This window comes from Nannocystis punicea, from assembly GCF_026965555.1.
Lineage (GTDB): Bacteria > Myxococcota_A > Polyangia > Nannocystales > Nannocystaceae > Nannocystis > Nannocystis punicea.
In genome coordinates, this window is the sequence record NZ_CP114040.1 from 5693395 (window position 1) to 5751065 (window position 57671).

The 57671-nt window shown below is 70.1% G+C and carries 49 protein-coding genes (2 of these 49 only partly in view); 27 read left to right on the plus strand and 22 right to left on the minus strand.

What is annotated here, in order from left to right; all coding sequences use genetic code 11:
• On the minus strand, positions 1-82 hold the start of the coding sequence (locus O0S08_RS21935) for a hypothetical protein (protein WP_269041159.1). It extends 920 nt beyond the left edge of the window; only the first 82 of its 1002 coding nucleotides appear in the window; the start codon lies at positions 80-82; its stop codon lies off the left edge, out of view.
• 292 nt (positions 83-374) lie between these two features.
• Between O0S08_RS21935 and lepA the strand changes: the two genes are divergently transcribed.
• The 5 genes from lepA to O0S08_RS21960 all read left to right on the plus strand — a co-directional run bounded on the left by lepA (position 375) and on the right by O0S08_RS21960 (position 7985).
• Positions 375-2186, plus strand: a complete 1812-nt coding sequence (lepA, locus tag O0S08_RS21940) for a translation elongation factor 4 (protein WP_269041860.1) — start codon at positions 375-377, stop codon at positions 2184-2186.
• A gap of 305 nt (positions 2187-2491) precedes the next feature.
• Positions 2492-4534, plus strand: coding sequence for a signal peptidase I (gene lepB / locus O0S08_RS21945; protein ID WP_269041861.1), 2043 nt, complete (start codon positions 2492-2494; stop codon positions 4532-4534).
• A gap of 451 nt (positions 4535-4985) precedes the next feature.
• Positions 4986-5420, plus strand: coding sequence for a dihydroneopterin aldolase (locus O0S08_RS21950; RefSeq protein WP_269041160.1), 435 nt, complete (start codon positions 4986-4988; stop codon positions 5418-5420).
• Positions 5421-5427: 7 nt separating this feature from the next.
• On the plus strand, positions 5428-6399 hold the full coding sequence (locus O0S08_RS21955; protein WP_269041161.1) for an NAD(P)/FAD-dependent oxidoreductase: 972 nt from the start codon (positions 5428-5430) through the stop codon (positions 6397-6399).
• 734 nt (positions 6400-7133) lie between these two features.
• Positions 7134-7985: a DnaJ domain-containing protein gene (locus O0S08_RS21960; RefSeq protein WP_269041162.1), complete on the plus strand. Its 852-nt coding sequence runs from the start codon at positions 7134-7136 to the stop codon at positions 7983-7985.
• A gap of 116 nt (positions 7986-8101) precedes the next feature.
• On the opposite strand, the gene O0S08_RS21965 is transcribed toward O0S08_RS21960, so the two are convergent.
• The 5 genes from O0S08_RS21965 to O0S08_RS51295 all read right to left on the minus strand — a co-directional run bounded on the left by O0S08_RS21965 (position 8102) and on the right by O0S08_RS51295 (position 12221).
• Entirely contained in the window at positions 8102-8659 is a 558-nt protein-coding gene (locus O0S08_RS21965; RefSeq protein ID WP_269041163.1) for a hypothetical protein, read from the minus strand.
• Positions 8660-8796: 137 nt separating this feature from the next.
• Positions 8797-9999 carry a hypothetical protein gene (locus O0S08_RS21970; protein ID WP_269041164.1) on the minus strand — a complete coding sequence of 401 codons (1203 nt, stop codon included), beginning with the start codon at positions 9997-9999 and terminating at the stop codon, positions 8797-8799.
• Between the two features lie 362 nt (positions 10000-10361).
• Entirely contained in the window at positions 10362-10547 is a 186-nt protein-coding gene (locus O0S08_RS21975) for a hypothetical protein (protein WP_269041165.1), read from the minus strand.
• A gap of 794 nt (positions 10548-11341) precedes the next feature.
• Entirely contained in the window at positions 11342-11830 is a 489-nt protein-coding gene (locus O0S08_RS21980; RefSeq protein WP_371879549.1) for an IS5 family transposase, read from the minus strand.
• Positions 11781-12221, minus strand: a complete 441-nt coding sequence (locus tag O0S08_RS51295; RefSeq protein ID WP_371879537.1) for an IS5 family transposase — start codon at positions 12219-12221, stop codon at positions 11781-11783. The genes O0S08_RS21980 and O0S08_RS51295 overlap by 50 nt, the downstream gene beginning before the upstream one ends.
• 63 nt (positions 12222-12284) lie before the next feature.
• Between O0S08_RS51295 and O0S08_RS21985 the strand changes: the two genes are divergently transcribed.
• The 4 genes from O0S08_RS21985 to O0S08_RS22000 all read left to right on the plus strand — a co-directional run bounded on the left by O0S08_RS21985 (position 12285) and on the right by O0S08_RS22000 (position 16247).
• Entirely contained in the window at positions 12285-13634 is a 1350-nt protein-coding gene (locus O0S08_RS21985) for a hypothetical protein (protein ID WP_269041166.1), read from the plus strand.
• A gap of 208 nt (positions 13635-13842) precedes the next feature.
• Positions 13843-14625 carry a hypothetical protein gene (locus tag O0S08_RS21990; RefSeq protein ID WP_269041167.1) on the plus strand — a complete coding sequence of 261 codons (783 nt, stop codon included), beginning with the start codon at positions 13843-13845 and terminating at the stop codon, positions 14623-14625.
• Positions 14626-14798: 173 nt separating this feature from the next.
• The gene (locus O0S08_RS21995) at positions 14799-15329 is read left to right on the plus strand and encodes a nucleoside/nucleotide kinase family protein (protein ID WP_269041168.1); all 531 of its coding nucleotides are present in this window, start codon (positions 14799-14801) and stop codon (positions 15327-15329) included.
• A 366-nt stretch (positions 15330-15695) separates the two neighbouring features.
• Positions 15696-16247, plus strand: a complete 552-nt coding sequence (locus tag O0S08_RS22000) for a group I intron-associated PD-(D/E)XK endonuclease (RefSeq protein WP_269041169.1) — start codon at positions 15696-15698, stop codon at positions 16245-16247.
• Positions 16248-16251: 4 nt separating this feature from the next.
• On the opposite strand, the gene O0S08_RS22005 is transcribed toward O0S08_RS22000, so the two are convergent.
• The gene (locus O0S08_RS22005) at positions 16252-16551 is read right to left on the minus strand and encodes a hypothetical protein (protein WP_269041170.1); all 300 of its coding nucleotides are present in this window, start codon (positions 16549-16551) and stop codon (positions 16252-16254) included.
• Positions 16552-17192: 641 nt separating this feature from the next.
• Between O0S08_RS22005 and O0S08_RS22010 the strand changes: the two genes are divergently transcribed.
• From O0S08_RS22010 to O0S08_RS22040, 7 genes are all read left to right on the plus strand, one after another.
• Positions 17193-19034, plus strand: a complete 1842-nt coding sequence (locus O0S08_RS22010) for a leucine-rich repeat domain-containing protein (RefSeq protein WP_269041171.1) — start codon at positions 17193-17195, stop codon at positions 19032-19034.
• 461 nt (positions 19035-19495) lie between these two features.
• On the plus strand, positions 19496-20179 hold the full coding sequence (locus O0S08_RS22015) for a hypothetical protein (RefSeq protein ID WP_269041172.1): 684 nt from the start codon (positions 19496-19498) through the stop codon (positions 20177-20179).
• A 275-nt stretch (positions 20180-20454) separates the two neighbouring features.
• Positions 20455-21126: a response regulator transcription factor gene (locus tag O0S08_RS22020; protein ID WP_269041173.1), complete on the plus strand. Its 672-nt coding sequence runs from the start codon at positions 20455-20457 to the stop codon at positions 21124-21126.
• On the plus strand, positions 21123-22508 hold the full coding sequence (locus O0S08_RS22025) for a sensor histidine kinase (RefSeq protein WP_269041174.1): 1386 nt from the start codon (positions 21123-21125) through the stop codon (positions 22506-22508). The genes O0S08_RS22020 and O0S08_RS22025 overlap by 4 nt, the downstream gene beginning before the upstream one ends.
• Before the next feature lie 53 nt (positions 22509-22561).
• Positions 22562-23158, plus strand: a complete 597-nt coding sequence (locus tag O0S08_RS22030; protein WP_269041175.1) for a class I SAM-dependent methyltransferase — start codon at positions 22562-22564, stop codon at positions 23156-23158.
• 7 nt (positions 23159-23165) lie between these two features.
• Complete coding sequence (locus O0S08_RS22035; RefSeq protein WP_269041176.1) at positions 23166-23762, plus strand: DedA family protein; 597 nt, start codon at positions 23166-23168, stop codon at positions 23760-23762.
• 362 nt (positions 23763-24124) lie between these two features.
• A complete protein-coding gene (locus O0S08_RS22040) occupies positions 24125-25927 on the plus strand; it encodes a leucine-rich repeat domain-containing protein (protein WP_269041177.1) in 1803 nt (600 codons plus the stop codon).
• 187 nt (positions 25928-26114) lie between these two features.
• Here the strand turns inward: O0S08_RS22040 and O0S08_RS22045 are convergent, their stop codons facing one another.
• The 3 genes from O0S08_RS22045 to O0S08_RS22055 all read right to left on the minus strand — a co-directional run bounded on the left by O0S08_RS22045 (position 26115) and on the right by O0S08_RS22055 (position 29962).
• A complete protein-coding gene (locus O0S08_RS22045) occupies positions 26115-27368 on the minus strand; it encodes a GTP-binding protein (RefSeq protein ID WP_269041178.1) in 1254 nt (417 codons plus the stop codon).
• Entirely contained in the window at positions 27365-28186 is an 822-nt protein-coding gene (locus O0S08_RS22050; RefSeq protein WP_269041179.1) for a TIGR02452 family protein, read from the minus strand. The genes O0S08_RS22045 and O0S08_RS22050 overlap by 4 nt, the downstream gene beginning before the upstream one ends.
• A gap of 231 nt (positions 28187-28417) precedes the next feature.
• A complete protein-coding gene (locus O0S08_RS22055; protein ID WP_269041180.1) occupies positions 28418-29962 on the minus strand; it encodes a thrombospondin type 3 repeat-containing protein in 1545 nt (514 codons plus the stop codon).
• A 588-nt stretch (positions 29963-30550) separates the two neighbouring features.
• Between O0S08_RS22055 and O0S08_RS22060 the strand changes: the two genes are divergently transcribed.
• Positions 30551-32797 carry a hypothetical protein gene (locus O0S08_RS22060; RefSeq protein ID WP_269041181.1) on the plus strand — a complete coding sequence of 749 codons (2247 nt, stop codon included), beginning with the start codon at positions 30551-30553 and terminating at the stop codon, positions 32795-32797.
• A 152-nt stretch (positions 32798-32949) separates the two neighbouring features.
• Here the strand turns inward: O0S08_RS22060 and O0S08_RS22065 are convergent, their stop codons facing one another.
• The 5 genes from O0S08_RS22065 to O0S08_RS22085 all read right to left on the minus strand — a co-directional run bounded on the left by O0S08_RS22065 (position 32950) and on the right by O0S08_RS22085 (position 40345).
• The gene (locus O0S08_RS22065; RefSeq protein WP_269041182.1) at positions 32950-33288 is read right to left on the minus strand and encodes a hypothetical protein; all 339 of its coding nucleotides are present in this window, start codon (positions 33286-33288) and stop codon (positions 32950-32952) included.
• A gap of 128 nt (positions 33289-33416) precedes the next feature.
• Complete coding sequence (locus tag O0S08_RS22070; protein WP_269041183.1) at positions 33417-34589, minus strand: FG-GAP repeat domain-containing protein; 1173 nt, start codon at positions 34587-34589, stop codon at positions 33417-33419.
• Positions 34586-35941 carry an FG-GAP repeat domain-containing protein gene (locus O0S08_RS22075; protein ID WP_269041184.1) on the minus strand — a complete coding sequence of 452 codons (1356 nt, stop codon included), beginning with the start codon at positions 35939-35941 and terminating at the stop codon, positions 34586-34588. Before O0S08_RS22075 ends, O0S08_RS22070 begins: the two co-directional genes overlap by 4 nt.
• A gap of 365 nt (positions 35942-36306) precedes the next feature.
• On the minus strand, positions 36307-38274 hold the full coding sequence (locus O0S08_RS22080) for an MYXO-CTERM sorting domain-containing protein (protein ID WP_269041185.1): 1968 nt from the start codon (positions 38272-38274) through the stop codon (positions 36307-36309).
• A gap of 580 nt (positions 38275-38854) precedes the next feature.
• Positions 38855-40345 carry a cytochrome P450 family protein gene (locus tag O0S08_RS22085; RefSeq protein WP_269041186.1) on the minus strand — a complete coding sequence of 497 codons (1491 nt, stop codon included), beginning with the start codon at positions 40343-40345 and terminating at the stop codon, positions 38855-38857.
• A gap of 820 nt (positions 40346-41165) precedes the next feature.
• Here O0S08_RS22085 and O0S08_RS22090 point away from each other — a divergent pair.
• On the plus strand, positions 41166-43415 hold the full coding sequence (locus tag O0S08_RS22090; RefSeq protein ID WP_269041187.1) for a tetratricopeptide repeat protein: 2250 nt from the start codon (positions 41166-41168) through the stop codon (positions 43413-43415).
• Positions 43416-43469: 54 nt separating this feature from the next.
• Here the strand turns inward: O0S08_RS22090 and O0S08_RS22095 are convergent, their stop codons facing one another.
• The 4 genes from O0S08_RS22095 to O0S08_RS22110 form a co-directional block, all read right to left on the minus strand.
• A complete protein-coding gene (locus O0S08_RS22095; RefSeq protein ID WP_269041188.1) occupies positions 43470-44777 on the minus strand; it encodes an FG-GAP repeat domain-containing protein in 1308 nt (435 codons plus the stop codon).
• Between the two features lie 82 nt (positions 44778-44859).
• A complete protein-coding gene (locus O0S08_RS22100; protein ID WP_269041189.1) occupies positions 44860-45621 on the minus strand; it encodes a hypothetical protein in 762 nt (253 codons plus the stop codon).
• Positions 45578-45730, minus strand: coding sequence for a hypothetical protein (locus O0S08_RS22105; RefSeq protein WP_269041190.1), 153 nt, complete (start codon positions 45728-45730; stop codon positions 45578-45580). The genes O0S08_RS22100 and O0S08_RS22105 overlap by 44 nt, the downstream gene beginning before the upstream one ends.
• Positions 45731-45806: 76 nt before the next feature.
• Complete coding sequence (locus tag O0S08_RS22110) at positions 45807-46772, minus strand: hypothetical protein (RefSeq protein ID WP_269041191.1); 966 nt, start codon at positions 46770-46772, stop codon at positions 45807-45809.
• 183 nt (positions 46773-46955) lie between these two features.
• On the opposite strand from O0S08_RS22110, the gene O0S08_RS22115 reads away from it, so the two are divergent.
• Genes O0S08_RS22115 through O0S08_RS22125 form a run of 3 tightly spaced genes read left to right on the plus strand, consistent with a single transcriptional unit; the run spans position 46956 to position 48405 of the window.
• Positions 46956-47141 (plus strand): hypothetical protein, encoded by a 186-nt coding sequence (locus tag O0S08_RS22115; RefSeq protein WP_269041192.1) that lies wholly within the window; start codon positions 46956-46958, stop codon positions 47139-47141.
• Positions 47087-48193, plus strand: coding sequence for a serine/threonine-protein kinase (locus O0S08_RS22120; RefSeq protein WP_269041193.1), 1107 nt, complete (start codon positions 47087-47089; stop codon positions 48191-48193). The genes O0S08_RS22115 and O0S08_RS22120 overlap by 55 nt, the downstream gene beginning before the upstream one ends.
• Positions 48194-48216: 23 nt before the next feature.
• Positions 48217-48405, plus strand: a complete 189-nt coding sequence (locus O0S08_RS22125) for a hypothetical protein (RefSeq protein WP_269041194.1) — start codon at positions 48217-48219, stop codon at positions 48403-48405.
• Between the two features lie 495 nt (positions 48406-48900).
• Here O0S08_RS22125 and O0S08_RS22130 read toward each other — a convergent pair whose 3' ends face one another.
• Positions 48901-49440 carry a hypothetical protein gene (locus O0S08_RS22130; protein ID WP_269041195.1) on the minus strand — a complete coding sequence of 180 codons (540 nt, stop codon included), beginning with the start codon at positions 49438-49440 and terminating at the stop codon, positions 48901-48903.
• Positions 49441-49599: 159 nt separating this feature from the next.
• Here O0S08_RS22130 and O0S08_RS22135 point away from each other — a divergent pair, with 159 nt between their 5' ends.
• Together O0S08_RS22135 and O0S08_RS22140 are read left to right on the plus strand one after the other, a co-directional pair.
• A complete protein-coding gene (locus tag O0S08_RS22135; RefSeq protein ID WP_269041196.1) occupies positions 49600-51633 on the plus strand; it encodes a choice-of-anchor L domain-containing protein in 2034 nt (677 codons plus the stop codon).
• Between the two features lie 136 nt (positions 51634-51769).
• Positions 51770-52207: a hypothetical protein gene (locus tag O0S08_RS22140; RefSeq protein ID WP_269041197.1), complete on the plus strand. Its 438-nt coding sequence runs from the start codon at positions 51770-51772 to the stop codon at positions 52205-52207.
• 396 nt (positions 52208-52603) lie between these two features.
• Here the strand turns inward: O0S08_RS22140 and O0S08_RS22145 are convergent, their stop codons facing one another.
• Positions 52604-52852: a hypothetical protein gene (locus O0S08_RS22145; RefSeq protein ID WP_269041198.1), complete on the minus strand. Its 249-nt coding sequence runs from the start codon at positions 52850-52852 to the stop codon at positions 52604-52606.
• Positions 52853-53084: 232 nt separating this feature from the next.
• Between O0S08_RS22145 and O0S08_RS22150 the strand changes: the two genes are divergently transcribed.
• From O0S08_RS22150 to O0S08_RS22165, 4 genes are all read left to right on the plus strand, one after another.
• Positions 53085-53348, plus strand: coding sequence for a hypothetical protein (locus O0S08_RS22150; RefSeq protein WP_269041199.1), 264 nt, complete (start codon positions 53085-53087; stop codon positions 53346-53348).
• Between the two features lie 571 nt (positions 53349-53919).
• Positions 53920-56067: a type VI secretion system Vgr family protein gene (locus tag O0S08_RS22155; RefSeq protein WP_269041200.1), complete on the plus strand. Its 2148-nt coding sequence runs from the start codon at positions 53920-53922 to the stop codon at positions 56065-56067.
• Between the two features lie 6 nt (positions 56068-56073).
• Complete coding sequence (locus O0S08_RS22160; RefSeq protein ID WP_269041201.1) at positions 56074-56844, plus strand: hypothetical protein; 771 nt, start codon at positions 56074-56076, stop codon at positions 56842-56844.
• Positions 56845-56846: 2 nt separating this feature from the next.
• The gene (locus tag O0S08_RS22165; protein ID WP_269041202.1) at positions 56847-57647 is read left to right on the plus strand and encodes a glycoside hydrolase family 19 protein; all 801 of its coding nucleotides are present in this window, start codon (positions 56847-56849) and stop codon (positions 57645-57647) included.
• A gap of 10 nt (positions 57648-57657) precedes the next feature.
• On the opposite strand, the gene O0S08_RS22170 is transcribed toward O0S08_RS22165, so the two are convergent.
• Positions 57658-57671 carry the end of an immunity protein Tsi6 family protein gene (locus O0S08_RS22170; protein ID WP_269041203.1) on the minus strand. It continues 1102 nt past the right edge of the window, so the window shows 14 of its 1116 coding nt (coding positions 1103-1116); its start codon lies off the right edge, out of view; its stop codon occupies positions 57658-57660.

The following is a 57671-nucleotide window of genomic DNA, read 5'->3' on the forward strand; positions in this document are numbered from 1 at the left end:
CGGTGGCCTTGGCCTTGCCTGCGCAGCCGGCGAGCCCGAGGAGCAGGAGCAGCGCGGCCGGGCGAGCGAGGACGGGGATCACCGGACACACTTTAGGGGACGGCGGGCGCCTCTCGCAAGCCGAGGGCAAATGTGACCCCGCCCGCGGCGCCGGCGCAGGCGCGACGCCGCGTCTTGTGCTACTAGCCGCGGCTGACGATCGTCGCGGCGGACCACGGTTCCTCGCGCCGCTTCGAGGCTCCCCGGGCTCCGGCCCGCTCCTCGAGACTCCACGGCCCTCGCGGCCGCCACCGGTCCCCGGTTTTCGCTCCACGACGTCCGCGCCGCACCCGCTCACCGCTCCGCTTCCTGACATGAGCAAGTCCGTTCCACGTATGGTCGATCCGACCGCTCCCGAGCGGCCCACGATCCGTAGCTTCTGCATCATCGCCCACATCGATCACGGCAAGAGCACGCTCGCCGATCGGTTGATGGAGGCCACCGGTCTTTTGACCGAGCGCGACAAGACGGCGCAGTACCTCGATCGCATGGACATCGAGCGCGAGCGCGGCATCACGATCAAGGCCCAGGCCGTGCGCATGTCGTACAAATACGACGGCATCACCTACGCCCTGAACCTGATCGACACGCCCGGGCACGTCGACTTCGGCTACGAGGTCTCGCGCAGCCTCGCGGCCTGCGAGGGCGCGCTGCTGGTCGTCGACGCCACCCAGGGCGTCGAGGCGCAGACGCTGGCCAACGTCTACATGGCGCTCGACGCCAACCTCGAGATCATCCCGGTGATCAACAAGATCGACCTGCCGAGCGCCGACATCGACGGCGTGAAGAAGCAGATCGAGGAGGCGGTCGGGCTCGACGCCAGCGACGCGCTGCTCGTCTCGGCCAAGACCGGCCTCGGCGTGGCCGACCTGCTCGAGGCGATCGTCCTCCGGATCCCCGCGCCCCGCGGCGACGTCGACAAGCCGGTGCGGGCGCTCATCATCGACTCGTGGTGGGACAGTTACAAGGGCGTCATCTCGATGGTGCGGGTGTTCTCCGGCCGCCTGCGCGCCGGCGACAAGATCCGCATGATGGCGACCGGCAAGCACTACGACGTCATCGACGTCGGCGCCTACGCGCCCGAGATCACCAGCATGCCCGAGCTGTCGGCGGGCGAGGTCGGCTACCTGGTCGCCAACGTCAAGGAGGTCGTCGACTCCAAGGTCGGCGACACCGTCGCGGCCGCCGACGACGTCAACGCCCAGCCGCTGCCGGGCTTCAAGGTCGTGCAGCCGATGGTGTTCGCCGGCGTGTTCCCGACCGACAACGCCGACTACTCCGAGCTGCGCGACGCGCTGTCGAAGCTCACGCTCAACGACGCCAGCGTCACCTGGGAGCCCGAGACCTCGGTCGCGCTCGGCTTCGGCTTCCGCCTCGGCTTCCTCGGCCTCTTGCACATGGAGATCATCCAGGAGCGGCTGGAGCGCGAATACGACCTCGACATCATCACCACCGCGCCGAGCGTGAAGTACCGCGTGTACCTCAAGGACGGCACCGAGACGGTGATCGACAACCCGGCCAAGATGCCGGACATCGGCGACTACGAGGCGATCGAGGAGCCGATGATCACCGCCCGGATCCAGCTGCCGGAGGAGTACCTCGGCGCGATCATCAAGCTGTGCCAGGACCGCCGCGGGATCCAGCTCGACATCAAGTACCAGACCTCGAAGCGCGTCCAGCTGACCTACGAGATGCCGCTCGCCGAGGTCGTGTTCGGCTTCTACGACCACCTCAAGAGCCTGTCGCGCGGCTACGCCAGCCTCGACTACGAGCAGGGCGAGTACCGCCGCGCCGAGCTGGTGCGCGTCGACCTGCTGGTCAACGGCGAGCGCGTCGACGCGCTCTCGCTCATCAGCCACCGGGACAACGCCTACAACCGCGGCCGCGACCTTTGCATCAAGATGAAGGACGAGATCCCGCAGCAGCAGTTCGAGGTCGCGATCCAGGCCGCGATCGGCAGCCGCGTCATCGCCCGGACCACAGTCAAGGCGCTGCGCAAGAACGTGCTCGCCAAGTGCTACGGCGGCGACATTTCCCGCAAGCGCAAGCTGCTGGAGAAGCAGAAGCGCGGCAAGCGGCGCCTAAAGGCGGTCGGCAACGTAGAAATCCCGCAAGGTGCCTTCCACGCCATCCTGAAGCTAGACTAGAGAGCCTCCGTGACCACGCCGCAGCAAGCGCAGGAGCCGCGCCCGGCCAAGCCCGAGGGGCGCCGCTCGACGGGCAGTGTCAAGGCCGCCGCCGGGATGTTGGTCAAGGAGGCCAACCGGATCCTCAAGAGTACGCCGGCCGGATCGCCCCCGAGCCCGCGCAGGCGATCCGTGACAGCGCCGACGCGCTGGCCCGCTACCGCGAGGCCAAGCAGTGGGACCGCGCCGAGGACGAGGCCGAGCGGCTCGACGAGCTGCTGCACCAGCACGCCAGCTTCGCCCGCAAGAGCCCGCTGCGCGAGACGATCGAGAACGTCGGCGTGGCGGTCCTGGTGGCGCTCGGCCTGCGCTCGTGCCTCTACGAGCCGTTCAAGATCCCGAGCGGCAGCATGATGCCGACGCTCGTCGCCGGCGATCACATCTTCGTCAACAAGTTCATCTACGGCATCCAGATCCCGTTCACGACCACCGTCGTCGGCGAGCGCTGGGGTCACATCGCGCGCGGCGACGTCGTCGTCTTCCGCTACCCGATCGACGAGTCCGAGGACTTCATCAAGCGCGTCATCGGCCTGCCCGGCGACACCATCCGCGTCGACGGCAACAAGGTCAGCATCCGTCGCAGCGGCGAGGCCGAGTTCGAGGAGCTGAAGCGCAACAAGCTGCCCGAGAAGTGCCGCGACGACAGCGGCACGCAGCAGGTCCCGCACTGCGAGCTGTTCGAGGAGACCCTCGACGGCCACACCTACGTCGTCCGCTACAAGACCAACCTCGACCCGCGCGCCGGGGCCCGGAGGGTGGGGGAGTGGACGGTGCCCGAGGGCCACCTGCTGGTGATGGGCGACAACCGCAACGAGAGCCACGACAGCCTGGCGTGGACCCGCCAGGTCGAGGCCGTCGCGGCCGACGGCCTGCTCAGCGTCAAGGACCTGCGCGACCTGACCGAGGAGAAGCTGTTCTCGCTGTCACGCCCCGACGACGTCTCGGCCCGCGGCGACGCCAGCTTCGACCACATCCTTTACATCGCCGACCACGCCAGCGACTCCCACGGCCTCGAGCTCGAGATCTGGCGCGAGCCGGTGCTCGGCGGCGAGGCGGTCTACCGCGCGCTGACGGCAGGCGAGGGGACCGAGGCGAGCTTTTCGTCCCTCATCGAGGGCGACGAGCGGATCGGCAGCAAGGGCAACACCAAGCTGCGCGAGCGCCTGCAGCGGATCGGCGGCGACGTCGTCGCGCTCACCCTCAAGTCCGGCGACGTCGCTCAGGACGTGGTGTTCCGCCTCAACGCCGCCGACGCGGTGATGCGCCTGCGCTGCGGCAACGCGGTCTGCAAGACGCCCGGTCGCGTGGCCGAGAAGGTCGCCGAGGTCGTCGAGCGCTGGAACCGCGACCGCAGCCAGGACGCGCGCCAGATCCTCGACGGCGACAACACCGCCCGCTACTCGCAGCACTGGACCAGCCGTAGCGCCACCGCCGAGACCTTCATCGAGCGCCGCTACAGCAAGACCGGCGCCGAGCCCTCCACGCCGGCCGGGCTGGTCCGCCTGCGCGCGTGGCGGGCCCCCGACGAGGGCGTCGACCTGGTCCGCGATGCGGCGCTGGCGGCCGTCGGCAGCTCGCGCACGCTCGCGCGGCAGGTCGTCAACGAGGCCGGTGACGACGGCTGGCTGGTCGAGGACGAGCACAAGTTCACCTACGTGCGCGCCGACGCCAAGGGCCAGGTCGCGTTCAGCCTCGAGTGCGGCCGTCAGCGCTGCGCCGGCGACCGCGACCTGCTCGCGCTCGTCCGCAGCATCGAGGGACATGTCCCTTCGGTCATCAAGGATCGCACGCGCCTGCCCGAGCTGCTGCCGCCTGGCGACATCCCCGGCTACAAGGAGATGCCGCAGAGCCCGATCGGCGAGCGCTACGAGTACGACCGGATCCGCCTCGACGCGACCGTCCGCGACATCGCCTACAGCCTCGGCGTGTGGGTGTGGCTGCGGCCGACCGAGGGCCTGGCAGAGAAGCTGGCCGCGCTGCAGGCCGAGATCCCGAACGCTCGCGTCGACGACAGCGTCGCCAGCGGCGCCGTCGTCGGCGAAGCTGCCTCGGGCCAAGGTACGCAGTACGCGTTCGCAGTGCCGGCCACCGAGGTCGTGATCCGCATGCAGTGCAGCGCCGGCCTGTGCCCGACGCCCGAGGTCGCCCGCGACCTGGCCAAGCGCGCCTATCAGAAGGCCCACGACGCCAGCAACTTCGTCGATCCGGCCGCCGAACGCCCGCAGCCCTACGTGCCCCGCGGCAACGTCAAGGGCCGCGCCGAGCGGATCTGGCTGCCCATGAGCCGCTTCTGGCTGCCGATCCGCTGAGGGCGGCGCGTGTCCGTGGCGCTCGCGGCGCGACACGGCTGCACGAGCCTGCGCTCGCTGGATCGCGGCACCGAGATGCGCCCGGCGGACAGCGATGAGCGCCGGCTTGCCCGGCCCGGCGCTTCCAGCAGAGGTCGCCAGGACGCGTCGAGCCTGGGCTCAGCTCGCAGTGCACCCCATGCATGCAGCCCGGCCCGGATCGAGGTGCACCATGCACGCTGCCGCATCCGGGTCCCGAGCCCGACGCTGTGAGACGGCCTCTGGTCGGCAGGTTCGTGCTAGCTTCGCCGCATCGTGAACGGGCCGCTGCGCGCGCCCCACGAGGAGTGTCCCCCATGCATGCAGTCCAGCCCGGATCGAGGTGCACCATGCACGCTGCCGCATCCGGGTCCCGAGCCCGACGCTGTGAGACGGCCTCTGGTCGGCAGGTTCGTGCTAGCTTCGCCGCATCGTGAACGGGCCGCTGCGCGCGCCCCACGAGGAGTGCCCCGTCATGAACCCTCGCATGAGCGACGTCGTGTACTGCAACCAACTCGCGCTCGACATCGAGATCGGGTTTCACGAGGTCGAGCTCGGCGTCAAGCAGACGGTGCTCGTCGACCTCGAGTTGGCCACGAACTTCGGCCGCGGGCCCGCCAGCGACGATTTCTCGGGGCTCGTCGATTACTACGTCATCGCCAACCACCTCACGGCGCACGTGGAAGGCCGCCGCTACGCGCTGATCGAGGCGCTGGCCGTCGACCTCGCGCGCGAGATCACGAAGCTCTACCCCGAGGTCACCGCCCGCGTGCGCATCGTCAAGCAACCGCTCGACATGCCGCGGGTCCGCTCCGTCGCCGTCGAGTGCGTGCGGACCGCGGCGGACTTCGCCTCGGAACCCGGGTAAATCGGTCGTGGACGCGCAGTTCGACCTGGTCATCGTCGGCGCCGGACCGGGCGGGCTCGCCGCTGCGATCGCCGCCCGCGCGCTCCGCCTGCGAGCCGTCGTGCTCGATGCCGGACCACGCCTCGGCGGCCAGCTCCTCGCCAACGACACGCCGATCCTCGACTGTCCGGGCCTCGACGTGGCGACCGGCTCCGAGCTCGCTGTCCGTCTGCAACGACACCTCGAGCGCCTCGGGGGCGAAGTCCGTGTGGATGCACGGGTCGAGCGAATCGACGTCGATGCCGGCGTGGTCGAACTGGCCGGCGAGCGCCTGAGCGGTACGGCGGTGCTGTTGGCGACCGGCGCGACCCGTCGCCGCCTCGGCGTGCCCGGTGAGGCGGATGTTCCGGGTCGCGGCCTGTCGCCGGCGGCGCGGCGGTTCGGTCCCGCGTTCGCGGGGCGCCCGGTGGTCGTGGTCGGTGGGGGGGACGTGGCGCTCGAGGAGGCGGCGCTGCTCTCACGGCTGTGCCCGCGAGTCACCCTGGTCCACCGCGGCCAAAAGCTGCGCGCACGCCCTGACTTTCGCGCGGCGATCGCCGCCGAGCCGCGGATCGATCTGCACTTCGAGACACGGCTGGTGGCCATCCTCGGCGATCCGGACGTCGAGGGGGTCGTGCTCGCTGGACCCGACGGCGAGCGCCAGGTCGAGGCCGCGGCCGTCGTCGTCTGCGTGGGCATGGCGCCGTGCAGCGGGCTTGTTTTGGGTCAGGTCGACACCGACGACGCCGGCTTCGTCCAGGTCGACGCCCGGCAACGGACCTCGGCGCCGCGCCTGTACGCGGTCGGGGACGTGTGCGCCGGCGCCTGGTGGACGGTGAGCGCGGCGATCGGCCAGGCCGGAATCGCCGTCAAGGACCTCGAGCGACGCCTGGCCGCGGACGAATTCGCGGCGCTGCTGGCGTCCGGCCCGACGTTCGCGCCCGTCAGCTGGGCGACGTGAGAGGCCGCGGCTCGCGGGAGCGCAGCGAGTGAAAATGAACTTCAGGACATGTCTCAGAGGGCATGTAGTTGAAGGTGCAGGCCGCGACTCGTCCCTGGACGACGAGATGGACTCCGGCTCGAGTTGCCGCGGCTTTCCGGCTCGAGTTGCCGCGGCTCGACGCTCAGTGTGGTGGTCCAGGCCGACGCGGCGGGATGCGGCCCCAGGGCTCCTGGCTGCCCGTTCTCTTCAACTTAACATAATATCTATTATCGGCAAAACGCCGGACGGCCGAGGGCCGTCGTGCTTGCCGGGGTCGCACGCTTGGATGTGCGATTGCAGGAGTCCGCAGGGAAAAGACTCCTGCCCCCAAGGTTTTGAGGAACAGCGTCCTGACCTTCAGGCGAGGCCAACCTCCGCGCCGTCCACGAACACGCGCAGTCGCGCCGACCGGTCGTGGACCTCGAGCGACTGCCGCGCGAGCGCGGGCGGCGTCGGCGCGATCAACACGCTGAACATCGGCCGTCCCTCCACCCGAGCTCGCGCGCGAGCCGGCTCGGCGGGCCTCGCTGAACCTGCGTCACCACCAGGCGGCTGAAGGTTCGCGGCGCGTCCGAACTCCCAGAGAAAGATCCGGTTTCATCGGAACCATTATCCCTCCGCGAGTCATCGTCTAGCGCCACATTCGCAGCATCGCATATTACGGGATTTTCTTCAATTCGATCCGGATCAATTCAGTTACTATCACCTCCATTGTGACGCTCGATGAAGCGCGCCAGATTTTGGGCGTACGCGCCGGCGCGGGCCGCGACGAGGTCAAACGGGCGCATCGCCGCCTGGTTCTCGCTTTTCACCCCGACCACCACAAGGGTTCGACGCAATTCGACGAGTTCCAGAAGCAGATAAACGTCGCCCGCGATACGCTGAATCGTGAAATAGACCGTCTCGCTGAATCAGCACACAGCGAGACAGACGCCGCAATGGAGACGCCCGCGCCTCCAGCACCCGCGGCGGCTCCCCCGCAGGCACCGCGACCGCGAGCTCGGCCCCCTGCTCCACCCGGCGTCGACGAGTACCGGGAAATCAGCTTCCCCTTCTTGACGATGCTGCGCGGCGGCCGGACGCGCATCAACGTGCCCCGACCTGAGGGGACGCACGAGATGTTCGACGTCCCCCAGGGCGCTGAAGTCGGCGTTCTGCTCCACGTCCTCGGCGGTGGCGGGCGGGGTTCACCGCCGGGGGACTTGTTGCTGCGTGTCGTCTCGGTCGAAACCGACCCAGTGTGGCGACCCGCTCGAGCTGATGAGGGTCGCGCGCTCGATCTCGTCACGCGCCCGTCTGTGACGTACGCACAACTCTATTCGGAGCGCCTGCTCCCCGTGCAGAGCCCTTGGGAGAGCCGCAGCCTGTCCGGCGGAACGATTGGCCTTCCGCTGCGGGCGAACAACTTCGGCCCGTACCAAGTGCGGGGCCACGGAGCGCGTCGTGGTGGAGCGGCTGGCGACCTCCTCGTCTTCCTGGACGTTGTCTGGCCTGAGCGGGGCGATGGCGACCTGGCTGCGGCGCTCTGGCGCGTCCAGGGGAGCCCTGCGCAAGGTGGCCGCTGAAGCGGCGGGCGCCCGCTTGGAGCGTGGCGACGATGCGCCGTGGAAGGCGGTCGGGATCATGGAGCCGCCGTACGGGCATTCGGCAGCGAGGCTGCAACTCGCGGCCCCAGGCGTGATCACTGCGAATCGTCGGAGGGGCGCGCATCGAACGACGCGACCTGGCGACGGGGCAGGTTCGCAGGCAGCCCCCCCACACTGGGCCATGGTTGCTTGCGGTGATGCAGCGTGGCCGCGATCGTCTCCCCGACCGCGAGTTTCACGCCGCGCAGGTTGGCCGGGCACGATACCAGCAGCAACATGCGCGGCGGCGGCTCGCCGACGTCGAGCACCTCGACCTCGAGCGCACCGACGACATGGAGATGTCCGCAGTGGACCCAACTCTTGCGGTTGGGAATGGCGACGATTTTGAACCGGACCGCCGTCACGGTCTCCAGATCGACGACGGGTGCGGGTGCAGGCGCGGACTCAGACGCCGGCGCGGCGGGGGGGTCGGCCGTCACAGTTTCGGGCGCTGACGCGGGTTCGGGCGCCGGCGCGGGTTCGGGCGCCGGCGCGGCCACGGGTGCTGCCGCTGTGGGGCTCGCTGGCTCGGCCGCGGCCTGGTCGGACGCGCAGCCCGATTTGATCGCCAGGCAGACGAGGGCGAGAAGGATGCGCCGCGGCATGGCGATCATGGCTGGCATCGAGGAATGGACGACGCAGCAGCCGTCGCATTCAGCCGCGCGAGTCTGCCGAGCACGACCACCGCCACCACCGAGCCATCGTTCGTCGCCACAGCGGCCTGACACGCATGACGGTGCTCGTCGGCCCGTCACGGGCTGACGAGCTCGGCCATGTACTTGTGGTAGGCCGGCTCGATCTTCGGGAGCCAGGCGGCCCGCTTGGTGTCGGCCGGGAAGCTGAAGAGCATCGGGCAGGTGCCGCCGGTCGCCTTGAAGGTCTTCTTCTCGGACAACTCGGCGGTCGCGGTCGCGTAGACAGCGACGTCGACCGTACCCTCGTGGAGCTCGACCACGGCGCCGCCGTCGAAGCGACAGTCCTTCCGCTTCTTCTCGGACTTGCCGACGACGCAGGCGACGAGCTGGTACGCCGCGGGGTCACCGATCGACTCCCTCGCGTCGTAGCCCTCGGGGGGGGCCGCCAGGGTGAGCGGCGCGGACTCGTCGGTGCGGAAGGTCGTGTAGAGCGGGTGTTTCTGCGCGGCGCTCTTGTCGTAGCGGGCCGTCCCGGGGAAGGCCACCCCGTCGCATACGCGCGCGAGCTCGACGAAGCTGAGGGGCGGCGGTGGCCTCGCGCCCTCGGGCTGCAGCGGCGCGAGCAGGGCCATCAGCTTGTGCTTGTAGTCGACGCCGCGATAGTCGCTGGTGCTGCTGCCGAACAGCTCGAAGGCCGGGCACCCCTCGGTGTTCCCCAGCTCGAAGGTCTGCTCGAGCACGACCTTGCCGGTGGCGGCCTCGACGACCCGGACCGCGTGGGACATGTCGTAGAGGTCGAGCTTGAACTGCTCGCCCGCGCTGTCCTTGAACTCGCAGCTGCGTCGCAGCTGCCGCCTGGACAACTCGACGCAGGCGACGAGCTGGACGTCCGCCGGGCCTTCCGCCGACCAGGCGTCGATCGGTGCAGACGTCAGGTGCCGCCAGGCCGGATCCACGGACTCCTTGTACTTCTCGAACGCCACCACGCGGCTGATGTCGGCTGACGTCGCCCCCTTCTTGTACGGCTTCGCCGCGGAGAAGGGCTCGCCGCCGTCGCACAACGACGTGTACTCGTCGAGGTTGTCGGCGGCTCGCGGGGGCGGTGCGGGCGGCGGTGGCGGCGGTGTGGTCGGTTCGACGCTCGGCGGCGGCGAGTCGTCGCAGCCGAAGAAGGCGAGGGCGAAGAGGAAGGAGAGCGATCGGCGTGTCACGCCGCTAAACGCGATCTTGGCGAGGCCGTATGCGACGAGAGGAGGCACCACTGCCTGCACGGCGTCGCCGAGGTGGATCGAGGTGGGAGAGAGTTCGTGCTTCTGCATCGCCTCTCGTTCTACCTCGTGCCAGACCGACAGCATCACGGAGAAGGGTGAAGCCGCCTCACGCCAGCGAGATGCGACACGAGCCCGGACGAGACGTCCGCGCCCAAACGTAGCGCTTCAGGGGCGAATTCACGGTCCGATGCAAGCTCGTCCCACCAGACCAGCCATCACGGAGATGGTGAAGCCGCCTCACGCCAGGGAGATGCGACATGAGCCCGGACGAGACGTCCGCGCCCAGGCTTGCGGGGGGCGAATTCTCAATCCGATGCCGCCATGCATGAAAAAAGCGGCGCCTGGAGCGGTCCTACGCGCTCCAAACGCTGTCTTCGAGTGAACACGCGGGCCCTCGAAGACCCGGAACCCTACCCTCGCGCGCCGCCCGTCCAAAATTTCCGGAGAACTGCGCGCGCGTGCTGGCCGACCGCCCGCATGCCCTCGAACGCGTGCTCGAGGCGCACGGTGGTCTCCCGAGCCGCCTCGAGCAGGCCGTCGAGCTCCTGCTTAACTGCCTCAATCGCTTCGCTCGGTCGCTTTCGTCTGTCGTCCACGGCTCCCTCCTATCCAGGTTCTCGGGGCGGACGCGGAGCATCGTCCCGGGCAACAGCGGCAAGGGCTCTGGCAGGCACAGCTCGGGCGGCGGGGCGGAGCACGTCGTTGGATCCGCCGCAAGGCCGTGTTGAAGGACATGCAGCAGGCGACGGTGGCGCGCCATGCCTGGAGCGCCCCACGCCGCCGCCCGGTCGTGCCGCTGGAGGCTGGCGTCCAAGGCGCAATAGACGTCCGCCTCGAGGCCGTGAACTGGCTGCCCACGCTCCCACGTGGCGATGGTGTTGTCGCTGACCGCGAGCAGCTGCGCGAGCTCTTTCATCTGGAGCCCAAGCCGTCGACGGACGCGGAGGCAGAGGCGCGGCGATGGCCCCTCCACTTCAACCTCGAGCTCGTCGCGGACGGCGAGACGGTAGCGGATGCGTCCCTGCGGCTGAAGCGCCGCGAGGAATGTAGGGACCATCGAGACTCTGCCCAAACAGCTATCGCGGGTTGCTGTGGCCGCAGCGCGGAGGATCCAAACGAGTCGTTGGCGCCGAGACAGCCACGGAGGGCCCCACGCTTGATCAGGACCCAGATGGCACATTGCGAATCCGAGCCCCGGCGAGGCCGCTCGCCCAACTGCGCTGGCGCCGTTCCCAGTTGTCGACCGTCTTGGGGTACACCGCCAGGACGTCGGCGAGAGTCTTGACCGACAGCCGCAGCCCCTTGCGGATCTGCGCACAATGGACGGGCGTCAGCTCCAAGTTCAGCCCTCGCACTCTCGCGCCATCCTACCGGAAATCATGTGATCGGACTAGGCTATGTCCGAAATCGCGCATGAAGCAGACAGACGCAGGTAGCGGTGGATAAACGCTAGTTTAACCATCGCCCCGAAGTTGATGGCTTTCTTCTCGAACCGGGTAGCGATCCGGCGTGACTCCTTGAGCCAGCCGATGAGGCACTCGATGATGCTTCGACGCCGGTACGCGGCCTTGTCGAATGCGACAGGCCGAAGGGAGCGGTCCTCGTTCTCCTTACTCGGGATTACGGGCTTGATGCCGAGCTCCAACAGGTACTGGTCGACCCAGTTCGCTCGGTAACCCTTATCGCCGGCGAGTGCGACGGGCCAAGCCATCGTTGTCCCGTGCTCGTCGTGCAGAGTCTCATCGGCGCCGCAAAGCAAGGTGTCGACCATCGTCTGGTCGTGGATCTGGCCGGCGCTGAGATGGAAGTGGAGGGGGTGTCCGTGTGCGTCACACAGGATGTGGATCTTCGTGCCCCAGCCACCCCGGGAGCGCCCCAGAGCGTGATCCTTCGGTTCTTCTGGGTCCGTCGATTTTCCCCCCGCCGCTGCTGCAGCGAGCCGCGCGGATAGACGTGCCGTCGATGCACCAGAGCTCGGCGGGGGGGTCGTCATGCGAAACCACGCAGCTGCGGAGTCGTCGCAGCACCTCGTCGAACGTCCTGTCTTGGTTCCACTTGTTGAAGAAGTCCCACGCAGTCGACCATGGACCGAACTCGATCGGAAGATCACGCCACGGCGCTCCTGTGCGGAGCACCCAAAAGATGGCGTTCAGGATCGTCCGGCGATCTCTCGCGCGCCGTCCCGTCTTGCAGTTGCGAGTCGGAAACAGGTCCGCGATCAGGTTCCACTGGTCGTCCGTGAGCTGGTGGCGGGGAACGCGGGGCGTCATGTCCCCGACCAGATCAAGAAATCCCGATGTCTCCAAGAAACTGGCGTTTTCGGGATTTCGGACATGGCCTACTCCGAGGCCGAGCCCGAGGTCGACGACCCGTTCGCGCCGACGGAGGCGTGCCGCGAGCAATTGTTCGACCTGTGGACCTGGGAGTCGACGTGGTTCTTCACCAAGGAGGACCTCGTCCCGCAGCTGGCAGCGCTGCACCCCGAGATGACGACGGCCCAGATCGACGCCTTGGCGACCACCAAGGCCGCGAACTACGCGGAGGAGCTGAAGAACACGGTCAGCGGGCTGCACGCCCTGTTCTTCCACCCGCTGTTCGTACCCGCCGACGAGGCGCTGTTCTTCAGCAACGAGCTGTACCCGGAGGGCTGGGCCGAGAAGTTCGCCGTCGCCGAGCTGCCCGCGGCCGGCTCGCTCGTGCTCGACGAGAATTACTACAACCGCGAGTTCCTGCTCCACTTCTACAGCTCGATCGACCAGATCCACGCCTACGACGAAGTACAGGAGGTCACGTGGCGGATGGACTGGGCCAAGCTCCAGAACGCGGTGACCGTCGAGCGAGGCTTCGCTCGCGCGCCCAACAGCGTCGAGGCCGACGTCGCGGCCAAGTACTTCATCGCCCCGAGCTTCGCCCACGAGCTCGGGCACGCCATGGGCGAGCCCGAACACAACGACGGCTTCGACACGACGGGCGACGTGCCCGACGAGGATGACGACGAGGAGGACGACGACGAATACGGCGACGCCTTCACGCACGGGGCCGGGGCCGCGCAGGCGATGCTGCTCGGCGCCGCGTACTCGCGCATGCCGGGGAAGAGCGCGTACCTCGGCGACTGGGACGTCCCGCTCGGGTACATCGACACGCTCGAGTGCAAGTTCTTCCACGAACAGGTCGACCCGATCACCCTCGGCCACGTGCCGGCGGAGTGCGAGTCGCCGACGACGACGCCGTTCGCGGCCGCCGTGCTGGCGCGCCCGCCCGCGAACCCGACCGCGGGCGAGCAGCCGTGCCAGGTCGACGAGGTCGCGGCCGACGAGACCGAGATCTCGATCGAACCCGACGGTGTGGGCGGCCTGACGGTGACCGTCCCGCGGTGGGCCCTGGGGTACGTGGAGGCGAGGCTGGACGACTTCGTGCTCGACGCGACGACCCACTCGACCACGGTCACGGTCGACGGCGAGCCGTTCCAGGGCTTCGCCATCGACTGGCTGCACGCCGACGGCTTCGCCGCGTACTTCGGGCTCGAGGAGGGCGATGTCGTCTATGTCATCGACGGCTACCCGGCGGCCGACGTCAGCGCCGTCCTGCGCGGCGTCGACGCCCTGACCGCCACCGGCAGCGCGGCGCTCCGGATCGTCCGCGGCGGCGCGGTGGTGACGATCGTGTACGTCCTGGCCCCGTGAGCGCTGGGAGGTGCTCGGCAAGCTGGTGCTGGTGCCGTGAGGTCTTGCGGCGGGCACGGCGAAGGCCTGGCCCGTAGCGTCGTACCGAGCCACGGGCCGCGCCGCGCCTCGTTGCGCCGTGCCGAGCTACGGACCGCGCGGCGGCCCGTTGCCTGGCCCAAGGTGGCAGATCGGGGGCCCGCCGTGTCACACTGTCGTTCGACGACGCATGACGGCCCGGCTCCGCCTCCTGCAGGTCTGCGAGCAGTCCTTCGACCGCCTCGACGGCGATGACGTCCTGCGGCGCCGCTGTCGGCGCTGCGATGTCGCGGTCCACAACTACGACCTGCTGCCGCAACGCGAGCGCGACGAGCTGCTCCGACGCTCCGACCAGGAGCGGACAGTGTGCGTGGGGACCGCGATGCCCGTGGCTGCCGCGCCGAGTTGCCGCGCGGGCCCGGCGGAGGACGAGGCGCAGCCGTTCACGCAGGCGATCGCGATCCGCGAGGAGATGGTGCTGGCCCCGCAGTGGTGGCGCGTGCTGTCCCTGCCGACGCCGGCGGTCGTCGCGGCGATCCACGAGCTGGCCGGTGATTACGGTCTCCGCGATCACTCGCACGCAGGCGTCGCGGGCTGGGACCTGCACGACCGGGAGCGGGCGCTGTCGCTGGTGGTCCGCGTGCAGTCGCGGGGCGATCGCACGGAGATCGGCGTGCGCGTGTACCCGCTCGAAGCCGCAAAGACGGAGTCGGACCCGACCGCCCGCGCCATCGTCGTGCTCCCGATCCTGTTCGCGTTCGCCATCCTCGCCCTCATCTCCCGGCCCGCAGCGTGGCTCGTGCTGGTCGTAGCCTTAGTGGTCGGGGCCGCCGTCAGCGCGCGCTCGCAGCGGCGCGAGCTGGCGGCGCTACAGGAGCGCACGGGCGTTCTCAAGGAATGGGGCGAGACCTGGCAGCACGGTTTCTTCACTGCTCTCGAGGCCCGCCTCGGCCCGTCGCAGCTCTACCGCTGACCGGGGCCGCGCAGGACTCTTGGTGCGCCGTCACCTGCGTCTGACAACGAGCTCTGAAAAATGATCCAAGGGACAGGTCGTGTCAGGCCGACGGTCGACACACCCTCCGGGCGCAGGCGCGCCGGCGGTCGGCCGCCGCATCCGGTATAAGAATCGCAAGACCCCCCGCCCCCATGCACGTCGTCTTCATTCATGGCCCGGCCGCCTCCGGCAAGCACACCATCGGCACCCACGTGGCCCAGGCACTGGGCATCCCGCTGTTCCACAACCATCTGGCGGTGGACGCAGCGCGGGGCTTGTTCGAATTCGGCAGCCCCGGCTTCCGCCGCATGCGCGCGGCGATCTGGAGCGCGGCGTTCGCCGAAGCCGCCGCGGCCGGACGCTCGTTCGTCTTCACTTTCCATCCCGAGGCCAGTGTCGATCCGGCGCTGATCGAGACCTTGACCGAGACGGTGCGCGCACACGGCGGCGAGGTGGTGTTCGTCGAACTGCTGTGTTCGCCTGAAGCGATCGCCCAGCGACTGGACCAGCCCAGCCGGCATCGTTTCGGCAAGCTCACCGATGTCGCCTTGTACCGCTCGATCGAGCGCGCCGGGGGCTTCGCGTTTCCGCCGCTGCCGCCGTCGCTGCGCATCGATACCGAAGCGCACACGCCCGAGCAATCGGCGGCGCTGATCGTCGCCTCGCTCCGCGAGCCGCGCTGAGTCGCGCTGATTCACGGCGAGTTCGGGCGCCGTTCGCAGCGACGTCCACCGGGGCGGCCGCGTACAACGAACCGCGAGACGGGGGCGCCGCAAGCCATTGCCCCCGGTCCTCCCTCGGGGGTGCCTCGTCCGCTGGCGAACTCGAACCTCGTGAGACCGAGCAGGTCGTTGATCGTCTTCAAGCCGGCCTCGCCCTCTTCCTTCCGCGCCACGGCAGCTGGCTCCTCGGTGAGTGGCCCGACGTGCAGGCCGAGGTCGATCGCAGGGCCTCGCCGCTCGTGCGGCCGAGAAGCGCGCGTGGCGCCCCTTTGTGCGAGCTCGCGGTCGGTGAAGGTCTCGTCGTCATCGTGGCATGCTTGCTGCGCGATGGCCGAAAAGACGACGCACTTCGGACGGGCCGGAGAATACCACGCGATGTCGGAGCTGCTGCTCCGTGGATGGAACGTCGCCGTACCGGTCGTCGACGTCGGAGATGACGCGTTCGTGATCGACGACCGGTCCAAGACGGTCTACCGGGTGCAGGTGAAGTCGGCGCAGGCGACTTGCCTGTCGAAGGACGACGAGCGGTGGAAGGCTGATTTCAGTCTCAACCGCGACCAACTGCGGACGCTGCAGGAGGTCGAACTCTTCTACCTGCTCCTGGCTCGATGCGCGGAGCGTTGGCGATTTTTCGTGATACCGCGCCCTGCCCTGGCGAACGTTCGTCAAGCGCAGATCGCTACGCCTCGATCCGGCCCGGGGCGGCCGATGCTGGCGGACGAAGATGCGACGACGAAAGGGCTCATGTTCAGCGTCACGATCCAGAAGGACTCCGCCTCGGGTTGGGGAGCCGATCTGACTGGCTACCTGGATGCTTGGCCAGACGAATTGACGATCGTCCCAGACGGGCCCGGAAGCAGGAGAGTTGATGATCCTTGAGGCGTCATGCCGCCGACCGAGGCAGGTCCATCTCGCTAACCGGGTCGCGGAAAACGACTCGTCCCAGCGTTTGCAGTCGCTTCTCGGGCAGCCCGGTCAAGAGCATGACGATCTGTTCAGCGATGGCTGCTTGGACGCGCTCGTAATCGTCCCTTGTCTCGTGCGCGATGAAGACCCGGCTTCGAGGATGAAGCGCCTCTCCAAAGGCCTTGCGAAGGCGAGCCAACGAGCCAGGTTCCAGAGCGAAGGTCGCTCCTTCGCGGTTGGAGCTCCGCAAGATGACGATCGGCTCGCTCGCATCCATGCCTTCGAGTATGCGGCGAATCGCGCTCACCCGCAACCTGGCGGCCGGACCGGGCCGTGGTGGCGGCGCAAGACGCGCTCTCTCGGCGCGTGCGCGTGGGCAGACGGAAGCCCCGCTGCATCGGCTGGGGGGGCGTTGCGTGCTTCGCGCCCCCCTCCCCCGAAGCTTGCCGCCAAGATCGTCAGGGTCATGAGCCGCGCCCGCTGAGCCACGGTCGCGCGCGCGAGGTGGGTCTACAGCACGTGCACGACCGCCTCGAGCGGAACCTGTGGGTCTGTAGCACGTGCACAACCGCCTCGAGCGGAACCTGTCCTTCGAGGAAGCCGCCGACGACATGTGCCACCCGCTTTCTTTTCACCCCGATCACCACAAGAGTTCGACGATCGGATGAACGTCGCCCGCGATACGCTGTACCGTGAAATAGACCGTCTCGTTGAATCAGCACACAGCGAGTGAGTCCTCCGTCGCGCCCGGACCGATGATTCGGCGAGATTGCTTCGACCCGCCCGATCCCTCGGGCATGTCCCGAGGCGGACGGCTGCGAGTGTCGGCCACCTACACGACCGATGCCGGTCCCCTCTTGCTTTGCTTTTTAAAAAAACTGGAAGCGGGAATTGAGCCGGGTACACTCGCGGCCTCAAGTGCCAGTCATCCACGCCCGCTCGCTCGAAGAAGCCCTCACGTCGCCGCGCGACGTCGAGGCCCTCGAACTCAAGCTCACGCGCGCGACGCTGCCCGACGAGATATTCGCGCTGCGGAACCTCGCGCAGTTGACGATCGAAGGCGGGACCCTCACCAAGGTCTCGCCGCGACTCGCCGAGCTGAAGAAGCTCCGCTTCCTGAGCCTCGACAAGCAGCCCAAGCTCGACCTGGCCGACTTCCCGGTGATGCCGTCGCTCGAGTCGCTCGGGCTGCGCAACTGCAAGCTCCGCGCGCTGCCGCCGGCGCTGTTCGAGTGCCGCAACCTGACCTCGCTCTCGCTGGGCATGAACCCGCTCAAGACCGTGCCGGCCGGCATCGGCGCCCTGCGCAAGCTGAACACGCTCTACTTGTGGGGCTGCGGGCTCAAGGCCGTGTCGCCGGAGCTCGGCGAGCTCACCGAGCTCCGCGTGCTCGAGCTCGAGAAGAACTCGATCAGCGAGCTGCCGGCCGAGCTGGCCGCGCTGAAGCAGCTCACGCAGCTCAACATCGAGAAGAACGCGTTCGAGACGTTCCCGGCGGTGGTCTGCGAGCTCACGCAGCTCCAGTCCCTGGAGGCCTACGACAACGAGATCACGGCGCTGCCCGCCGCCATCTCGCAGCTCAAGCGACTCGCTAAGTTGCGGCTCGAGGGCAACCGGATCGAGAAGTTCCCCGCCGATCTGTCCGGGCTCAAGGCGCTCGAGACGTTCTACGTGTCGCTCGGCATCAACAAGGACGAGCTCAAGCGGCAGATCCGTCACCTGCCGCCCAAGGCCTTCATCATGTCGTTCGACGACGGCGACATCGCCCGCGATGGCCGCTGGGCCGACGCTCCGGCCCGATCGTCGCGCGAGATCGCCGAGGAGGCCGAGGAGGCCGAGGCGCCGGCGAAGCCGGCGAAGAAGGTGGCCAAGAAGGTGGCCAAGGTGACCAAGGCGGCGGCCGCGAAGTCGAAGGCCGCGGCCACCGCGGAGGAGCAGATCTTTCGCTTCGAAAATCGGGTCACGCGAGTCACGTTCGTCCCCGGCGGCGTCGTCGGTGTGTCCTACGAATCGATCCGAGTGTTCGACCTCGCCAGCGGCGAGCTGCGATTCAAGGCGCCGGGCGATTACCACGGGGTCGCGGCCTCGCCCGACGGCACGCAGCTGCTCGCAGGCGGCCCCGTGACGGCCTTGCTGGACCCGAAAACCGGGGCCGTGCAGGCCAAGCTGCCGGTCAAGACGGCTTACTGCGCCAGCTGGTCGCTCGACGGCAAGCTGATCCTGCTCTACGACGACGGCGACCTGTGCTGCGTCGATGCGAAGACGCTCAAGATCTTGCAACGCCTCGAGGTGGACCGGACGTCGTTCGCGACGCTGTCGCCGGACGGCCAGCGGGTGCTGTACGGCGCGGGCAAGGCGGTGCGAATGTGGGATCGGCTGGCCGGCAAGGAGGTGTTTCGCGCGACGGTGTGCCGGTTCGGCGCCGCCGACGGTCGCTTCACCGCCGACAACCGCTACGCGATCGTGCTGACCACGGAGGGGCTGGTGCGCCTCGACCTCGGCCAGAAGAAGCCCAAGAGCGAGCCGATCAAGAAGTTGAGCGCGAGCGCGTTCGACATGCTGCCCAATGGGACCCATGCGGTCGTCGGTGGGCCGAAGATCTCGCTGGTCGAGCTCGGCAAGGGCTCGACGGTCGCCGTTCTCGGCTCCCACGAGAAGGTCGGCCCGGTCGACAGCATCGTGATCTCCGCCGACGGCACCCAGGTGGCGTCCGGCGCCTGCGATCACACCGTGCGCGTCTGGCAGCTCCCGCGCGCCTGAGCGGCGCAGTCGTCAGCCTTCGAGGCACACGGCCCCTACCCGCTCGGACGGGAGACGCCCCGCCGTCAGGCGATTCTCGGACGACCCCAGGCGACGCTGTCTGTCGTACCCAGCGAGCTCGGGCGATGTGATTCGCCCGCTGTGCCTCATCCAGGCGCCTTCCCGCCTCTGTCAGTCGCCGCAACGTCGTCATGCGCTCGATCGAGTTCAAGGTGCCCGCCTTCACCGCAAGCTCGGCGCGGCTCCGCCAGCTCGACCCGCTGCGCCTAATACGTAGAAGACGCAACCGCGGGACATCGCTCGACATGTCCTCAGGGACATCTCGCTTCGCGACCGCGGGACGCCGCTCGACATGTCCCCGAGGACAGACAGAATGACGCGTCGTGTCGCCTCGTGGCCCCGTCGTCGATCGGCGATTCGCCGCGGGAATACGGCCCGGAGGGAGCTGGTAGAGGGCCGCCGTGCGCGCCCTCGCTCTGGTCCCGTTCGTCGCCCTGCTCGCCTGCGCCGTCACCTATCCGCCCGGTTGGCCCGCCGGCGAACAGCAGCCGCAGGTGGTTCAGGCCACCACGGGGGTGAGTTACGGAGCGGCCCCGGTGAGCTGGGACCTGCCCGAAGGCGCGCAGATCCGGATCGACGTCGCCAGGCGCTCGGTGTCTTCGGGGATGGGCGCCTACGTGGCCGACATCCAGTTCGCCGCGGCGTACGTCGACGACCCTGACCTCGGGATCGACTGTGCCACCGAGCCCACCGGTCCGGGCGTGCCACGCACGCGCTTCGGCTGCTGGTCGCGCGCCGACCCGGCCGCGCTGCGTTTCTGGATGGCGCCCGGGGCCGACTGTCCCGCCAGACATGTCGGGGCGGCCCGAACGCTCCTCCGCCCCGAATGTTGGCAGGGCGAGCTCGAGGTGCACGGCCGGCGGCTGCAGCTGCGCCACGGGTTCCTCGGCTCGAGCCGCGTGCCGGCCAGCTCCGTGTCGTGGATCGACGAGCACGAGCAGGGGCTGCTGGCGGCCGACTTCGTCCGCAAGCAACAGCTGCACCTGTTCGACGGCTCGACCCCGCCGCCGCCGGAGCTGCGGCGCACCCTGGTGCTGCTGACGGTCGCGCTGGGCTGGTGGGAGGACGCCTCCTCGCCGGACTGAGGCCCGTCGCATGACCTCTGCGACATGACCGCATGGACATGTCTTAATGAGCAGCGACAGAACGAGACTCGCAGCAGGTCCATGACGTCTTGCTCCGCCGACAACAGCCTGCGCGTCTGGTGGCAGTTGTGTGAGGTGAGGCGTGCACCCTCCAAGAACCCCCACATCGGCGACGGCGGCCCGACGCGCCCACCCATTGACTCGGCCGGGACGGTCACGCAAGGTTGCCGCAATGTCGATGCGCCAAGGTGGCGCCGGGCCGAACCGAGGCACGCGTGCGCATACTTCTGGTCGAGGACGAAGCAGAACTGGCCGGCGCTCTGGCGGCGGCGCTGGCCCGGCACGACGCCGTGGTGGATCACGTGCCCACCCTCGCCGCCGCCGCTGCCGCGCTGACGGCCAAGGTGCATGACGCCGTGCTGCTGGACCGGCGGCTGCCCGACGGCGAAGGCCTGGCCCTACTGCCGGTATTGCGGGCGCGCGGCGTCGACATTCCAGTGATCGTGCTGACGGCGCGCGGCGAGCTGGAAGACCGCGTGGCCGGCCTGAACCAGGGCGCCGACGACTATCTCGCCAAGCCGTTCGCGGTCGAGGAAGTGCTGGCTCGCCTGCGCGCCGTGCTGCGCCGCCCCGGCCGCCTCGCGGCGGATACGGTGCGGGTCGGCCGCCTGAGCTTCGATCTGCTCCATCGCGAGGCCAGCATCGACGGCGCGCCGCTCCTGCTTCCGCGGCGCGAATTGCTGGTGCTGGAGACGCTGCTGCGGCGCAAGGGCCGCACAGTGCTGCGCGGCGCGCTGGAAGAGGCGGTGTACGGCTTTGACGACACCGTGCAGCCCAACGCTCTGGATACGCATGTCTCGCGCCTGCGCGGCAAGCTGGCACCGGCGGGCGTGGAGATCCACGGCATCCGCGGGGTCGGCTACCTGCTGCGCGAGGCGATCCCATGAGCGAGAGCGGCTCCTTGCGCTGGCGGCTGGTGCGGCGGTTGGTCGCGCTGCAGGCCGTCCTCCTCGCCCTGTTCCTGCTGTCGTTGCTGGGGCTGTTATGGTGGCGTGGCGAACCGCTGGCGCTGGAATCGGAGGACTGCGTGCTGAACGTGGTGCGCGAGTCGATCGCACGCGCGCCCGATGGCAGCATCGTCCTTCGCTCCACCCCGGCGCTCGCGGCGCTGCGCGCCGACGGGCCGGGCCTCTGGTTCACCATCCACGACGCACAGGGACATTGGTTGACGGAGGGCGATGTCCCGCCCGAGTACACGCGCATCGGTCACGCCCTCGACCACATCGGGCAGGCGCGGCTGGGCTGGAACCTCGGCGATCCCCCGCGTCCCACCGCTCGCGTGAAGCGCATGGATACGGCCGCCGGTGTGGTGCAGGTCATGACGGGGCCGGGCGCGTCGGTGTCCGCGGGCCAGCTCGCCGAGTTCGCGCTGCTCACCCTCGCCGTCCTCGGGTTGCCGGGCGTGCTGCTGATGGCGCTCGCCACCCTGGTGGCGACGCCGCTGGTGGTGCGCCAGGCCATGCGCGGCCTGGACCGCGCCGCCGCCGACGCCACACGCATCGACGTCGAGCAGCGCGGCGTACGCCTGCCCACGACGCACGTGCCGGCCGAGGCCGCGCCGCTGGTAGACGCCGTCAACGCCGCGCTGAGCCGCCTGGACGAGGGCTACGCACGCCAGCAGCGCTTCCTGCTGGACGCAGCGCATGAGCTGCGCACCCCGATTGCGATCCTGCAGGCGCGGCTGGAAGGTCTGGCCGATCGAGCGCAACGAACGCAGCTGATGGAAGACGTGGCGCGCCTGGCCAACCTCGCCGAGCAGATGCTGGATGCGCAGCGCCTGCGTCAGCAGGACGTCGCGTTCGCGCCGCTGGACCTCGCCGACCTCGCCCGCCGCGTGGCCGCCGACCTCGCGCCGCTGGTCATCGCCGCCGGTTACGACATCTCCCTGGAAGACGAAAGCGCCGGCGCAATGCTGGTGGACGGCGATCTCGCCGCGCTGGAGCGCGCGCTGACCAACTTGGTGCAGAACGCCATCCAGCACGGCAGCCGGCGCGGAACGATCACGCTGCGCGTGCTCGCCCCGCGCACGCTGGAAGTGGCCGATCAAGGCGAAGGCATCCCGGCGGAGGACAGCGAGCGGATCTTCGAGCCCTTCCACCGCCTGCGCGCGCGAGCCGGCGGCGCCGGCCTCGGTCTGCATCTGGTCCGCGAGATCGTGCAGCGCCACGGCGCACGCATCACGGTACGCGACGAATCCGGCGGCGGCGCCTGCTTCCGCATCGCGTTCCCGCCGATGTCGACGCACCCGCATCACCCACCGACCGCCTGAGCATCTCGGAGCGCGCCATGTTGCCGCCATGCTCGCGCGGTAGAGGACTCTCCATGGGGATCGCCCGGGACCTCTTGCGTTTCTTCCGCCGCTGGCTGGCCGACCCGCGCCACGTCGGCGCCATCGCTCCTTCGGGACGGGCCCTGGCCGACCTGATCACCCGCCAGATCCACGGCCGCAGCGGGCGCGTCGCGGAATTCGGCGCCGGCACCGGCGTCTTCACCCGCGCCCTGCTGTCGCGCGGCGTACACGAAGCGAACCTGGTGCTGATCGAACGCGACGAGGAATTCGCCACCTGCCTGCGCCAGCGCTTCCCGCGGGCTCATGTGCTGACCATGGCTGCGGAGCGTTTCGGCGAGTGGGCCCGCGCGGAGCGCTTCGCCGCGGGAGCGATCGTCAGCGGGCTGCCGCTGCTGAACCTCGCGCACGACAGCCGGCGGCACATCCTCGCCGGCGCATTCACCAGCCTGGGTGGCGACGGCGCGCTGTACCAGTTCACCTACGGTCTGACCTGCCCTGTGCCCGCGCCGTTGCTGGAGCACTTCGAGCTCGAGGCCGACTGCGTCGGCCGCGTGTTCCGCAACCTGCCCCCGGCCGCGGTGTATCGCATCCATCGCCGCCGGCCCGTCGCGCTGGCGGCGTTCGCTTGAGGCGACCATGGAGCAGACCGGATGGCTCGCCTTGTTGCTCGCCAGCGGCATCGCCGGCATCGGCGCCGCGGCGTTCGCGGAAAAACTGGTGCCGGTGTTTCCGTCCTACGTGCTTTACGTGTGGGTCGGTATGCACGCAGTGCCGGATGCGCTTCGACTGGCTCTGATCATCCTGGTCGCCAGCGTCGGCTCCACGCTGGGCGCCGTCTGCTGGTACGCGATCGGCCGCGCGCTGGGTCCTCGCCGTACCGAGGCGCTGGTCGTGCGCCTGGGTCGCCGCGCGGGCCTCGACGCCGCACGCTACAGCGCGCTGGCGGAAGGCTGCCGGAGCCGGCCGTTCGCGCTGGTGCTGCTGGGCCAGGTCACGCCGGGGGTGCGGCTGTGCGTGCCGTTGATCGCCGGCGTGTTGGAGCTGCGCGCCATCACCTTCTTCAGCGCGACGCTGCTGGGCAATGCCGCCTGGAATGCGCCGCTCATCGGCCTGGGTTACGCGCTACGCGGAGTTTCCCGCGATCCGGCGCAGGTGGGGCTCGCCGTCGTCGCGGCGCTGGTCGTGCTCGAAGGCCTGCTCGTCGTGGCGATGCGGCGCCGGCGGAGGGCCTGACAGCGAGTCCATGACGCCTTTTATCCTCTGCGACTGGATCAACTTGCCCTGGACGGCGAGTGCGGCGGTCGGTCGATGACGTTCTCGCCGCGAGCCACGAGCCTCACCGCTCGCGGGTCGGGCCGCCTGCGGACTGTGGCTGAAGCGCGAGAGAGCGCGTGTCACATCACGCACGCGCCGTGACACCACGGCTTCGCTCGGCGCCCTGACCGCTCGGTGTCAGGGGCGGCGAACAGCTTGCTGCGCCGCGGGGTGCAGGATGTCATGGACGCCGAGGGCTCCCCACGCAGCGTCTCGTGAGCACTCGCGGTCCGGCCCGTTGCGGCGGGACATCGAGCCGATCCGTGTGGCATCCTGGCGTCATGAACTTTCGCCCTGTCCTCGCGCTGACCCTGTGTCTCGCCTGCGGGCCCGGTACCCCGAGCGAATCGGCCAGTGACGGCAGCAGCGGCAGCGGCAGCAGCAGCGGCAGCAGCAGCGACGGCAGCAACAGCGGCGGCAGCAGCGGCAGTCAGGGCACGAGCGCCGGCACCGGCGGCCTCACGTCGACGGGCCCCGGCGAGGACACCGGGCCTGTGACGCCGACCACCGGCGTCACGTCGACGGGCCCCGGTGAGGATACCGGTCCGACGACCCGGTCCACCGGCGACACGTCGACGGAGACGAGCGACCCCGGCGACACGTCGACGGAGACGAGCGACCCCGGCGACACGTCGACGGAGACGAGCGACCCCGGCGACACGTCGACGGAGACGAGCGACCCCGGCGACACGTCGACGGGGACCACCGACGCGCCTGTCCTTCCTTGCGACGAGATCGTGTTCGGCTCCCCGGTCATCGAGGCCAAGGTCCGGGCGTTCCTCGACATCCCCGAGGGCCCGATCCCGCCGCAGGCCGCGCTCGGGCTGACGCTCCTCACCGTGAGCGGCGTCTTCGACTCGCTCGCCGGGCTCGAGTGCTTCCCCAACCTCGTCGAGCTCCGACTCCACGGCATGAAGCTCGCCGACCTGGGTCCGCTGTCGGGCCTGTCGAAGCTGACGACCCTGGTGATCGGCAAGAGCAAGGTCGCGGATCTGAGCCCGCTCGCCTCGCTCACGCAGCTCGCATACCTCGACATCAGCCGTAACCCGATCGAGTCGTACGCGCCGCTCGCCGGGGTGGCGTTGCAGACGCTGATCGCCGACGAGACGCCGGCGGCGGCGGTGCCGAGCCTCGTCGAGCTCGCCACGCTCGAGACCCTGTCGCTCGCGGAGTGCGGCCTGACCGATGTCGGCGCGCTCGCGCCGCTCGTCGACCTCGTGACGCTCACGCTGAGGGACAACGCGCTCACCGACCTCGGGCCGCTGGCGTCGATGACCTCGCTGCAGTCGCTCGACCTCGACGACAACGCCATCGCCGATCTCGCCCCGCTGGTCGGGATGACGGCGATGCGCGAGCTGAGGTTCGTCGACAACGCGATCGCCGACCTCGGACCGCTCGCCGGGATGACCCAGCTCGAGACCCTCCAGGGCTCGAGCAACGCGGTGACCTCGGTCGCGCCGCTCGCCGGGCTCACCGCGCTGCGGACCGTCGGCCTCAACTCCAACCAGATCGTCGACGTCTCGCCGTTCGCGGGCCTGCACGCGCTCGAGCGCCTCGAGCTCAACGGCAACGCGATCGTCGACGTGCAGGCGCTCGCCTTGCCCGACCTCGAGACCCTGCTCATCTCGTCCAACGAGATCACCGACTGCGGGCCGCTCGCGGCCGCGGCGAAGCTCGAGACGCTCTCCATCGGCGACAACCCGCTCGCGGCCGGGGTCGACGCCTTCGGCGCGCACCCGTCGCTGCGCGCCGTCTTCCTCGAAGCGACCGGACGCACGGCGGTCCCGATCGTCGCGCCCGCGATCCTCGAGGACCTCCACCTCGACAACAACGCGATCGCCGATGTCGGCCCGCTCGGCGCGTACCAGGCGCTGCGCTCCGTCCACCTCGATTCGAACGCGATCACTACGCTCGCCCCGCTCGCCGACGACGCCTGGATCACCGAGTGCGATGTCCTCTCCGTCGGCGACAACCCGCTCGACGCGGACACCCTCGGACAGGTGATCCCGGCGCTCTGCGAAGCGCTCCTCGACGTCCAGGGGCTTCCGCTCGATAACTGCACGCAGTGCGGCGCCCCCCCGTGAATCGCCGCGCCGAATCCTCGCAGTCGTCGCCCTCCGTCGGGGCCGCACGCTTGGGGGTTCAGCGAGCCGTTGTTCAGCGAGATCGGCATGGCTGAGCTCTGTGAGCCGCGCACTGCTGGACCACGGCCGAGGCTGCGAGTGCGTGTGAACGCATCGAGCGCGACGAGGCAGCGGCGCTGCAGCCTCTTCAACCCGGGCGCACGCGCGTCACGCGGCCCGAGCCGACGGTGCCGCCCCACGTCGCGGGGCTCCCCGGCCGCCAGCCCGCGCCCTGCGAGCCGTCGCTCACCACGAAGCGCGCGTCCGCTTCGAGGTAGACCGGGCGCATCAGCTCGATCACCACGTTCGCGACCTCGCCGGGCTCGAGCCGCGCCGCCCCGACGAAGTGCAGCGTCCCGCCGACCGCGACCGCGCCGAACAGCAGGTGCGCGGTGTGACCGTCGCCGATCGCAGTGGTGCGGCCGCCGAGCTCCGGCCTCAGCAGCTCGAGCTGCGCCTCGATCGTGCGCGTCGGCAGGGCCTCCCCATCGACCAGCGCGTCGCCGGTGCGCGGCCACCGGTAGCGGGACTGCGTGGTCCGACTCTCGAGCCAGAACTCGGCGAACTGCCCGGCCGAGACCGTCTCCACCGATTGACGATAGACCGTGATGGAGTCCACCGCGATCGCGTCGCTCGTCTCGAGCCCGACATACGTCAATGGTTGACCCACGCGCACCGAGCCGCGCGTGACCCGGCAGCGCACCCGCGACAGCCGCCGCCAGTGCACGTACAACAGCGCCGGGCCGTCGCTGTCGCGCACCGGCAGGGCGACCTCGCGGGTCAGCGCCTCGATCAGCTCGACGATCCCCGCCTGCCACTCCGGCGCGCCGACCAGCGCGCCCTCGGCCGAGCCGCGGATCAGCGCCGTCGCGTCGCCGTCGAACCCGCACGCGTCGAGCAGCTCGCGGGTGTCCCGCTCGACCGCGTCGAGCCGGCCCGGGTCACGCACCGCGTCGCACTGGCCGATGAACCCCACCACTTGCTCGACCCCCAGCGCGCGCGCCACCAGCAGGTGCTCGCGCGTCTGCGCCTGCACCGACTCGCGCGCCGACACGACCAGGATGACCGCGTCGACGAGGCCGATGCAGCGCGCCGCATCGCGCAGCCACGGCCGCCGCCCCGGGCAATCGACGTGGACGAACATCCGCCGATCGTTGGCGTAGGCGACCGAGGTGCCCCGGACGGTGACGATCGGCCGCAGCGGGAAGGCGCCGAGCATGTACGCCGTGCAGCCGCTGCGGCGATCGAGCTCGCCTGGGTCGAACGCGACCACGCCTGGCTCGCCGCGCCGCGCCAGAGCGCGAGTGATCGCCGCGGTCAGCGTCGTCTTGCCGTGGCGATGATGGCCGATCGTCGCCACCGCCAGCAGCGGCCGTCGCGGGCCTGTCAGCATCGGCGTCATGCGCCGGTCAGCGCCCGCTCGAACGCGCGCAGCGTCGACCTGTCCTTGCTGCGGTCGTAGATGGCGAACACCACCCGCGTGAACGCCCCCGCGTACGGCGGCGCCGTCAACAGGCGCACGAACACCTCGGCGACCTCCGCGGGGTCGTTGCGGAACACGCCGCAGCCCCACGCGCCGAGCACGAGCACCTGCTGGTGCTGGTGCGCGAGTACGCGGAGGACTCGCTCGGCCCGCCGTTCCAGCGCCGCGCGGATCGCCGGGCGACCGCCGGCCTTGCGATGCAGGTGCTCGCCGGCGTTGGGAGCCGGCGCGGTCACGAGGCCGACGCGGAACGGACGCGCGAGCAGATGGAGCTGCTCGTCGCGGAAGAACGGCACGCCGGGCGACCAGATCACGTGGTCGGTGTACAACATCGAAGGCTCGGCCCGGTTGGCGGTGTAGTAGCCCGGCGCGCTACGCAAGCAATGGTACAGCGCCGAGCAGCGCGCCAGGTCCTCCTCCTGCGCCTTCGCGCCGCCGAGAAACCCGCCGCCGGGGTTCTTCGCCGACGCGAAGTTGAGCGCCGCCACTCCGCTCGCGCCCTCCTCGACCAGCCTCCGCGCCGCCCCGCCGGTCGTGTCGGCCCACACCTCGAGCGTCATCCCACTCCCGGCCGCCTCCGGCCGCGGCACCGCCGCGAAGTCCTCCGGCCGGTACAGCACCGTTCCCGCGACGGCCTCGCGCACCGCGTCGGCGATCGTCACGACCTGCCCACCGACGACGTAATCTCCGCGGTCGACGATGGCGACCGTTTCTTTCCCCACGCCTGAAAGCGACACCACGCGAGCATACACGAGCCTCGGCGTCGAGAGCGTCGTCCGGACGATGCGGCGTGCTCGGTTCGGACCCTGCCGGAGCAACGTGGTGCCTGCTCTTGCCGCGTCCTGGATCGACTTCGCCCTCGTCGGGTTCTACGCCGTGATTCAAGCGGCGTCCCGCCCTGCAGGCGCTCGGCATCAAGCTCGACCGGTCTTTTGCTGGGCGCTCGGCTCGCGACTTGGAGGTCCCGTTCACCCGGCGCACTCACGCCCGACCTTGCCCGCGCACGGCCCCGAGTCCGCGAGCACGCAGATCCCGAGCGCCTCGAGCCCCGCCGGCGCCTCGCCGGGCTTGAACCACGGGATGCACGTGTTGCCGAACTGGCAGGCCTCGCCGACCGTGCACCACGCGGCCGAGCAACTCCACGCGCTGCAGTCGCACGAGCCGCCCTCGTCCTTGCAGCCGTTGGCGACCCCGCCGGGCGCCACACACGTCGACGAGTCGCAGCCGAGGCACGAATCGTAGTCCGGGCAGCTGTTGAAGACGTTGACGCACTCGAACCGCAGCTCGTCGCCGGTCGACTGACACGCCCAGAACAGCGTCGAGCCCGGGTCCTTGACGCACCCGCCCGCTCGCGGGTCGCAGCAGCTCTCGCCCTCGACCGCGCCCGTGCCGGGCGAGCGCGGGCAGAAGTCGCACGCGTCGCCGAGCCCGTCCTGATCGGTGTCGCTGAGCTTGCCGAACTGCGGCATCGCCGCTTGCGGCGGCTCGGCGTTGGCCACGGCCGGGCAATTGTCGCACCCGTCGTCGTAGCCGTCGCCGTCCGTGTCGACCCCGCTCTGCGGGCAGTCGTCGCACGCGTCGCCCTTGCCGTCGCCGTCCTGGTCTTCCTGTTCCGCGTTGACCGTGAAGTCGCAGTTGTCGTCGGCGTTGGCGAGCCCGTCGTGGTCCTGATCGAGGATCCGCGCGAGCTCGGGCGGCTGCTGGGGCAGACCGAGACCCGCCAGATACGTCGCGAGCGACGTCCGGACCTCCTCGGCGTTCAGCGCCGTCTCGGCCGCCGCGAGCTGCATCTTCAGCGCCGCGTCGATCGCCCCGTCGTCCGCGAGGTCGAGCGAGATCGCGTTGAGTAGCGCCTGCAACGCCGCGTCGGGCGCGTCGGGATCGGCGAGGTGGGCCGCCTGCGCGACCACGGCGCTGAGCGCAAAGATGTACGCGTTGTCGTCGGTGTCCGTCCCGACGACGCTCGCCTGGGCCGCTGGACCCGCGAGCGTGAACCCATCCTTGCCGACCCCGAGGGCCGCGACCGCCTCCGCTTCCGCCTGCGCCAGCGCGCCCTCGACGCTCGCCCCGCCGACGACCAGCGCGCGCGCCCGCGGCTCGACCAGGTGACCGAGCACGTGCAGGTTGATGGTGCTCGCGTCCATCCCCGCGCGATGCAGCGCGCGCAGGCTCAGCGGCGCGGTCGACAGCCCGCCGCGAATCTCGTCGAAGTGATAGCCGGTCGCCAGCAGCGCGACCGGCCCCGCCGGGATCGCGTTGACGCTGAACTCGCCGACGTCGTTGTCGGTCGGCACCTCGAATTGCTGGCCCGTCGGCTCGCCCTGGGCCGTCAGCGGCGAGATGGACACCGACGTCCCGAGGATGAACGGTCCCTTCTGCACCACGCCGTGCAGCGAGACTTCGCCGCTCTCTTCACCGCCGGTCGAGTCGGTCGTCGCGGGTCCGCCGGATCCGTCGGACCCGCCGTCTGTCGTCCCGCCGGGCGGCGGACAGCCGGCCATCGAGACAACCATGAGATCCCGTAAAATTCGGTGCCACGTCAGCATCATTTCCTGTAGTGGCCAGCCCACGCCAAGATTGATGGCGCGGTCTGAACTCGGAGAGAGCAGCGTGCGATCGCGCTCGCGGCGGGCGGACGACCTGTCAGCGCGGTCGCCGAGCCGCCCGCGGGGCGACGCAGGTCGTGCGCCCCGGAGAGGCTGCGGCACCACGGATCTCCATGCGGAGGCGACGCTGGCCGCTTGAGCGCGACGAGCACTTCGCGGGGCCGTCGTCGACGCGCACGCCGCAGGGCTCGGCGACCTGCACCTCACTTCGCACGGTCCCGAGCGGGTCGCGCCGGGCCCCGCCCCCGCGCTGATGCCGACAATGTCTTCACGACATGTCCTTCACGACATGACTTCATGGACATTTCCTGAAGATAATGCTCATGAGGACATGTCTATGAGGTCATGGTCGGGTGGATCCTCCTGTTCGTCCGGGGGTTCGTTCGTGGCGAGCGCAGGAATACGGACCGGGGAAGCGGCGCGCGGGACCGCGGTCGCGCGTGTAGCGATCGCGGCGCTTGTCGCGGCGCCGGCTGCCGGTTTAGAACCGTCGCCATGTCGCCCCCCCGCCCCGCCTCCGTCCCGGAAACCGCAACCTTCGACGTCAGCGACCAGCTCTGGGAAGTGGGCGAGCGCGACGCCGAGAACCGGAAGATCGGAGCGTGGACCTACTGGCGTCCGGACGGCAGCAAGGAGTGCGAGGAGGCGTGGGGCGACGGTCGCACGTATATGTCCTACCGGCGCTTCCACCCCGACGGGAGCGTCGCGCAGAGCAGCGCGAAAGATCTGGTGCGCGACCTCTGGGTCGGCCGCCCGCGCTGGACCCGGCTCGACGGCGAGAGCCCGGAGGACCGCTACTGGCCCGTCCGCGGCACCCCGGGCGCCCGCGCCTACGAGATGACGCTCGACGCCGACGGCTGGGTCGTCGACGAGCGGCTGTTCGACGCTGCCGGCGCCCGCATCACCCAGGGCGGCGCCCCCTTTCCGCCGATCCCCGCGGGCTTGCCCGACAACGCCTTCGTCGCCAACGGCGATCGCGTGTGGGTGTCGCAGTCGCGCTCGCTCGACAACGCCCGCCGCCGCGGCGCTTACGCCGTCTGGGATCGCAACGGCGTCCTGCAGGAGCGGCAGCAGTTCGACGACGCCGGCGCCGAGAAGCCGCTGCGCCGCGAGCAGTACAGGAACGGCGCGCTGTGGAGCCTCGTCGAGCAGCGCGGCGCCGAGCGGGTGCAGAGCTTCTTCCGCCAGCGCGACGGCGGCGAGCCGGTCCTGCGCTCCAGCACGATCTACCGCGACGGCGACCGGGACCGCGAGGAGACGCTCTACGACAAGGACGGCGTCCGCCGCTTCTCGGTGCGGATGGAGGAAGTGGCCCCGGGCCACGTGCGCCGCTACGACGACGGCCGGCTCGTGTTCGAGGCGATCTGGGACCGCGGCGCGCCCGCGGTGCCGCCGCAGAAGGTCGAGTACTACGACGAAGGCGGCGCGCTCCTGGTGGACTACCGGTCGCTCGGCGACGGCAAGGGCGAGCTGCGCCTCCACCTCGGCGGCGCGCCCCAGGTCTTGCCGATCGACGACGAGGCCGACCGCAACGAGTACGGCAATTGGAGCCGATTACTGCCCGGCTTCGCCCACTACGAGGCCGACCGAACCAAGCGCGACTGGCAGGTGGTGACCGAGCGGTTCCTCGGCGCTCTCGACGAGCGCCGCTTCGCCGAGTTCCTGGCGGCGCAGCCCATCCCCGACGCGTTCGCCCCCACCCTCGGGCGCGTCGACTGGGCCACCACCCGTGCTGCGGGCGATGGCCCTGCCATCGACAGGTTGCTCGTCACCTTGCTGGGCGACGACGCCGCTGCTGCCCGGCGGGCGCACGAGCTCCTGTGGGCCGCGATCGAGCAGCAGGACTGCGTGTTTGCGGCCACCTACGCCGTCGCCGAGACCCTGGCGCGACTCCTGCCCGTCGTGACCGAAGAAGCGCCGCGCCGTCGTGTGCTCAAGAACCTCGCCGACATCGTCTGCTTGCCGGCCCTGGCGCACGAGGACGAGCAGCGCTTCGCCGACGTCGTGGCGGCCGCGCGGGCGGTGTTGCCCGAGCTCGCCGCCTTCGTGCGGACCGCGGACGACGCCGACGGTCGCGCGGTGATGCATCTGCTGGCGCGGCTCGGCGAGCCCGAGGCCCTGCGCGCCCGCCTCGACGACGCCGGCGCCTCGGTCGAGACCCGCGCCTTCGCGGCGTGCGCTCTCGGTGCGTGCCGCGGCCTGACCGAGGAGCAGCGGGCCGAGACGGTCCAGCACCTGCGCCGCGCCTTCGACGGCGAACCGGACCCCGGCATCCAGGTCGTCCTCGGCCTGCTCGTCCGCCTGACCGGCAGCGAGGACGCCCCCCGCGACCCCGCCATCGACGCCCTGCTCGTCCATTACATCCTGCACCCCGCGGAGCAGGACCGGCTGTTCGCCGCGTGGCGCCCGGTGATCGGCTTCCTCGGCGACGACATCCCGTCGATGCTGATGCGCGCGATCCCTCCCGAAGTGCGACTCGAGCACATCGACGCCATGCTCGATCGCCTGCCGGCGCGCGGCTCCCTCGATCAGGCCACCGACCTCGACATCCTGTTCGCCACCCTGTTCCCCGCGGGTGCCGACCAGGAGCTCTCGCCGCTGCACCGCAAGGCGCTGCGGATCGCCGCCGACCTCGTCGACGAGCACCCCGGCTTCGTCAATCACGGCGAGATCTTCCGCAAGCACGCGCTGCCGTGGGACAGCTTTCGGCTGCGCGAGCTGGCCCGCGTCGGCACCGAGTAGCGTGGCCGCGTCGGCGTCCGCACGACCTGTCCCCGAGGCCATCCCGGCCCGCCGCCGCAGCGCGCGTCCGCCGACCGACCCCTCACGCCATCGAAGTCTTGGGCCTCATTGCCGACGCGATCATCGTCGGCGGCCCGCTCATGCACAGGCTCCTAGGTGGGCGGGCCGGGATACACACCCCACGGCACATAGGGGTTGCGCTCGTGGCCGCGGACCCGCTTCGCGGCCATCGTGATCAGGAGCTCCCCGCTCTCCATCGCCAGCACGCGCGCCCCGACCCACGACACCACCGCCGACGGCGGGCCCACGGCGATGAGCGGTCGCGCCGGCCCGTCCTCGAAGCGGACCGCGACCAAATGGCCGGCGGCGTCGAGCGCGAGGCACACGTCGCGCATCGCCGGCGCCGGCGAGCGCACCTCGACCGTGCGGACGCGCAGGGTGTCGCCGGCGGGCTCGTAAAGCACTGACGTCGCGGCGTGCGAGGGCTGCATCGGGCCAACCTGTATCACGCCGGGAGACACGCCGCCAGCCGCAGGCGCGCCCTCCCCTGCCGTTCGCAACTGCCTCCGGCTGCGGCGCGCCGTCATGTCCAGGATCGAATCGATGATCGCGCGTGCGCTCATGGCGACGAGCGCAGGAGGCGAAGCGTGGGGGAGCCGCCGGGGCGGAAGGCAGAGAAGACGAGGTCGTCGCGATCGTCGCCGTCGACGTCGGCGCAGACGATCCGCCCCACCCCTCGGCCGCTCCGGAGGACCTTCGGCTCGCGGACCCGGGCGTCGGCGGCGACCTCGAAGCGGGTGAGCCAGCCGTACGAGCTGAGGTCGCGCGTCACGACGATCTCGGGGCGCTCGTCGCCGTCGAGCTCGCACACGGCAAAGCTCGAGCCGTGCGGGCCGTAGTGCTCGGGGAGAGCGATGCCCTGAGGCGCAGCGAAGGCTCCGCCGCCGAGGCCGCGCAGAGTGACGAGCCCGCCGACGTGCAAGACCACGAGGTCGAGGGTGCCATCGACGTCGAGGTCGGCGACGGCGAGGGCGAACGGCTGGTCACCGACGGGGAGCAGCGTCTGCGAGAGAAAGCCGCCGAGACCGTCGCCGCGGAGCAGGCTGAGGTCGTCGGTGCCGACGTTGGCGGTGACGAGGTCGAGGGCGCCGTCGGCGTCGAGGTCGGCGGCGACGATGTCGACCGGCTCGCCCCCCAGGCCCAGCGGCGGCCGCAGATCGAAGGACCCGCTGGCGTGTCCGTGGAGGCGGAGCAGAACGTTCGCGCCGGGCAAGAACAGGTCGTCGAGGCCGTCGGCGTCGGCGTCGGCGACCGCGAGGGCGACGCCGGCGGCGGGGGTGTCGAGCGCCTCGTGCGGCCCGTGCAGCGGGTCGCGGAGCAGGACGACGTGTCCGCTCCAGAGGGCCGCGAGGTCGCGCGCGCCGTCGCCGTCGAAGTCCCCGCCGACGATCGCGCTCGCATACGAGTTGAAGCCGTCACCGAGGCCGATCGGCGCGTCGAAGCTGCCGTCGCCACGGCCGCGCAGCAGCTGGACCGCGGCCGTGTAGGCGCTGGTGACGAGGTCGATGTGCCCGTCCTCGTCGAGGTCGAGCAACGTGAAGCCGTCGGCGACGACGTCGAGATCGATCTCGGCGGGCGCGTCGTCGAGAGCGTCGGTCGTCGTGCCGGTGGTGCTGCTCGTGCTCGGAGCGACCGGCCCGAGGGTGGTCGACGTGGAGCCGTCGGAGTCGCCCGCGAGCGGCGCGGGCGTGCAGGCGACGAGCGCGAGGGCGAGGACGCTGCGGCGCTTCATGGCGCGCTCTCCAGGTAGTAGATGCCGCCGTCGTTGTACGCCGAGAGGTAGTGGCCGAACACGAGGTCGAGGCGGCCGTCGCCGTTGAAGTCGCCGAAGTGGGGCTGCAGCACCTGCTGGGCGTGGACGAGCGTGGCGGCCAGAGTGAAGCCTTGCTGGTGGTCGCCGGTGAGCAGGCGCGTGCGGGCGGTCTGATGCTCGGGGTTGTTGTAGTCGGTGCCGTGGACGAGGATCTCGAGCAGGCCGTCCTCGCCGTCGAGGTCGACGGCGGCGATCGCCTGACCGACGAACGCGGGGCCGATCGGCTCGAGCGGTCCGTATTCGCCAGGGACGACGGCGATGGCGACGGCGATGTCGGCCTCGCGGAGCAGGACGAGGTCGCGGTTCAGGTCGCCGTCGAGGTCGGCGATGGTGAGCGCCTCGAGCCGCTGGTCGCTGGCGACGAGCGGCGCCGCTTCGGCAAAGCCGCCGTGGCCGTCGCCGCGGTGATACTGGACGCCGCCATCCTCGGAGCAGGCCCGGACCAGGTCGACGAAGGCGTCACCGTCGAGGTCGTCCACCTGGTCGATGCTGCAAGTCGGCGGCAGGGTGATCGTCTGGCCGGGCACGAAGCCGCCGAGCCCGTCTCCCAGGAGCACCTGCGCGAGACCATGGTCGTGCGCGATCAGGTCGGGGTCGCCGTCGGCGTCGAGGTCGGCGGCAGTGAGGCGAGAGGTCGCGGAAAGATCCGGTACGAGCACGACTTCCTGCGGGCCGAAGCTTCGTCCGCCGCGGCCGCGAAGCAGACTGAAGCCGTCGTTCCCCGCGAGGATGTCGAGATGCCCGTCCATGTCGAAGTCGGCGACGGCGACCGACCAGGGGGACGAGAGGACCGCGTGCTCGACAGGACACGCGAGCGGCCGCGTGCTGCCGCCGTAGTGGACCACCGCGCGCGACTCGTAGGCGCAGGCGCTGACGATGTCGTCGAAGCCGTCGTGATCCAGGTCGACGAGGACGACGTCGACGCTGTCACTGCACGAGCAATCGACCAGCAGCGGGTAGAACGGCGCCGGCGCGGTGAACGGGTCGACGTCGCACACCTCGGCGGCGGCGGGCCAGCTGGAGGCGCACGAGTGCTCGCAATCGGCGGCGAGCGGCTGCTGCTCGCACGCGGGATCGGGGAGATCGGGGTACGGGATGTCGAACTTCGGCCCCGTCGCAACTTCGGGGCTGCCGGTGCTCGTGCCGCTCGTGCTCGTCGTCGTGACCACGTCGTCGGCCGTGGTGCCCTCGGCAGGCGGCTGATAGTAGCTGGAGAGGCACGCGGCGGTGAGTGCGAGCGCGAGGACCGGGACCGCGTGCGCGCGCTGCATGTCCATACGGTACACGAGTCGAGCGGGACACGACGGCCGCGGCCGCGCCCTCGCCCGCGACGCTCGACCGCTCCCAGCGCGACCGGGGGGGCCGCCCCCAGCGCTCGAAACGAGCACGGGTGCGGCTGGCGATGCACCCGGGCGCGCTGCACCAGGCTCTGTTGGGCTCCAGCCTGGGGAGATGGCGCGCCGTGGGGCAGCCTTGGCGCCGGGCCGCCGAGCTGGCCGCGGCCGCAGCCGAGGCGGCCGCCAGCCTTCACGCGTGGGACTGATTCACCGCCGATGCGTCGATGCGTGCGTGGTGCTGATCCGTCCGTACAGCTCGCCGTCCCACGGGTTCGTCCACTACCCCCGCGAGGGCGTCGCTACGTCCGCCTCCGCCGGCGGAGGCTGAGCGCACCGAGACCGGCGAGCATGCCCCACGCACCGGTGTCGTCGCTGCGACAGCCGCATCCGCCGGTGTCGCTCGTGCCCGCGGTGCCAGACGCGCTGTCGGACGTGCTCGCGGAGGTTTCTCCGGTGCCCGCGGTCTCGCCGGAGCCGCCGCCCGTGGTGGGTGGGCCCTCGGTCGCTCCGGTTCCGCCGCCGGAGTTGCCGGAGCCTCCGCTCGTGGTCGGGCCGCTCGCGCTGCTGTCGGAGCCGCTGGTCCCGGTGCTGCCGCCGCTGCTCGCGTCGGTGGCGCTCGAGTCGCTGGTGGTTCCGCCGCCGGTCGTGCCGTCGGACGCACTCCCGCCGCCGGTCGTGGTCATGCCGCCGGTGGTGTCGGTGTCTCCTCCCAGGCCGTACTCGGTCATCGCCGCCGCCTCGACGCTCAGCAGGTTGACGCCGGCGCGGTAGCCGAGCGTGACGGTGTTGACGTAGGCGCCGAAATCCGCCAGCTCCACGGTGACGCTGACCGTGCCGCCTTCGTCCTGGCCGAGGTTGCCGAGGTCCCAGGTGACGACGCCGTTGGCGTACATGCCGTTGTCGGTCGCCGAGACGAAGGTGACGCCGGGCGGCAGCGTGTCGGTCAGCGTCGCGTCCAGCGCCGTCATCGCCCCCATGTTGGCGTACTCGATGTCGAACGTGACCATCGGCGTGTCGACCGTCGGCGGCGCGAGCTTGTTGAGGTCGATCGCCGGCAGGCCCTCGGCGGTCGCGCACGGGGCCTCGAACAGCGAATTGAGGAACAGCCGCGCCCCCTGGCTCTTGGCGTTGGCCGAGATCGGGACCTTCACGTCGTACTCGTGACCGCCCAGGTAGCTGACCTTGCCCGCGGTCAGGCACGCGGCGGAGATCGAGGGGCTGTCCTTGATCTGCGGGCAAATGCCGTCGATGAAGCCGGTCATCCACACGTCGTTGACGCCGATCGGCGTCCCCTTCGCGGTGATGTACACGATGTCGCCGCCCTTGTAGCTGTCACCGGGCGGCAGGGTGTACGCCGGCTCGCTGCCGCCGACCGACTGGAACGGACCGTCGATCTGCGCGAACGGAGTATCGCCCTGGTAGTAGTCGTACGTGTTCGGCTGAGCCCCGATCAAGAAGCCCTTGGGGGTGAGGAAGAATCCGTGCGGCGCGAGGTTCTCGAACGCGTTGACCGCCTGGCACTCGGCGAACAGGTGCGTCGGGTGCTGCAGGAACTCGCGCATCTCGGCGACGACCTCGGGGTTGGCCTGCGCATCGTTGACGCCCCAGTGCATCGACATGAACTGGCAGTAGACAGGATCACCGTCTTCGTCGAACAGGTCGCCGTCGCTGTGGTCGTCGATCGTCGGGCCCGCCAGCTCGAGCGGATCGAGCATGTCGGGGCTGGTGTCGGGCCACAGCGGGTTTCCGGCCGAGTCCGGGATCTTCGCCGCCATCATGTACTTGCGCGCGATCTTCTGGTTGCCGTCGGCCATCATTGCGATCGTCGGCGCGACGACGAGGAGACGCGCCACGTCGCCGCTGAAGGCCGCGGTCGCCTCGTGTACCGTCGTGTTGACGTTCTTCGCCTGCCATGCCTCGACGATCGGCATCGCCGCCGCAGCGTCGGCGGCGTCGATCACCCACGGGCCGCCGCGGTAGCCGTGCGCCGGGATCGCCGTGCCCGTACGGACGTCGGCGCTCGTCGCCGTGAAGTCGATCTCGCTATACCCCTTGCCGACCTTGATCACCCAGCGGACCGGCACGCCCTGCCGGAGGAGCTCGTACACGAGGCCGTAGGCCTCGAACATGCCGAGGTCCTGGTACGTGGTGTCCATCGGCACGATGAGCGAGCCGGCGGCGAAGTCGTCGGCCGCGGCCGACGACGGCGCGAGTCCCACGGCTGCGGCCGCGAGGATGAGTGAGAGACGAGTCTTCGTGTTCCGCATGTGCATGAACGATGATCCTCTGCGATACGAGGGCGGTCGCGGTCTGCCGATGAGCTCGAGCGCGACTGTGCCGCCGACCGAACTGCGCCTTACCGGCGCCGACGGCGGTGCCCCAGGAGGATCGGGCCGAGCGACGCGCCGAACCCACGGACATCACGCGCGTCGCGACGACAGGCGCATCCCTGCCCCCATCTTGCCCACAGGTCTCTCCTGCAGACTCCCGAGTCCGGTCTCGCCGGCGCTGCTGTCCGAAGTCGCTCTGGACTTCCGCGCTCGGTCGCCTGCGCCGGCGGAGGGACGAGCTCGGCGGCGGGATCGAGGATCCGCGCGAGCTCGATGCCGTGGACGTGGTGCTCAGTCGTTCTGCCGTCACCCACGTCGATGCCAGCACCCCCGCTCGACGTCGACGCCCTCGCAGCGCCCCGGGCGCACCCGGGACACCGCGCCGATGAGTCTCGTGGAGGTGCATAGGCACGGCCGCGAACACCTCCGAGAGCGGCTGGCAGGCGCCCAATGCGTCCGCGAGCCGCTCTGAGGACCTGCGCGAACGCTCTGTCCGAGCACCCTCCTCGCAGGAAGATTACTTGGACCGCTTGAACGTGAGGTTGTCGTGGAGCACGGTCCCCGGGTTGACGGGAATTTCCGCCGGCTGCTCGAGCTCGAGTTTGACGAACGAGATCTTGTCCTTCCAGATCTTGCGAAGGAACTCCTTGATGAACTCCACCGTGATGTACTCCCCGGCGCAGCGGCGATAGCCGAATCCGAAGGGCGCGTAGCCGGCCGTGTCGCACACCGGATGCGGCTCGCCGTCGACGACCCCGTACACCGCACCGAAGGCGCTGTTGGTCATCTCGCCCGTACGGCCGTCCTTGAGGTCGAAGGAGGCCTTGGCGAAGGGGCAGCGCGCCAGGCCGATCTTCTTGGCCCGCGCCTCATCGTTGTCGACGCTCGTCGGCGCAGTCTTGTAGCGATCCGGGTCGAATTCCTCCGGGTGGATCCAGTGCCGGGGATCCATGCTGGTCTGGCGGTGGGGCGTGGTGATGGTGCTGAACTCGGCGCCGAGCAGCTGGCGGTGTCGATGCAGCGAGGACAGGCTCCCGTCGTTCGGTGAGATCGTCCGGAACAGCTCCATCACGAATCGTTCGAGCGGCGGGAACGCGCCGCCGTCGGGCTTGTCCGGCCCGGCCTTCATCGTCTTCTCGAACCAGGCCCGCACTTTCGGATCGCCGTACTTCGGCTCCAGCTTGGCGGCGACATTGTAGATCATGTTGCCCCACTGGCTGAGCGCCAGGAAGTTGTGGAAACATTCGAACACGATGTCGATCCGGCGGAAGTTCTCGCCCAATTCGCCGTTCTTGAGCCAGTAATAGACGAAGGTCCGGTCGGCGTCGGGCTGCGTGCCGTCGATGATCCGCTGCACGCGATCGTCGAGCCAATCCTTGAGCGCCTGACGCGAGGCACGCGCGCTCATGTAGGCGTCGCGGACGATCTCCAGCGTCGGGAACCAGTAGCCGAGCACGGTATTGAAGCCGGCGCTGAATTGTCGGACCGCCGCCGGGATCTCGTCGCCCGTGGCGCCGACATGGAGGTCCCAGTAGAGATCGTCGTAGTATTCGAAATATCGGCCCATCATCGGCTCGCCGGCGCCGGCGTGGCTGAGGAGCTTGTCGAAGAAGCCCGTGATCTTGCCACGGTACTTGGTCTCCACCAGATCCGGCGTATTCGCCGAGACATAGATCTTCTTGCGCTCGTTGTCGGGCCCGCGGCGCTCGAAGCCCTGAAAGAAGACGCTGAGGCCCTCCTCGTCCGGGTTCGGCTGCCAGCCGTCGTACAGCAAGCCCCACAGGTTGACAGGGATCGCCTTCTCCTTGCTGAGCAGCAGATCGATCATGGGCAAGGTGGGCCGCTCGGCGAAGAAGCTGCTGCTGAGCAGGAACGGCGCCGCGGCGCCGCGGACGTAGTCCGGCGGGAACGAACCCGGCAACAGCCCGACAGGGTATGCGTCCGCCGGCAGCTCCTGCGCTCGCTCGCTCCCTGACTTCGTGGGTGGTGGCTTCTTGTTCTCGGTCATGCCTCGCTCCTCTCGCTCTGCTCTGGTCTGTGCTGGCCGTGAGCCGCGCCCGGCTCGATCGTCGCAACTTCGTGGGCGACGAGCCTCGGGTCGAGCGCACGCGTCGGCAGCGTCCAAGGGCCGCCCGCGCGGCGCGGCGATCACACGCGCGTCCGCCGGGCGACACGGCCCGCCGGCGAGGTGTCGCGCACCCCGTCGACTCCGAATGGGCCCAGTCTGTGACAGTCGCCACGAGCCGGAGCGAGGCGTCCGATCCGTCCAATGAATCGGTGAATGCGAAATCGAGCGCCCTCGCTGCGCAGGAGACGCCCCGCGAATGCGCTATTTCGGGCGAGGGCGTGCGGACTGCGGCGTCAAGTCGTACACGCGCGGCTGTCTGCCTCGCGCCCCCGACAATGCCCTGCGGCGACTTCTTCGGCCTGCATCCACGACCGAGAGTCGATTGCCCATCGAATGTTATGGCCTGCGGTGGTGGTGTGTGCATTCCGGGGGGGTGGGCCGAGACAGTCGGGTCGAGAAGTAACCGCCGCGCCGCGCCGGCGCTCGCGGACGACCGATCCCCGCGACGAGCACGTGCTCGCCGATCGAGGCTGTCCCTTCGACCATGTCCCCGAGGTCCTGTCGCACCCGGCCGCGCCGACGGGCCCCTCGCTCGCCGCGGGGCTGGCCGCGAGACGCGAGCGAGGAGGCGGCTCCCGGCCGGCGCGGCTCGGTGGGTGTCGTCGCCGACATCTCGGACGACAGTCCTCGCCCGCCGGCGCAGCGCGGTCCCGACGCTTGACGGCGAGGCATGCCTCGCCTAGAGAGGGTGCGCGCTCGCATGAACATCTGGAAGTGGATCGACGACCTCGAGCCCGAACTGCGCGCCGCCGGGCACCAGGAGCTGGCCGAACTGATGCGCGAGCTCCCGCGCGCGGCCGCCTCCGATCGGCACGATCGCGTCGACGCTCTCGCGCCCGTCGCCCTCGCGCTCGCCCGCGCCGCTCGGCTCCCGTGGGTCGAGGTCTTCGTGCGCCACTGGCACCTGCAGAGCCGCGTCCTCCACCGCGCGCAGGGGGACATGGCCCTCGGGGAAGCCGTCGCGCTCGTCGACTTCTCGCACGGCGAGGCCGCCCGCGGCTGTCCGCAGGCCGTATGCACCGTGCAGGATCTCGCCGCCTGTTACGCCTGGGTCGACGGCCCGGGCTACGCGCCGGAGCGGATCGCAGTCTCGCGCGAGACCCTGAGCCGCATCGACCCGAGCTGGCCGTGCTACGCCTGCATCAGCAACGAGCTCGCCGGCGCCCTGCGTGACCAGGACGCCCCTCAGGCCTGCATCGACTTCCTCGACGAGCAACGGCGGGTGATGGCGCCAGATCGCCGCGAGCTGCTGCCGCAGCGGATCGGCGCGCTCATCCAGCTCGGTCGCGTCGAAGAGGCGCTGGCCGCCTGTCAGGAGGCGATCGCCCACGGCCGTGGCGACGACCACGCGCGTCGGGCCCGGCGGATCGACCTCGCCCGGATCTACGCCCGAATGGGCCGGGCCGAGGACGCGATGCGGGAAGTACCTGTCCCTGAGGACATCCTCCCGCTCCCCGCCCTCTACGGGATCTACACCGACGCCCAGGTCCAACTCGTCGCCATCGGCGCGCGACCCAACGACCGCGCCCTCGATCGGCTGCTCCAGCGCTTCATCACCCGCCTGGAGGCCCAGGGCTCGTTCGACGGGCCGTTTCAGCTCGCAGCCGACGCGGTCGACCTCGCCTGCCGCCGCGGCTCGCCTGCGGTCGCCCGCCTCCACCTCGCCACCATGGAGCGGCTCGCCACCAAGCTGCGTCGGCCGCTCGACCGGCTCGACCGCCTCGCCCGCGCGCGTCTGTCCCTCGAGACAGCCGAGAGTCAGCCGGTCGCCGCGCGCCCGTCAGACCCCGAGGACATCCTGCGAGTCCGCGCCGCCGCCAGCGCCGCACGCCCGGGCGACCGCGTGCTCGCCCGTCGCCACGCCGCCACGCTCTTCGACCTCGGCTTCGCCGGCGAGTCGGCCGCGCTGCTCGAGCGCTTGCTCGCCGAACGGCCCGACCTGGACGTCGCCCGCTTGCTCGAGAGCGCCTACCTGGCGGCCGGCGAGTCCGACCGCCACCGCGCCCTCGGCGAGCGCCTGCTGGCGGCCGGCGACGACGCTTCGCGCCGCGTCGGGCGGTGGATCAGCGCCCGGCGTCTCGCCCGCCTCGGCGACCTCGCGGGCAGCAACGAGCACCTCGTCGCGCTCGCCACCGATGCGCGTGACGCCGTCGCCGCGCGCCTGCTCCACGCCAGAAACGCCCGCGAGCAGCGCGACTGGCCCGTGGTCTTGCGCTTGATCGACGAGGTGCTCGCGCTCGACCCCAACCTCGGCGGTGGCGTCCATCACTGCGACCGCATGCTCGCCGCCACCTTGCTCGGTGCGTGGGACAAGGTCCGCGACAGCGCCGCTCGCCTCGGGATGACGGTCGCCGGCGACTCTGGCCCGATCGACGAGCGCTGGGAGGTGTGCAAGATCCGCGTCGTTCACCCCGACGGCGAGCTGCAGGATCTGTGGGCCCGCCGCTCGGGCCCTTGCACCGCGAAGCTCCTCGAGATCTCCTCGCTCCGGTACCCGCAGCGTCATGGCGATCAAGTCGCTTTCGATTCCCTCGGTGTCGGCGACGAGCCGGGTCCGAACGAAGCCGACCCGCCCGTCATGATCTACGCCGAGCTCGCCACGCTCGCGCGCGGGGGCTACTTCGCGTTTCGCATCGATGGTGTCCATCCCGGCGAGGCCGCGCTCGCCGGACTGCGCCGCGTCGTCGAGGCTCACCGCGGCGCGCTCCAGGTCCAGAGCGGTTCTCGCTATCGCGTCGTCTCGCCGGAAGGCAGCGAGCATCCGGGGCTCTGCGCCCATATCGTCTATCCGGCCGACGTCGAACTCGCGCGCGCCGCAGCGGCCCTCGACGCCCATGCCCGGACCCTGCCCGGTCCGCTCATGTGGCCCGAGCTCGCCGAAGCTGCCGGCGATGACGAGACCTGCGGCCGCCACCTCAGGCTCGTGGGCGCCTGGGGCCTCGACTCCTGAGCGGCGCGCCGGCCACTCGCTCGCACTCCCCTCCCCCGGCCCATGCCCCCGCGATCACGGGCTGAAGAGCAGCAGCGTGGGCTCGTCGGCGAGGGCGACCACGAGCTCGACCTGGAAGCTCCCGACGACGTCGGCGGCGGTGACGAGCGGCGGGGCCGCGGTGCCGCTCGGCAGGGTGTAACTCCGCTCGCACTGGAACCCACCGGCGTCGTCGCCGAACAGGACGAGGACGGAGTCGGAGGGGGTGGCGGCGACGAGGTCGGGGGCGTCGTCGCCGTCGAAGTCGACGAAGCTGCCGCCGAGCAGCGGGAGCGAGGTGGAGAAGGCCATGGGCTCGGACCAGGCGGCATTGCCCTGACCGCGCCACGCGAGGACGCTGCCGGCTCCGTCCTCGATCCGCGTGGCGGCCAGGTGGACGCCGCCCAGGTTCGAGCCGTGGACCCGCGTGACGCCGGGCGGGACGACCAGGGGCGTGTCGAGCATGAAGCCACCGTTGCCGTCGCCCCGGGCGACGGTGAGGTCGGTGCCGGCGGGCAGCGGCGCGCCGACGAGGTCGGCGAGGCCGTTGCCGTCGAGGTCGAGGACGGCGGCGCCGACATCGGTGACGACGTCGACGATGGCCTGGCCCGGCATGAGGCCGCCCATGCCGTCGCCGCGGAAGACGACGAGCTGGCGGGCGGCGCTGTCGACGGCGAGGACGTCGGAAAAGGCGTCGCCGTCGACCCGGGCGACCGCGAGCGCGCGCATCAGGTTGTCGGTGGCGACCTCGCCGGTGAGGTCGAAGGAGACGTCGTGGTTGGCGAGGACGACGACCTTGTTGGGAGCGCCGCCGGCGACGACGAGATCGGGCTGAGCGTCGCCGTCGAGGTCGCCGGCGGCCAGGCTGTAGTCCGCGGTGGGGTCGCCCACCGACGAGATCCCGTAGTAGTAGATCTCGTTGCCGATGATGCTCAGGTGGAAGTTGACGCCGTGCGAGCCGGGCTCGGCGGTGATGACGTCGTTGCGCATGTCGCCGTTGACGTCGAGCACTGCGAGGCCGGTCGCGGGCGCCCCCAGCGGGAAGGTGACGACCTCGAGCGGCGGCGCGGGACAGGGCGAGAGCGGGGCCGCCGGCAGGACGCACACCCCCTCCTCGCAGGCGTAGCCGCCGTCGCACTCGGCGTCGTCCTGACACTGCGGCGGCTCGCCCGTGGTCGGCTCGCCGGTGCCCGACGTGGTGGGGCCGGCCGTCGTGGCGGGGGCGGCCGTCGTGCTCTCGCCGCTGCTGGTGTCCTCGGTGTCGCCTGTCGCCGGCGAGTTGGGGCAACCGAGGGCGGCGACGAGCGTGAGCACGGCCCCGCCGTACCATGACGAGTTTTTCATCGCGAGAGATTGCCACACGCGCGACGCCGCGGCCAACGCGGCGCCGCGCTCGTCGAGGGCCGAGGGCGGAGCCTCGCGGCCGTCACGGCCTGCACTCGCACTGGACCGAGTAGTGGTCGAACGGGTTGTTGATGTCCATGTCGATGCAGGGCCCGCCGGGGGCGCCCATGCTGCTGAACGTCTCGACGCACTGCTGTCCCTCCGGACAGGGCCATTCGGACAGGGGGTCGGCCTTCCGCGGCTTGCAGTTCCACGCGCACTTGCCTTCGTCCCCGCACCACAGCGTCACGCAATCCGTGCTGGGCTGGTCCCAGTCGGTCGGGTCCTGGGCGCACGTCTCGCCCGGCATCTTGTAGTCGCCGGAGTTCTCCGGCCAGCAGTACCAATCTGTGCCCCAGCCGCCGCGGACGCACAGGAACCCGGGCGAGCACTCGTAGGGCGGGAACACGAACGGCCCCGCCGGCGGGGTCGGCTCCTCCTCGTATTCGCACGGGGTGACGCACGTGGGCTCGTCGCCGACGAGCCCGCAGACGCCGCTCTTGCAGCCCTTCTCCAGCGCCTCGCACGGCTCGCCGAGCTCCCGCTTCGGCTTGCAGGCGCCGGCCCAGCAGTACTCGTCCTCGGTGCAGTCGGCATGGTCGCCGCACTCCTGACACCAGGTGTCGATGCACTTCAGTCCGGTGGGGCAGTCGCCGTCGCCGGCGCACTTCATCAGCCCCGGGCCGGTCGTCGGGCCGGTGGCGCTCGCGTCCGAAGTCGGGCCCGTCGAGCCCGTGTTCCCGTCGGTTCCGCCCGAAGAATCACCACAGCCGACGAGGATCGCCACCAGCAAGAATCTGCGCATGCCGCACGATAGCAAACAACCCGGCGCGCTCGATCTCCTCGTCCGAGCGCAGTTGCCAGCGGTGCAGCGCGAAGGCCGCGGCGATCGACTGCGTGCCGGCCTCGGCCATTCCCGGCGAGCTTCGCACGGCGGCCGACCGCCGGCCACCGCGAAGTCGATCAGCATGGTGCAGGGCACGAGCGCGCTCACGCCCTGCGGGTGAGCTCGTCGAGCCGGGCGCTCAGATCCAAGACGTCGCCGCCGAGGGCGCGACAGTCCTCGATCCAGCGCCGGGCGTTCTCCACGCTGGCGCCGGTCCGTCGCGCCGCGATCGCCTCCAGCTCGAGGTCGGCTTCGCAGCGTCGGTGGTCGGCCACGAACCTGCGCAGGGCCTCGTCCAGCGGATGGGAGCGCAGCAGCGGAACCAAGACGTCGCCGACGCGCTCGTCGAGGTCGTCGGGATGGTCGTGCACGTAGCAGGTGCCACGTACGATCCAGACCTCGTAGCGAAGCATCTGCGTGACGCAGTAGAAGCGGACGTCTTCCACCAGTGGCGCGAGCTCCTCGAACAGCTGCAAGAGCGCCGAGCGACGGAACCTCCCTGCGATGTCGGTGAGGCGCCACGGCGACCGAAAGCTGTCCATGAACGGCCACGTGTAGTCCTCGAATAGGCGATACCCGCGCGAGAGGAAGCGGTCGTACGCTGCTTTCGCCGCGGCGTGGTGCTCGTCGGCCCAGCGCAGCTCGACGTTGTAGCGTCCAATCCGTGGGCCCAGGCCCTCGAAGTACAGCTCGCTGTCCGTGCCCTTCTCGTGTCGACCTTCGGCCAGCCGTTGCAACACCCGTTGCTCGTACTCGTCCCACGCGCCGCAGGCGGGTGGTTGCCACTCGGCGTGGTCACCGATCGCATCGGCAAGCGCCATCCAGTAGCGGCGCGCCTCCTCGTCGTATGGCTTCTTCTTCTGCGACAGGAGCCCGCGCAGCAAGTCCGGATGAAAGGGTGCGTGCGGCAGCAGCAGCAGCAGCTCGTGGTGTGCGGCGTGGCGGGTGCTCTTGTCGCGCAGGCGCATGAGAGCTCGGCGCAGGCGCTCCTCGACCTGTGCGCGCGAGAGCAAGCGAGCCCGGTGGAGCTCGAAGGCATCGCGCACGGTTTGCAAGGGAGACTCGAGCATGTGGGGCGAGTGTGTCATCGGTGAGCGATGCGGTCGACCCGGTGGCCATCAACGCGAAGGATGAGCATGCTCGAGGCCCCTCGACGAGGCGTCGCCGGTGGACCTGTCGGAGTTCTTCGTCGGCTGCGTCGTTGTCGGCGCAAGCGCAGCGCCCGCGCGTCGCTCCGGCAGCAGCGCACCACGGTGGAAGATGCCAGCGCGAAGATCGTGGAGGCGCAGCTGCGCGCCCCGGTCGCCAAGGCGATCTCGCGCCGCTACGTCGACGCGGGCGCCACGCTCGAGCTGGTGACGCCCGATCGGTTATCCTCGCCCGCGTGGGCGAGTTTCACGTCGACGGGCTCGGGGTCGTTCGCCACTGTGAGCAGGTGAGGGCCGGCGCCTTCGATCTGTACCGCGGCGAACTCGAGGGCGTCGCGGTGGCGATCAAGGTCAAGGGCCTCGGGTTTCCCAAAGACAACGCATACGTCGCCGAGCACTCGGTCGTCTTCTCGCGCCTCTATTCCGCGATCGGCTACGCCGGCAGGTTTGCCGAGCGCGCCCCCGGCGAGGAGCTGCTCGCCCACGAAGCCGAGCGGATCCGGGCGACGGCCGGCACGTGGAACCACGACGTCCTCGCCGCCGGCCCCGTGCGCTCGCGCGAGGGCGAACCCGGCGTGTTCGGGCTGGTGATGCCGTGGCACCCGGGCCCGACCCTCGCCGAGCTGTCGCGGCGCGAGCAGCGGCAGCTTTTGCCGCGCATGATGATCTCGCTGTGGAAGTCGCTCGCCGCCGCGGCTCACGGCGACCTCCACGGCAGCAACATCATCCTCGCCCCGGAGCGCGACCGCTTCGTGCTGATCGATCCGGCGGTGTTCCTCGTCGAGCACGATCTCCACGCCTCCGGCGACAGCCACAGCCGCTGTTCATTCACCACGCGCCCCCGCTACTACCCGTTGCTGCCGCCGTACTACCTGCCCCGCGCGCGGCTGCGCGACGCTCCCTCGTTGACCTCGCAATTCGAGGCGTTCCGCTGGGCGCTGTCCGGTTGCCAGCTCGTCGCGCCCGGCTGCACCACCGGCGGCGCCACCAGGGGCTTCGCCGAGCAGCCCGTCGCACGCGACGAACCCGGCCCGGCGGACCTGCTCGCCGCCGGCATCCTGTACTACGAGGCGCTCACCGGCGAGCACCCGTTCCACGACGAGGAATTCACCGAGCCCGGCTGGCTCGGCGGCGTGTGCCTCGAGGGCTTCCGGGGCAGCGATACCGGCTTCGACGCCGCGCTCTACCGCCTTGCCCGCCCGGTCGTGCGGCCGACTGCACGCGCGAGCGACGTCCACCCGGACGAGTCGGCGCTGGCGATGGCGCTGCTCGAGCTCCGCGTCCTCGACGTCGACACGCTGGCGGCCCTCGCGTACCCGGCGGCCGCAGCCGCGCTTCGCTGATCGCCGCAGGGCGAGGCGTCGCGGTGTCCGAGGCGTTTCAGGCCGACCCGGAGGTGCCGCTCCTCGCGTCGCTGGCCTGCGAGGCTCCAGCTCCGGCGTGGCGCTTCGAGTCGCGCAGGGCCGGCATCGCCGTCGTGTTCCCTGGTGAGCCCACCGTCACCGTCGAGCAGCAGCTCACCCGTGGCGCGGCTCGGCGAAAGTTTCACCGGTGAGCATCGAGTACCCCAGCGCGGCCCTTGCACCGGCGCTCATGTTCTTGAGCGCCGGCGCGGCCATCGAACATGGCCGAAAGGTCATGTCATGGTGAAGGTCATCCCCCTCCATCGACCCGAACGTGAGGTAATTTAGCCAATGGAAAACCTTGTTGTTGCCGACACGCGAGGCCGCGCTCTCGGGCCTTGTGGCGGAGGTCCCGGACGGCACGCGCTGGGGCCGCTACGCAACTCGCGGCGCGCGCCGATACACACACAGCACGCTCGGCGGAGGTGGAGGGATCAAGCTCTTGAGCGCCTCGAGATTGAGGATCTCGAGAGCCCGACCACGCAGCTGCAGCAGGCCCTGGTTCCGGAAGTAGATCAGCACGACATTCGACCCCTTGCCGCGTGCTGCCGAGGGTCTGCTGCGTCACCCGCAAGCTGAGTGACCCGGGGGGCAGCTCCTGTACCAAGTAGGCCGCGACCTTCTGCTCGGCGAGCCGCCGTTGCGCCTCATGAGAGTGCGCTCGCTCGGACGTTGCTGACGTCGGGCTGGTCGGCTCGGAGTACGGCGGCGAGCTCGTCGGCGAGCTCGCCCTGGTCGTCGCCGATGTCGCCGGCGAGCTCGCGTGCGGTGGGTCCACGGGTCCTCGCCGCGAGGTGCCCCCGCTCCGTCGCGCCGGCCCGCAGCACTTCGCCGCCGGCGGGGTCGAACGCTGCCGCGGAGATCGCAAACGGAACGACACGCGCGTGCCCTTCGACCACCCCGCCGCCCTGGACCCGGCGCCACGCGTCGCGGATTTCGCAGTGCACCAGGGCCAGCAGGAGCTCGCCGGAGCCGGGCTCGCTGGAGTGACGGGCCGCGCGGGCCATGCCGCCGTCGCGGTCCTCGTCGACCGCGAAGAAGCTCCAGTTTGCCGGGTACGACGGCGAAGTGCGGGCCTGCAGCGAGCTCCAGTTCGCCGGGTACGACGGCGAAGTGCGGGCCTGCAGCTCCAGATCGCGGTTACGACCGCGAAGGGCGGGCCTGCAGGCCAGATCGCCGGGTTTCACCGCGACGCCGGCGACCGTGCCAGGCCGGCCCGCGGTGCGCTCCCGGGTGCCGGGTTACGACAGCGACAGCGACCGCGCGGCCTCTGCGCTTCTCGGTCCTCGGTCGCGCTCTTTGCTGGTTCGTTGCAGCGCCCCCGGGCCCCGGCCTATCTTGAAATCATGCGTGTTCGTCTTCTTGGCTTCGTCCCCCTCGGCTCCGCCCTCGTCTTGCTGTCCTCCGCGTGTGGCGATGATGACCCCCAGGTCACCGGTGTCACGAACACCTCGCCGATGACATCGATCACCACCGTCACCGCCACCGACGCGCAGACGTCGACGACGGGGCCCGAGCCGGGCACGACCGCGCCGACGACCACCGACGGCACCGAGACCACCGGCGAGCCGTCGACCGACGCGACCACCACGCCGACGACGACGATGAGCGGCTGCGTGCCCGACTGTCCCGAAGGCCAGTACTGCGCCGGCGACAGCTGCCAGCCCGGGTGCGACGGCGACGAGGATTGCACCGCGCCCGCCACCTGCGACCTCGCCGACCACACGTGCAAGGGTTGCAGCGCCGATGCCGCATGTCCTCTCGGACAGGTATGCAAGGACAGCGCGTGTGTGCCCGGCTGCAACGACATGCAGCCGTGCGAGGGCGGCCTGGCCTGCTGCGCCGAGGCCTGCGTCGACCCGCTGAACGACCCGGCCCACTGCGGCGGCTGCGAACCGTGCCCGGCGCTGCCGAACGCCGAGGCCAGCTGCGCGATGGGCCAGTGCGGCCTCGGGGCCTGCACGGCCGGCTTCGCCGACTGCGACAACAACCCCAACAACGGCTGCGAGACCCAGGGCGAGTGCCAGTGCACGCCGGGCGCCACCGAGGCCTGCTACTCGGGCCCCGACGGCACCCAGGACGTCGGCATCTGCAAGGGCGGCATGCACACCTGCAACCCCGAGGGCACCGGCTGGGGCCCGTGCGACGGTGAGGTCCTGCCGGGCGCGACCGACCTCTGCAGCAACGGCCTCGACGACGACTGCGACGGCCAGGTCGACGAGGACGCCGACGTCGACGGCGACGGCTGGACCGTGTGCGGCGGCGACTGCTGCGACGAGATCGGCCCGACCTGCCTCAACCCCGAAATTGTCAACCCGGGCGCGTTCGAGGTCCTCGGCAACACCGTCGACGACGACTGCGACGGCATGCAGGACAACGTGATCCCCGCGTGCGACGGCGGCCTGCCCAGCAACTCGAACGACGCGCTGCAGTACGCCCGCGCGATCGACCTGTGCCAGTTCACCACCGAGAACCCGCCGATCAAGGACAAGAAGTGGGGCGTGATCTCGGGCGGGTTCAGCCGCTCGAACGGCGCCGGCGCCCCGGCCGCGGCGGCCAAGTCGATCCGCCCCGGCTTCGGCAGCGTGATCGTGCCGCAGAAGAACGCCAGCCTGGCGGTGCTCTCGACCGGCAACGCCGCCGACTCCAACGACGTGATGCCGGCCTACTCGGCGTTCCAGGGCGGCACGCAGCTCGGCACCTCGGCCGCGGTGCCGGCCGACTGGCTGGCCGCCAACGGCAACAACTTCCCCAACGCGCCCGGCTGCCCGGCGCCGCAGGGCGGAGCGACCGGCCAGGACACGATCCAGCTCAAGCTGCGGGTCCGCGTGCCGACCAACGCGCTGTCGTTCAGCGCCTACGTGTACTTCTTCTCGAGCGAGTACCCCGAGTGGGTGTGCAGCCCGTACAACGACTTCTTCCTGACGCTGGTCGACGGCCAGGGCGCGGGCAACCCCGCCGACAAGAACGTCGCCATCTACAAGAACCAGAACAACCAGCTGTTCCCGCTCGGCGTCAACATCCTCAAGGGCGCGCCCGGCCTGTTCACGCAGTGCAAGAACGGCCAGATCAGCTGCGGCTACCCGCCGGCCGGCACTTACAACAGCTGCGTCGGCAACGCCGAGCTCGCGGGCACCGGCTTCCACCTCACCAACCCGGCGCCGCAGTTCATCAACGACCCCGGCTACTGCGGTACCAACAATCAGGTCGGCGGCGGCACCGGCTGGCTCAAGATGTCGGGCAACGTCAAGCCCGGCGAGACGATGGAGCTCCGGTTCGTCCTGTGGGACACCGGCGACCCGTGGTACGACTCGCTGGTGCTGCTCGACAATTTCGAGTGGTCGCTGCAAGCCTCGCAGCCCGGCGTGACGCCCGGCTGAGGCTGTGAATCATGGGACATGTCCGAACGGGCATGTCCTGCGAGCGCGCGGGCGCTCGGCGGCGACGCCGGCGAGCGTCCGGCTGAAGGCGTGGCTGGCTCCGGTTCGGCCCGCGGGTTGCAAGCTCGGCGCGAGGATGTCATCTTCCTCGATCGTCATGCACCGCTGCGGCCTCGTCGTCCTCCTCGCCATGACCGGGTGTTACGAGCCCCTGGACGAGGAGGAGGACTACGCCGAGGTGTACGTGGTCCCGCCCGGCGTCGACGACTCGGTGTGGGGCGTGCTGCCCGGCGAGCTCGACTACCTCGAGGGCGAGCGCCTGGTCGTCCGCGCCTTCTTCCACTACGAAGGCAAACTGAAGCGCCCGACGTGCGAGATCGCCGTCGTCGGCGACGCTCTGACGATTCAGACCTCCGTCGAATACAAACACGTCCGCGGCGACGGAGGCCTCTGGTACGCCCGCACGGAGTGCCAGACCGGGCCGATGGACGCCGGCACCTATACGATCGTCTTCGACGGCCGCGAGCGCAGCTTGACGATCCCCAGCACCGCCGAGCCGCCGTCGTTTCGCTGAGCCGAGCCGTGACCCATGGGCCGTCGAGCCGCCGTCGTTTCGGGGAGCCGAGCCGTGACCCACGGGCGTCTGGCCCAGCTCCCCCGGCCCCGGCTCGGCCCCTCACCGGCACCCGCCCGGCAGCGCCTCAGCCTCGCTCCAGGGCGGCCAGGTAGGCCACCAAGAACTCCGGCAAGCTGCTGTGGCTCGGGTGCGAGAATTCGCCGTAGTGCTCGGTCCTGTAAAGGGGGCTGACCATGACACCCCCGATCCGCTCCGCCACGTCCCTGCGTGCGAGCAAACCGCAGCTCGTCTCGCGCGCCCGGTCTCCGTACCAGTCGACGTATCGGCCCTCACCGATGGCCGCGGCCAGGCGGTAGTCCTCCAGCTCCTTCCGCACGCTGCCCCGGGTCGCGTTCACGAGGACGATGCGCCGACCGAGCGCGGGGGGAATCTCGAGCTCCCCATCGGGAAAGGACGAAAGTACACGAGGAATCCCTCTGCCGGGGCATCGGCGAGGACCCCCTCGACAATCGGCACCGGGCGACCGGCGGCCAGGCTCAGCGCCTCGGCGAACTCGTCCACGTGATCGAAGACTCGCGGAGTCACCTCGGTGGGATGCAGGGGCCGGTCGGGTGCGGGCGCGACGATGGCGGTCAATCTCATGGCTGCTTCAGGGCGACGAATCGAACGCGACGCGATCTGCCCCGCTGCCGGATGTCGGGGCCGAGCCGATGCCGCGCCTTCGGGCGAAAAAAGTTCCCAGAACTTTGGATCGGAGCGGAGGGGCCGCGCCTCTTTCTCCTGGCGAGCTCGTGCTGGCCGGGTCGCTCTCACCGCGCCGATTGCGCCACGCGCCGGGCCTACAGACCCACCCCAAATCCCAAGGAGACACGCGATGATTTTCCCGAACACCACCGTCAGGGCGCCGGACCAGATCATCATGGCCACCAGCACCACGTTCGACGTCGTCGGGATCGAGCGACCTGCGCACGTGTCTGGCGGTACGTGGACGATCAGACCGAAACCGGGCGATTTCTGCTTCCTGATGGTGTCGAACGGGGGAGAGACGATGACCTGGCACGTCATGTTGCAGCAAGAGAACAGCGGCGAGGGAACCTCGTCGTCTCCCTACGTCTTCGAGGTCCTCCCGCGCTCGTAGGCCGCGCATCGATCGGCTGCCGCGCCACGAATGAGCGGGGCGAGGTCGTCCGTCTCGTCGCCGTGGCTCGGGCCAAGGCGAGTACGAGCCGTCCGACTTCGATCCGATGGACATGTTCATGACCATAGAGACATGTTTTTAAGAACATGTCCTCAACGCCAGCCGACGCGACGCCCCCCGCGCCTCCATCTCGGCCCCGGGGAGGCCCCGGGAGGGCATAGGAGGTTCACGCCGGCGTCGCACGCGCTGCGCTGCACGCGGAGCCGTGCGCGTGTGGGCCTCTGCGCGTCGATCCGGAGCGAGCTTCCTCGCGTGGTCGTCACCAGCGACTCGTGATTCGCACGTCGTCGCGGCGGCCTCGCGTGAAGCAGCGACGACGCGCGCCCCGCGAGCGCCCGCGATTGCCCTCCAGTACCCGACTCGTCCCTGCGTGCAGCCGTCGCGTCGACTCGAGTTCGCGACACGCTCGGTCGCTCGCGCCTCGCCCTCTGCGATGCGCGCAAAGACGCGTTGACGCAGCACCACCCGCGTGCAAAGCATGGCCGGAAGCGGCCGACTGGGCCTCTGTCTCATGAACCAGCGCGATCTCGTCTCGTCGGGCTCCGGGTCGCTCGCAGACCTGTCCGTGTTCACCCTGGACGTGGCGGACCTGCCGCTGCAGGTGGTGCGATTCACCGGGCAGGAGGCAGTCTCCGAGCTGTTCCGCTTCGCCGTCGAGGTCGCCAGCGCGGCCGAGATCGACCCCGAGACCTTCGTCGGCCAGCCCGCGCTGTTGACGATCCAGGGCCTCGACGTCGAGCGCGTGGTCCACGGCATCGTGTGCGAGGCGGAGTACATCGGCGCCACCCGCTATCTGCAGCGGTACGAGCTGATCGTCGAGCCCTGGGCGCACCGGCTGCTCCACCGCCACGACTGCCGGATCTTCCAGGACAAGACCACCGCGCAGATCGTCGGCGAGGTGCTGACGAGGGCCGGCCTGCCGCGCGACTGGTTCCGCTTCTCCCTGACCGGGACGTACGCGCCGCGGAACTACTGCGTGCAGTACCGGGAGAGCGACCTCGCGTTCGTCAGCCGGCTGCTCGAAGAGGACGGCATCTTCTATTTCTTCGAGCACGAGCGGGACCGGCACGTGTGGGTGATGGCCGATCACGTCGGGGCGCACGGCCCGATCCCCGGCACCTCCACCGTGTGGTTCAACCGGCCTAACAACCTGATCCAGGACCGCGAGCACGTGAAGGAGCTGCAGATCGGCAGCCGCGTGCGGACCGGCAAGGTCACGCTGCGCGACCTCAACCTCCACCGCCCCGATCAATCGCTGGAGGTCAAGGAAACCGCGAAGTACGGCCCCGAGCTCGAGCAATACGACTTCCCCGGCGAATATCAGGACCCGGGCCGGGCCGGGCCGCACCAGGGGCAAGCGATCGCGCGGATCCGCCTCGAGGCGCACCAGGCCACCCGCCGGCAGGCCGTCGGCGCCAGCGATTGCCCGCGGCTGATCGCGGGGGCGGTGATGACCCTCGTCGGCCACCCGCACGAAGAGCTCAACGGCGAGTATCGCCTCCTCCGCGTCGAGCACAAGGGCGAGCAGCCGCAGGCGCTGCTGCACGACGCCGGCGGCGAGACGTCCTATCATAACAGTTTCACCGCGACCGAGCTGAAGGTGCCGTTCCGGCCGGCCCGGGTCACGCCGAGGCCGGCGGTGCGCGGGGTGCAGACCGCGACCGTCGTCGGGCCTGCAGGCGAGGAGATCCACACCGACGAGCACGGTCGGGTCCGCGTGCAATTCCACTGGGACCGCGAGGGCGAGCACGACGAGCGCAGCACCTGCTGGGTCCGCGTCAGCCAGGCGTGGGCCGGGCACGGCTGGGGCGCGATGTTCCTGCCGCGGATCGGTCACGAGGTGCTGGTCGACTTCATCGAGGGCGACCCCGACCGGCCGATCATCACCGGGCGGATCTACCACGGCCTCAACGAGACGCCGTACACCCTGCCGGAGCACAAGACGCGCAGCACGATCAAGTCGGACAGCTCGATCGGCGGCGGCGGCTACAACGAGCTGCGCTTCGAGGACAAGAAGAACGACGAGCAGATCTTCCTGCACGCGGAGCGCAACCTCGACGTGCGCGTCAACAACGACGCGTTCTCGACGGTCCACCGCCACTCGCACGTGACGGTCGGCGACGACGAGCAAGGCAAGGCCGGCGACAGCTTCGTCCAGCTCTACCACGACCACCACCTCAAAATTCACCGCCACACCACCGCGCACCTCGGCGGCGACGTCCAGCTCCTCGTCGGTGGCGTCGACGCCCCCGGTCGCGTCGACCTCCACGTCCGCAGCGACAAGCTCGAGCTGGTCGACGGCGACAGCCACGCGCACGTGCGCAAGAGCCAGCTCGAGAAGATCGACGAGTCGGTGTCGCGGATCGTCGGCGGCAACGAGCAGGCCAGGATCGCCGGCCGCCTCGCCGTCGAGGCCGGCGACGAGGTCCACTTCAAGGCCAGCCGGATCGTCCTCGACGCCGGCGAGGCGCTGACCATCCAGGGCCCGGGCGGCTTCATCACGATCGACGCGGGCGGGATCTACATCAAGGGCAGCATGGTCTATATCAACAGCGCCGGCTCGGCGGTCCGCGCGGCCGCGGCCGATCCGCGGACGGCGGCGGACGCGAAGGACGCCCAGCCCGTGCCCGCGATCCCGTCCGAGCGCGGGTCGAAGTAAGTCGCGATGCTGACGATCGGCAAGGACCAACTGGCGCGCTTCCGCGAGCCGCCGCGCCGCGCCTTCGAGGCCGAGATGGTGGCCCACCTGGCCGCCTTCTCGCCGCCGCTGTTCAAGACGCTGGGCGAGGCGCAGATGCTCGTGGTCGTGCGCACGGGCATGGCCGCGGCCGAGAGCTACGGCTTCGACCTGCGCGGTCCGGTGCGCATGTACCTCGAGCTGATGCTGCTGTTCGGCAGCCGCTTCGACACCGATCCGCAGTACCCGTGGTTCCACGAGCTGCTGACGGCCTCCCCCGACGCGCCGCAGATGCAGCGGGCCGGACGGATCCACGCGCGGGTGACGGAGTATCGCCGGCAGGTGGCCGGGCCCGAAGACGAGTACACGTTCGCGGCGCTGCGGCGGATCCTGAACGTCGCGGAGCAGCCGCTGGAGTACCCGCCGACGCACATCGTCGCCGAGATGTCGCGCCAGTTCGCGGCCGTGTACCCGGAGAAGGTCGCGCATGTCGGCGAGCAGGCGCTGGCGAACTTGATCCGCGAGGGCGTCGAGACGGCGCGCGACCTCAAGTCGCCGAGTGCGCGCGGCGAGGCGCTGATGAGCGTGCTGATGTTCGCCTTCGGCCACGGCTGCGCCGACGATCCGCTCTACCCGTGGATCGCCAGCACCATCCGCGACGGCATGGTCCCCGAGCCGGCGAGGTGGCCGGTCCGGCTCGAGAAGAAGGCGATCACCTGGCTGAAGCACGTGCTGGGTGACCTGCCGAGGAGAGGCTGAGCATGGCCCATCGCCAGGGACTTACCGATCTCGACGCGAAGTCCGGCGCGAGCGGCGTCGATTCCTCGGTCGGCGCGTGCGTGGGCGATTGCCCGCGCTGCTGCGCGAAGGTGACCGAGGAGCAGATGAGGACGATCTTCTCCAGCGCCTCCGCCACCAAGATCACGGGCGTGACCCAGGCCTTCAACAGCGCCTTCGAGAAGTTCGAGCTCAACCGCTGCCTGCGCAAGGCCCACTTCTTCGCCCAGATCCAACAGGAGGTCGGGGCTTCGATCAGCGTGATGGCGGAGGACCTGCACTACCGCGAAGCGGGGCTGCTGAAGAACTTCGAGTACTTCCGAAAGCACCCCGAAGAGGCGAAGCTGTACGGCAAGACCGACGAGCACGGCGCCGATCCGGAGGCGATCGGCAACCGGGCCTACGCGGACCGCAACGGCAACGGCAACATCGAGAGCGGGGACGGCTGGAAGTACCGCGGCCGCGGGTTCATCCAGATCACGGGCAAGGAGACCTACCAGAACGTGCAGAACCAGATCGACGCGCGCTACCCGGGCTCGGGAATCGATATCATGACGAACCTCGAATCTACGCTCGAGCCCAAGGGCGGCATGATCTCGGCGATGGCGTACTGGCGGTGGAAGAAGCTCAACGATCGCGCCGACAACGGCGACACCGGGGAGCACGTCGACAAGATCACCGACATCGTCAATTACTACACCCACACGCGCGCGGAACGGCGCGCCAACTTCGACACCACGAAGGTGGTGTTCAAGGTCGCCGAGTGCACGAACCGCCCGAAGTGAGCGCGGCCCGTCAGCGGAGCTCGC

Excerpts from the sequence above, each read along its gene's own strand:
- O0S08_RS21990 (WP_269041167.1), top strand. The coding sequence starts at position 13,843 with ATGACGGCCCGGCTCCGCCTCCTGCAGGTCTGCGAGCAGTCCTTCGAC.
- O0S08_RS22065 (WP_269041182.1), bottom strand. The coding sequence starts at position 33,288 with ATGCAGCCCTCGCACGCCGCGACGTCAGTGCTTTACGAGCCCGCCGGC.
- O0S08_RS22165 (WP_269041202.1), top strand. The coding sequence starts at position 56,847 with ATGGCCCATCGCCAGGGACTTACCGATCTCGACGCGAAGTCCGGCGCG.
- O0S08_RS22100 (WP_269041189.1), bottom strand. The coding sequence starts at position 45,621 with ATGCGCAGATTCTTGCTGGTGGCGATCCTCGTCGGCTGTGGTGATTCT.
- O0S08_RS22140 (WP_269041197.1), top strand. The coding sequence starts at position 51,770 with ATGTCATCTTCCTCGATCGTCATGCACCGCTGCGGCCTCGTCGTCCTC.
- O0S08_RS22080 (WP_269041185.1), bottom strand. The coding sequence starts at position 38,274 with ATGCGGAACACGAAGACTCGTCTCTCACTCATCCTCGCGGCCGCAGCC.
- O0S08_RS51295 (WP_371879537.1), bottom strand. The coding sequence starts at position 12,221 with ATGACGCCCCGCGTTCCCCGCCACCAGCTCACGGACGACCAGTGGAAC.
- O0S08_RS22060 (WP_269041181.1), top strand. The coding sequence starts at position 30,551 with ATGTCGCCCCCCCGCCCCGCCTCCGTCCCGGAAACCGCAACCTTCGAC.
- O0S08_RS22025 (WP_269041174.1), top strand. The coding sequence starts at position 21,123 with ATGAGCGAGAGCGGCTCCTTGCGCTGGCGGCTGGTGCGGCGGTTGGTC.
- O0S08_RS21985 (WP_269041166.1), top strand. The coding sequence starts at position 12,285 with ATGGCCTACTCCGAGGCCGAGCCCGAGGTCGACGACCCGTTCGCGCCG.
- O0S08_RS22000 (WP_269041169.1), top strand. The coding sequence starts at position 15,696 with ATGGCCGAAAAGACGACGCACTTCGGACGGGCCGGAGAATACCACGCG.
- O0S08_RS21965 (WP_269041163.1), bottom strand. The coding sequence starts at position 8,659 with ATGATCGCCATGCCGCGGCGCATCCTTCTCGCCCTCGTCTGCCTGGCG.
- O0S08_RS22090 (WP_269041187.1), top strand. The coding sequence starts at position 41,166 with ATGAACATCTGGAAGTGGATCGACGACCTCGAGCCCGAACTGCGCGCC.
- O0S08_RS22105 (WP_269041190.1), bottom strand. The coding sequence starts at position 45,730 with ATGGCCGAGGCCGGCACGCAGTCGATCGCCGCGGCCTTCGCGCTGCAC.
- O0S08_RS21970 (WP_269041164.1), bottom strand. The coding sequence starts at position 9,999 with ATGCAGAAGCACGAACTCTCTCCCACCTCGATCCACCTCGGCGACGCC.
- O0S08_RS22135 (WP_269041196.1), top strand. The coding sequence starts at position 49,600 with ATGCGTGTTCGTCTTCTTGGCTTCGTCCCCCTCGGCTCCGCCCTCGTC.
- O0S08_RS22040 (WP_269041177.1), top strand. The coding sequence starts at position 24,125 with ATGAACTTTCGCCCTGTCCTCGCGCTGACCCTGTGTCTCGCCTGCGGG.
- O0S08_RS22005 (WP_269041170.1), bottom strand. The coding sequence starts at position 16,551 with ATGGATGCGAGCGAGCCGATCGTCATCTTGCGGAGCTCCAACCGCGAA.
- O0S08_RS22085 (WP_269041186.1), bottom strand. The coding sequence starts at position 40,345 with ATGACCGAGAACAAGAAGCCACCACCCACGAAGTCAGGGAGCGAGCGA.
- O0S08_RS22150 (WP_269041199.1), top strand. The coding sequence starts at position 53,085 with ATGATTTTCCCGAACACCACCGTCAGGGCGCCGGACCAGATCATCATG.
- O0S08_RS22145 (WP_269041198.1), bottom strand. The coding sequence starts at position 52,852 with ATGAGATTGACCGCCATCGTCGCGCCCGCACCCGACCGGCCCCTGCAT.
- O0S08_RS22155 (WP_269041200.1), top strand. The coding sequence starts at position 53,920 with ATGAACCAGCGCGATCTCGTCTCGTCGGGCTCCGGGTCGCTCGCAGAC.
- O0S08_RS22095 (WP_269041188.1), bottom strand. The coding sequence starts at position 44,777 with ATGAAAAACTCGTCATGGTACGGCGGGGCCGTGCTCACGCTCGTCGCC.
- O0S08_RS22110 (WP_269041191.1), bottom strand. The coding sequence starts at position 46,772 with ATGCTCGAGTCTCCCTTGCAAACCGTGCGCGATGCCTTCGAGCTCCAC.
- O0S08_RS22030 (WP_269041175.1), top strand. The coding sequence starts at position 22,562 with ATGGGGATCGCCCGGGACCTCTTGCGTTTCTTCCGCCGCTGGCTGGCC.
- O0S08_RS22160 (WP_269041201.1), top strand. The coding sequence starts at position 56,074 with ATGCTGACGATCGGCAAGGACCAACTGGCGCGCTTCCGCGAGCCGCCG.
- O0S08_RS22045 (WP_269041178.1), bottom strand. The coding sequence starts at position 27,368 with ATGACGCCGATGCTGACAGGCCCGCGACGGCCGCTGCTGGCGGTGGCG.
- lepA (WP_269041860.1), top strand. The coding sequence starts at position 375 with ATGGTCGATCCGACCGCTCCCGAGCGGCCCACGATCCGTAGCTTCTGC.
- O0S08_RS22055 (WP_269041180.1), bottom strand. The coding sequence starts at position 29,962 with ATGGTTGTCTCGATGGCCGGCTGTCCGCCGCCCGGCGGGACGACAGAC.
- O0S08_RS21995 (WP_269041168.1), top strand. The coding sequence starts at position 14,799 with ATGCACGTCGTCTTCATTCATGGCCCGGCCGCCTCCGGCAAGCACACC.
- O0S08_RS22070 (WP_269041183.1), bottom strand. The coding sequence starts at position 34,589 with ATGAAGCGCCGCAGCGTCCTCGCCCTCGCGCTCGTCGCCTGCACGCCC.
- O0S08_RS22075 (WP_269041184.1), bottom strand. The coding sequence starts at position 35,941 with ATGCAGCGCGCGCACGCGGTCCCGGTCCTCGCGCTCGCACTCACCGCC.
- O0S08_RS22035 (WP_269041176.1), top strand. The coding sequence starts at position 23,166 with ATGGAGCAGACCGGATGGCTCGCCTTGTTGCTCGCCAGCGGCATCGCC.